The 56,027-nt window shown below is 68.0% G+C and carries 55 protein-coding genes (1 of these 55 running past the window's edge); 21 read left to right on the forward strand and 34 right to left on the reverse strand.

Features of this window, described 5'->3' with window-relative positions:
* Positions 1-64 precede the first annotated feature (64 nt).
* The 5 genes from A9G05_RS27645 to dcd form a co-directional block, all read right to left on the reverse strand.
* Positions 65-238: a hypothetical protein gene (locus A9G05_RS27645; protein ID WP_165670323.1), complete on the reverse strand. Its 174-nt coding sequence runs from the start codon at positions 236-238 to the stop codon at positions 65-67.
* Positions 239-285: 47 nt separating this feature from the next.
* Positions 286-837 carry a hypothetical protein gene (locus A9G05_RS12470; protein ID WP_256548382.1) on the reverse strand — a complete coding sequence of 184 codons (552 nt, stop codon included), beginning with the start codon at positions 835-837 and terminating at the stop codon, positions 286-288.
* A 25-nt stretch (positions 838-862) separates the two neighbouring features.
* Positions 863-1,627, reverse strand: a complete 765-nt coding sequence (locus A9G05_RS12475; protein ID WP_083265697.1) for a response regulator transcription factor — start codon at positions 1,625-1,627, stop codon at positions 863-865.
* A 27-nt stretch (positions 1,628-1,654) separates the two neighbouring features.
* A complete protein-coding gene (locus A9G05_RS12480; RefSeq protein ID WP_139131143.1) occupies positions 1,655-4,366 on the reverse strand; it encodes an ATP-binding protein in 2,712 nt (903 codons plus the stop codon).
* A gap of 100 nt (positions 4,367-4,466) precedes the next feature.
* A complete protein-coding gene (gene dcd, locus A9G05_RS12485) occupies positions 4,467-5,033 on the reverse strand; it encodes a dCTP deaminase (protein WP_044413278.1) in 567 nt (188 codons plus the stop codon).
* Between the two features lie 173 nt (positions 5,034-5,206).
* On the opposite strand from dcd, the gene A9G05_RS12490 reads away from it, so the two are divergent.
* A complete protein-coding gene (locus A9G05_RS12490; protein ID WP_069561292.1) occupies positions 5,207-5,956 on the forward strand; it encodes a hypothetical protein in 750 nt (249 codons plus the stop codon).
* 5 nt (positions 5,957-5,961) lie between these two features.
* Complete coding sequence (locus A9G05_RS12495) at positions 5,962-6,465, forward strand: rod shape-determining protein (RefSeq protein ID WP_083265698.1); 504 nt, start codon at positions 5,962-5,964, stop codon at positions 6,463-6,465.
* A gap of 38 nt (positions 6,466-6,503) precedes the next feature.
* Here A9G05_RS12495 and apbC read toward each other — a convergent pair whose 3' ends face one another.
* The gene (gene apbC, locus A9G05_RS12500) at positions 6,504-7,598 is read right to left on the reverse strand and encodes an iron-sulfur cluster carrier protein ApbC (RefSeq protein WP_069561293.1); all 1,095 of its coding nucleotides are present in this window, start codon (positions 7,596-7,598) and stop codon (positions 6,504-6,506) included.
* 146 nt (positions 7,599-7,744) lie between these two features.
* On the opposite strand from apbC, the gene metG reads away from it, so the two are divergent.
* From metG to A9G05_RS12545, 9 genes are all read left to right on the forward strand, one after another.
* A complete protein-coding gene (gene metG / locus A9G05_RS12505) occupies positions 7,745-9,787 on the forward strand; it encodes a methionine--tRNA ligase (protein ID WP_069561294.1) in 2,043 nt (680 codons plus the stop codon).
* Positions 9,788-9,878: 91 nt separating this feature from the next.
* The gene (locus A9G05_RS12510) at positions 9,879-10,679 is read left to right on the forward strand and encodes a DUF4349 domain-containing protein (RefSeq protein ID WP_371850560.1); all 801 of its coding nucleotides are present in this window, start codon (positions 9,879-9,881) and stop codon (positions 10,677-10,679) included.
* Positions 10,680-10,780: 101 nt separating this feature from the next.
* Positions 10,781-11,332, forward strand: coding sequence for an Rnf-Nqr domain containing protein (locus tag A9G05_RS12515; RefSeq protein ID WP_069561296.1), 552 nt, complete (start codon positions 10,781-10,783; stop codon positions 11,330-11,332).
* Entirely contained in the window at positions 11,329-12,711 is a 1,383-nt protein-coding gene (rsxB, locus tag A9G05_RS12520; RefSeq protein ID WP_069561297.1) for an electron transport complex subunit RsxB, read from the forward strand. Before A9G05_RS12515 ends, rsxB begins: the two co-directional genes overlap by 4 nt.
* 7 nt (positions 12,712-12,718) lie before the next feature.
* Complete coding sequence (locus A9G05_RS12525) at positions 12,719-13,723, forward strand: RnfABCDGE type electron transport complex subunit D (protein WP_069561298.1); 1,005 nt, start codon at positions 12,719-12,721, stop codon at positions 13,721-13,723.
* Positions 13,720-14,322, forward strand: coding sequence for an RnfABCDGE type electron transport complex subunit G (locus tag A9G05_RS12530; protein WP_069561299.1), 603 nt, complete (start codon positions 13,720-13,722; stop codon positions 14,320-14,322). Before A9G05_RS12525 ends, A9G05_RS12530 begins: the two co-directional genes overlap by 4 nt.
* A complete protein-coding gene (locus tag A9G05_RS12535; RefSeq protein WP_069561300.1) occupies positions 14,319-14,870 on the forward strand; it encodes an Rnf-Nqr domain containing protein in 552 nt (183 codons plus the stop codon). The genes A9G05_RS12530 and A9G05_RS12535 overlap by 4 nt, the downstream gene beginning before the upstream one ends.
* 47 nt (positions 14,871-14,917) lie before the next feature.
* Positions 14,918-15,556: an endonuclease III gene (gene nth, locus A9G05_RS12540; RefSeq protein WP_069561301.1), complete on the forward strand. Its 639-nt coding sequence runs from the start codon at positions 14,918-14,920 to the stop codon at positions 15,554-15,556.
* Between the two features lie 108 nt (positions 15,557-15,664).
* Positions 15,665-15,844: a PA3496 family putative envelope integrity protein gene (locus tag A9G05_RS12545; RefSeq protein WP_044413248.1), complete on the forward strand. Its 180-nt coding sequence runs from the start codon at positions 15,665-15,667 to the stop codon at positions 15,842-15,844.
* 286 nt (positions 15,845-16,130) lie between these two features.
* Here the strand turns inward: A9G05_RS12545 and A9G05_RS12550 are convergent, their stop codons facing one another.
* The 5 genes from A9G05_RS12550 to A9G05_RS12570 all read right to left on the reverse strand — a co-directional run bounded on the left by A9G05_RS12550 (position 16,131) and on the right by A9G05_RS12570 (position 21,139).
* Complete coding sequence (locus tag A9G05_RS12550; RefSeq protein ID WP_044413245.1) at positions 16,131-16,340, reverse strand: cold-shock protein; 210 nt, start codon at positions 16,338-16,340, stop codon at positions 16,131-16,133.
* 317 nt (positions 16,341-16,657) lie between these two features.
* The gene (locus A9G05_RS12555; RefSeq protein ID WP_069561302.1) at positions 16,658-17,641 is read right to left on the reverse strand and encodes a DUF4340 domain-containing protein; all 984 of its coding nucleotides are present in this window, start codon (positions 17,639-17,641) and stop codon (positions 16,658-16,660) included.
* Positions 17,642-17,650: 9 nt separating this feature from the next.
* Positions 17,651-19,483 (reverse strand): Gldg family protein, encoded by a 1,833-nt coding sequence (locus tag A9G05_RS12560; RefSeq protein WP_069561303.1) that lies wholly within the window; start codon positions 19,481-19,483, stop codon positions 17,651-17,653.
* A 1-nt stretch (position 19,484) separates the two neighbouring features.
* Entirely contained in the window at positions 19,485-20,219 is a 735-nt protein-coding gene (locus A9G05_RS12565; RefSeq protein WP_069561304.1) for an ABC transporter permease subunit, read from the reverse strand.
* Entirely contained in the window at positions 20,216-21,139 is a 924-nt protein-coding gene (locus A9G05_RS12570; protein WP_069561305.1) for an ABC transporter ATP-binding protein, read from the reverse strand. The genes A9G05_RS12565 and A9G05_RS12570 overlap by 4 nt, the downstream gene beginning before the upstream one ends.
* A gap of 239 nt (positions 21,140-21,378) precedes the next feature.
* Here A9G05_RS12570 and plsB point away from each other — a divergent pair, with 239 nt between their 5' ends.
* The 4 genes from plsB to A9G05_RS12590 all read left to right on the forward strand — a co-directional run bounded on the left by plsB (position 21,379) and on the right by A9G05_RS12590 (position 26,187).
* Positions 21,379-23,883: a glycerol-3-phosphate 1-O-acyltransferase PlsB gene (plsB, locus tag A9G05_RS12575; RefSeq protein WP_069561306.1), complete on the forward strand. Its 2,505-nt coding sequence runs from the start codon at positions 21,379-21,381 to the stop codon at positions 23,881-23,883.
* 160 nt (positions 23,884-24,043) lie between these two features.
* The gene (locus A9G05_RS27650; RefSeq protein WP_069561307.1) at positions 24,044-24,994 is read left to right on the forward strand and encodes a hypothetical protein; all 951 of its coding nucleotides are present in this window, start codon (positions 24,044-24,046) and stop codon (positions 24,992-24,994) included.
* Positions 24,995-25,077: 83 nt separating this feature from the next.
* Entirely contained in the window at positions 25,078-25,479 is a 402-nt protein-coding gene (locus tag A9G05_RS12585; RefSeq protein WP_069561308.1) for a YbaY family lipoprotein, read from the forward strand.
* A gap of 30 nt (positions 25,480-25,509) precedes the next feature.
* Positions 25,510-26,187 (forward strand): DUF4197 domain-containing protein, encoded by a 678-nt coding sequence (locus A9G05_RS12590; RefSeq protein ID WP_044413226.1) that lies wholly within the window; start codon positions 25,510-25,512, stop codon positions 26,185-26,187.
* A 46-nt stretch (positions 26,188-26,233) separates the two neighbouring features.
* Here the strand turns inward: A9G05_RS12590 and gloA are convergent, their stop codons facing one another.
* The 3 genes from gloA to A9G05_RS12605 form a co-directional block, all read right to left on the reverse strand.
* Positions 26,234-26,626 (reverse strand): lactoylglutathione lyase, encoded by a 393-nt coding sequence (gene gloA, locus A9G05_RS12595; RefSeq protein WP_069561309.1) that lies wholly within the window; start codon positions 26,624-26,626, stop codon positions 26,234-26,236.
* 92 nt (positions 26,627-26,718) lie between these two features.
* Positions 26,719-27,936: an argininosuccinate synthase gene (locus tag A9G05_RS12600; RefSeq protein ID WP_069561310.1), complete on the reverse strand. Its 1,218-nt coding sequence runs from the start codon at positions 27,934-27,936 to the stop codon at positions 26,719-26,721.
* Between the two features lie 118 nt (positions 27,937-28,054).
* Positions 28,055-29,038, reverse strand: coding sequence for an OmpA family protein (locus A9G05_RS12605; RefSeq protein WP_069561311.1), 984 nt, complete (start codon positions 29,036-29,038; stop codon positions 28,055-28,057).
* A gap of 161 nt (positions 29,039-29,199) precedes the next feature.
* Here A9G05_RS12605 and pyrC point away from each other — a divergent pair, with 161 nt between their 5' ends.
* Both pyrC and rnt read left to right on the forward strand, forming a co-directional pair.
* Positions 29,200-30,246 carry a dihydroorotase gene (gene pyrC, locus A9G05_RS12610; protein ID WP_069561312.1) on the forward strand — a complete coding sequence of 349 codons (1,047 nt, stop codon included), beginning with the start codon at positions 29,200-29,202 and terminating at the stop codon, positions 30,244-30,246.
* Positions 30,243-30,911: a ribonuclease T gene (gene rnt, locus A9G05_RS12615; RefSeq protein ID WP_069561313.1), complete on the forward strand. Its 669-nt coding sequence runs from the start codon at positions 30,243-30,245 to the stop codon at positions 30,909-30,911. The genes pyrC and rnt overlap by 4 nt, the downstream gene beginning before the upstream one ends.
* Positions 30,912-31,016: 105 nt before the next feature.
* On the opposite strand, the gene A9G05_RS12620 is transcribed toward rnt, so the two are convergent.
* Together A9G05_RS12620 and A9G05_RS12625 are read right to left on the reverse strand one after the other, a co-directional pair.
* The gene (locus A9G05_RS12620) at positions 31,017-34,088 is read right to left on the reverse strand and encodes an efflux RND transporter permease subunit (RefSeq protein WP_069561314.1); all 3,072 of its coding nucleotides are present in this window, start codon (positions 34,086-34,088) and stop codon (positions 31,017-31,019) included.
* 6 nt (positions 34,089-34,094) lie between these two features.
* Complete coding sequence (locus A9G05_RS12625) at positions 34,095-35,198, reverse strand: efflux RND transporter periplasmic adaptor subunit (RefSeq protein WP_069561315.1); 1,104 nt, start codon at positions 35,196-35,198, stop codon at positions 34,095-34,097.
* A 95-nt stretch (positions 35,199-35,293) separates the two neighbouring features.
* On the opposite strand from A9G05_RS12625, the gene A9G05_RS12630 reads away from it, so the two are divergent.
* Positions 35,294-35,935, forward strand: coding sequence for a TetR/AcrR family transcriptional regulator (locus tag A9G05_RS12630; protein WP_069561316.1), 642 nt, complete (start codon positions 35,294-35,296; stop codon positions 35,933-35,935).
* 51 nt (positions 35,936-35,986) lie between these two features.
* Here the strand turns inward: A9G05_RS12630 and A9G05_RS12635 are convergent, their stop codons facing one another.
* From A9G05_RS12635 to ppc, 8 genes are all read right to left on the reverse strand, one after another.
* On the reverse strand, positions 35,987-36,769 hold the full coding sequence (locus A9G05_RS12635; RefSeq protein WP_069561317.1) for a class I SAM-dependent methyltransferase: 783 nt from the start codon (positions 36,767-36,769) through the stop codon (positions 35,987-35,989).
* Between the two features lie 55 nt (positions 36,770-36,824).
* Positions 36,825-37,502, reverse strand: a complete 678-nt coding sequence (locus A9G05_RS12640) for an extensin family protein (RefSeq protein ID WP_083265725.1) — start codon at positions 37,500-37,502, stop codon at positions 36,825-36,827.
* Between the two features lie 14 nt (positions 37,503-37,516).
* The gene (locus A9G05_RS12645; protein WP_069561319.1) at positions 37,517-38,347 is read right to left on the reverse strand and encodes an isocitrate lyase/phosphoenolpyruvate mutase family protein; all 831 of its coding nucleotides are present in this window, start codon (positions 38,345-38,347) and stop codon (positions 37,517-37,519) included.
* Positions 38,348-38,430: 83 nt separating this feature from the next.
* Positions 38,431-39,291: a DUF72 domain-containing protein gene (locus A9G05_RS12650; protein WP_069561320.1), complete on the reverse strand. Its 861-nt coding sequence runs from the start codon at positions 39,289-39,291 to the stop codon at positions 38,431-38,433.
* The gene (locus A9G05_RS12655; protein ID WP_069561321.1) at positions 39,291-39,638 is read right to left on the reverse strand and encodes a hypothetical protein; all 348 of its coding nucleotides are present in this window, start codon (positions 39,636-39,638) and stop codon (positions 39,291-39,293) included. The genes A9G05_RS12650 and A9G05_RS12655 overlap by 1 nt, the downstream gene beginning before the upstream one ends.
* A 129-nt stretch (positions 39,639-39,767) precedes the next feature.
* On the reverse strand, positions 39,768-40,448 hold the full coding sequence (gene tsaB / locus A9G05_RS12660) for a tRNA (adenosine(37)-N6)-threonylcarbamoyltransferase complex dimerization subunit type 1 TsaB (RefSeq protein WP_069561322.1): 681 nt from the start codon (positions 40,446-40,448) through the stop codon (positions 39,768-39,770).
* An 87-nt stretch (positions 40,449-40,535) separates the two neighbouring features.
* The gene (gene adk / locus A9G05_RS12665; RefSeq protein ID WP_069561323.1) at positions 40,536-41,183 is read right to left on the reverse strand and encodes an adenylate kinase; all 648 of its coding nucleotides are present in this window, start codon (positions 41,181-41,183) and stop codon (positions 40,536-40,538) included.
* 157 nt (positions 41,184-41,340) lie between these two features.
* Entirely contained in the window at positions 41,341-43,980 is a 2,640-nt protein-coding gene (gene ppc, locus A9G05_RS12670; protein WP_069561324.1) for a phosphoenolpyruvate carboxylase, read from the reverse strand.
* 292 nt (positions 43,981-44,272) lie between these two features.
* Here ppc and A9G05_RS12675 point away from each other — a divergent pair, with 292 nt between their 5' ends.
* Together A9G05_RS12675 and A9G05_RS12680 are read left to right on the forward strand one after the other, a co-directional pair.
* A complete protein-coding gene (locus tag A9G05_RS12675) occupies positions 44,273-44,683 on the forward strand; it encodes a DUF4398 domain-containing protein (protein WP_069561325.1) in 411 nt (136 codons plus the stop codon).
* Between the two features lie 35 nt (positions 44,684-44,718).
* Entirely contained in the window at positions 44,719-45,495 is a 777-nt protein-coding gene (locus tag A9G05_RS12680) for an OmpA family protein (protein WP_069561326.1), read from the forward strand.
* A 61-nt stretch (positions 45,496-45,556) separates the two neighbouring features.
* Here A9G05_RS12680 and cadR read toward each other — a convergent pair whose 3' ends face one another.
* Complete coding sequence (cadR, locus tag A9G05_RS12685; RefSeq protein ID WP_069561327.1) at positions 45,557-46,024, reverse strand: Cd(II)/Pb(II)-responsive transcriptional regulator; 468 nt, start codon at positions 46,022-46,024, stop codon at positions 45,557-45,559.
* 71 nt (positions 46,025-46,095) lie between these two features.
* Between cadR and A9G05_RS12690 the strand changes: the two genes are divergently transcribed.
* A complete protein-coding gene (locus A9G05_RS12690) occupies positions 46,096-48,351 on the forward strand; it encodes a heavy metal translocating P-type ATPase (RefSeq protein ID WP_139131144.1) in 2,256 nt (751 codons plus the stop codon).
* A gap of 179 nt (positions 48,352-48,530) precedes the next feature.
* Here the strand turns inward: A9G05_RS12690 and A9G05_RS12695 are convergent, their stop codons facing one another.
* The 9 genes from A9G05_RS12695 to prfB all read right to left on the reverse strand — a co-directional run.
* Complete coding sequence (locus A9G05_RS12695) at positions 48,531-49,031, reverse strand: O-acetyl-ADP-ribose deacetylase (protein ID WP_069561328.1); 501 nt, start codon at positions 49,029-49,031, stop codon at positions 48,531-48,533.
* An 8-nt stretch (positions 49,032-49,039) separates the two neighbouring features.
* Positions 49,040-49,363 (reverse strand): hypothetical protein, encoded by a 324-nt coding sequence (locus A9G05_RS12700; RefSeq protein WP_069561329.1) that lies wholly within the window; start codon positions 49,361-49,363, stop codon positions 49,040-49,042.
* The gene (locus A9G05_RS12705; RefSeq protein WP_069561330.1) at positions 49,360-50,238 is read right to left on the reverse strand and encodes an alpha/beta hydrolase; all 879 of its coding nucleotides are present in this window, start codon (positions 50,236-50,238) and stop codon (positions 49,360-49,362) included. Before A9G05_RS12705 ends, A9G05_RS12700 begins: the two co-directional genes overlap by 4 nt.
* Positions 50,235-50,981: a TIGR00266 family protein gene (locus A9G05_RS12710; protein ID WP_069561331.1), complete on the reverse strand. Its 747-nt coding sequence runs from the start codon at positions 50,979-50,981 to the stop codon at positions 50,235-50,237. The genes A9G05_RS12705 and A9G05_RS12710 overlap by 4 nt, the downstream gene beginning before the upstream one ends.
* A gap of 86 nt (positions 50,982-51,067) precedes the next feature.
* The gene (locus A9G05_RS12715; RefSeq protein ID WP_069561332.1) at positions 51,068-52,357 is read right to left on the reverse strand and encodes a flavohemoglobin expression-modulating QEGLA motif protein; all 1,290 of its coding nucleotides are present in this window, start codon (positions 52,355-52,357) and stop codon (positions 51,068-51,070) included.
* A gap of 2 nt (positions 52,358-52,359) precedes the next feature.
* On the reverse strand, positions 52,360-52,914 hold the full coding sequence (locus tag A9G05_RS12720; RefSeq protein ID WP_069561333.1) for a hypothetical protein: 555 nt from the start codon (positions 52,912-52,914) through the stop codon (positions 52,360-52,362).
* Between the two features lie 67 nt (positions 52,915-52,981).
* Entirely contained in the window at positions 52,982-53,731 is a 750-nt protein-coding gene (locus A9G05_RS12725; protein ID WP_371850561.1) for a TetR/AcrR family transcriptional regulator, read from the reverse strand.
* 412 nt (positions 53,732-54,143) lie between these two features.
* Complete coding sequence (gene lysS, locus A9G05_RS12730) at positions 54,144-55,649, reverse strand: lysine--tRNA ligase (protein ID WP_069561335.1); 1,506 nt, start codon at positions 55,647-55,649, stop codon at positions 54,144-54,146.
* Between the two features lie 123 nt (positions 55,650-55,772).
* Positions 55,773-56,027 (reverse strand): peptide chain release factor 2 gene (gene prfB, locus A9G05_RS27240; protein WP_139131145.1); it runs 841 nt beyond the window's last position. Within the gene, positions 55,773-56,027 belong to an annotated coding region that runs on past the window's edge; the region does not span the whole gene.

Genomic DNA, 56,027 nt, shown 5'->3' on the forward strand with positions numbered 1-56,027 from the left:
GAGGTGCCCGAAAAAACGCCCGGCAATGCCGGGCGTTCTGCTGTCTGGGTTCAGCCGACTGAGTTCAGGCGACCGGGTCGGGCGGCGGTTCGTCCGGCAGGGTCGGCTCGCCCGGCTCGCGGGACGGGGTGGGTTCACCCGGCTCGCCGGGGTCGCCAGGCACGTGCTGGGCGAAGAAGGGCCAGGGCCGGGTGGCCGGGGATTCGTGTACGGCGATGGGCATGGCGAGGTTCTCCACGGGAGGGCTGTCCTTGTGGGACGTCACGCCGCCCGTGGGATTCCCGGTCATTCGTCGCCGGGGGCGTCGAAGGTCACGGTTAGGGAGGTGACCACCTGACGATCCGGCCCTTCCAGGCCGAAGTCCCCGGACTGCCCGTAGCCCAGCCAGAGGGTGCTGCCGCCACGCTGGCGCACGTCGGAGAACTCGTCACCATCGCCGTGCAACCCCTGTAGCAGGGTGACAGCGCGCTCCCGGTCCATGCCGAGGGCCAGTTGCTCGTCCACCACGAAGTCCCAGGTCGCCGCGCCGGCTGCCACCCGCTGCAGCCAGCCCAGGCCGAGTTCGTCGGTGAAGCGGTCGAGGCGCCAGCAGCGCACCTCGGCCAGGCGCCCGTCCTGGAACACCAGCAGCAGGCTGTTGCCGTAGAGCAGGCCCTGGCTGTTGCCGCTCATGGGCAGCCGGACAGTGGGCTCGCCCAGGGCCTGGACGAAGCGCTCCGGCGCGGCATCCGTGGGCAGGCCGAACACCTCGCGGCCACTGAGCACCGAGAGGGTCTGGGCTTGCGCCAGAGGCAGGAACAGCCACAGGGCAAGGCCAAGGGCGAACAGGCGTTTCATCGGCGGAACTCCCGGGGTGGTGGGTTCAAGGGGTGGCCAGGCTGGCCTCGTCCTCGGCGGCCAGGCGGTAGCCCTTGCCGTAGACGGTCTGGATCAGTTGCGGGCGGTTGGCGTTGACCTCTAGCTTGCGGCGCAGGCGCACGATCAGGGCGTCCACGGTACGGGCATCGACCTCTTCGTCGTCGTCCTGGCCCCGGCGCAGGCACTGCATGAGGTCCTGGCGGTTGACCGCGCTGCCACGGCGCTCGATGAGGCCGATCAGCAGGGCGAACTCGCCGGGGGTGAGTACCACGTCCTGGCCGGCGGCATCGCTGATGCGGCGGCGCAGCAGGTCGACGCGGAAGCGCCCGAGGCGCACGGAGAAGTCGGCCTCGCGCTCGCCCTGGCCACAGCGGCGCAGCAGGCTGCGCACCTGGGCGAGAAGAATGCGCAGGTTCAGCGGCTTGGTCAGGTAGCCGTCGGCGCCCGCCTCCAGGCCCACCACGCGGTCGTAGTCGCCGTCACGCACGGTGACCAGGATGATGCCGAGCTGCGGCTGGCTGCGGCGCAACTGGGCGGTGATGGTCAGACCGTCCAGGTCGGGCAGGCCGATGTCCAGCAGCACCAGGGACGGGCGCAGTTGCTGGACCCGCTCCAGGCAGGCCCGCCCGGAGTCGGTGGCATGCACCTCGAACCCGGCTTCGCGCAGGTACAGCACCAGCATCTCGCGGATTTCCGGCGCGTCTTCGACCACCAGCAGCTTGTCGACCATCCACAGCCCCTCTTCGTCAGGCGGCGGATTCTGGCGCATACCGAAGGCGCGTTGCCACCACCTGGGTCAAGGTATTGCGCGACCTGCTTCATGCTGCAGGCGTTCCTTGAGCAGCAGCAGGTGCCGCTCCAGGAGCGCCAGCAGCTCGGGCACCTGGTCCGGCCGCTCGGTGTGCTCGGCGGCCTGGGCCAGGCTGTCGAGCCCGAAGTTCAGGGTGCTGCCGCGCAGGCGATGGCACAGGGCGCTCAGCTCCAGGTGGGCCGCCTCGGAGCCCTCGGGCAGATGCACCAGGGCATCGCGCACGTCCTCCAGGGAAGCCACCAGGGTGGGCAGCAGGCGGTCGAACAAGGCAGGGCCGAGCCAGCCACGCAGTGCCTCCAGGCGTGCCTCGGAGAACGCCTCGGCCTGGACGGGCGCTGCCTCCACGGGCATGTCCCAGTCTTCCAGCACGGCCAGCAGGGCCTCGCGACGCAGGGGCTTGCCGAGCACGGCGTGCAAGCCGGCCTCGCGCCACTGGCGCGGGTCCAGGTCCCGCGCATTGGCGGTCAGGGCCACCAGCCTGGGCGGTGTCGCGCGGGCCTGCTGGAGGATCAGCCGGCTGGCGGTGAGGCCGTCGATGTCCGGCAGGCGCAGGTCCATCAGCACCAGGTCGAAGGTGCCCGTGGCGCAAGCCTCGACGCCTTCGCGGCCATCCCGGGCGGTGCTCACCTGGCAGCCCCAGCGCTCCAGCAGTTCGGCAGTCACCAGGCGGTTGACCTCCACGTCTTCCACCAGCAGCACCCGCAGCCCCTGCAACTGGGCGGCGGCCTCGCCTTCCTCCTTCGCTGCGGGGGCGTCGGCCGGCTGCCAGGGCAGCCAGAGGTCGATGCGCGTGCCCTGGCCGGGGGCGCTGTCCACGGCCAGCCGGGCCCCCATCAGCGCGGCGAGGCGGGCGCTGATGTAGAGCCCCAGGCCGATGCCGGGCTGGCCCGCCTCGGGGTCGCGGACGAAGGCGTCGAACAGGGTCGGCTGCAGTTCGTGGCGGATGCCGGGGCCGGTGTCGGCCACACGCAGGGCCAGGCCCTGGCTGCTGCGTTCGAGGATCACCAGCACCTGGCCCTGGTCGGTGAACTTGAGGGCGTTGCCCAGCAGGTTGTAGAGCACCTGGCGCAACGGCTGGGGGTGCCCCAGCACGTAGGCAGGCAGGTCGTCGGCGCAGCGGGTGAGCAGGCGCAGGCCGCGAGCCTCGGCCTGGGGCCGGAAGATGGCGGCGCACTCCGCCACCAGGCGCTCCGGGGAGAACACCTGGGCCGGGGGCAGTTCGAGCTTCTCGGCGCGGGACAGCAGCATCAGCCCGTCGAGCACGTCGGTGAGGCTCTGGGCGGCGACGCGCACCGTGTCCAGGCGGTGGCGCTGCTGCTCATCCAGCCCGTCGCCCTGCAGCAGGTGCAGGTGCCCCTGGATGGCCACCAGCGGGGTGCGCAGCTCGTGGCTGAGCATGGCCTGGCGCTCCAGGGACTGCTGGGCCTCGTGCAGGGCCTGGTCGCGGGCCACCGCGAGGGCCTGGGTGCGTTCCGCCACGCGGGCCTCCAGGGAGGCGTTGAGGCGCTGCAGGTCCCGGCTCAACTGCTTGCTGCGCTGGAGGGCGTCGATCACCCGGCTGCCCACCACCACGCCGTGGGAGAGCATGAAGAAGAGGATGCCCAGCGGGATCAGGTTCAGGGTCGGCACGCTGAGGGAGTAGAGCAGCAGGTCGTTGACGATGGTGACGTCCATCACCAGCATCCCGCCCAGTGCCACCAGGGCTCCGGGCCGCTGCCGCCGCACGGCCAGTACCAGGGCGCCGAGGAAGTACAGCTCGCAGAGCAGCAGCCAGATGGCGCAAGGGTCCCGCGTCAGGGTGAAGAAGGCGGGCGGCGAACCCAGTGTGACCAGGGCACCGAGCACGCCCACCGCGACCAGCACGCGCTGCACCGGCCGCGACAGCTCGTCGGGGAACAGGCGCAGCAGCAGCACGCCGTAGACCGGGGAGAACAGGTGCCCGGTGAGGTATTCGATGCGGTAGATCCACGCCGACGGCCATTGCAGGTAGTGGTCCAGCAGCTCGCCGCTGGACGCGGCGCGCAGCCCGGCCAGTACCAGCAGCACGGCGAACGGCAGGCCACCGAGCGCCCGCGCCGCGCTACGGTCCATCAGGGCCATGAACAGCGCCATCATCAGCGCGCCGCCCAGGGTCAGGAGGTACAGGGCACGCTGGCGGCTGGCATCCAGCAGGAGGCCGTCGAGGGTGCCGACGCGCACGGCCATGTCGATGCCGCCTTCGTGGTGGAAGTGGTTGGAGAGCTCGATCCGCACTGTCATCCGCCTGGCACCGACGGGCAGCGGCACGATGGCCGACTGCAGGCGCTGGACCTCGTGCTCGGCGTCCCCCGGTTGCCCGCGTTCGAAGGCCAGCTCGCCGTCGATCCAGACCCGCGCCGCGGACTTGAAGTCGTCGAAGTACAGCGCCAGGGGCTGGGGATAGTCCGGCAGCAGCAGGTCGCTGGTCAGTTCGATGCGCCCGAAGCCCACCTCGCCCCAGGGCTTCCGGGTGCCGTCCTTCCAGGTGAAGGGCAGCGGCACCTCCTGCTCCGCCCGTGACGGCTCCAGCCAGGTCAGCCGCCAGGTGCCGTCGAGCACATGCAGGGCGCCCGGTGCCGGGTCCCAGGCACGCAGGTCGTTCAGCGGCTCGGCCTGGACGGCCCAGGCCGGCAACCACAACGACAGGCAGAGGAACAGGTACGGGCGCAATCTGGACACGGTCACCTCAAGGGCAGGCTTGGCTCTGGGAAAGGCGCTGGCGGGGCGCCACTCACGAAAAAGCCGGGCAATGCCCGGCTTTTCCGACAGAAGGTGTGGGTCAGGCCTTCGGCAATGTCACGCCGACCTGGCCCTGGTACTTGCCGCCCCGGTCCTTGTAGGACACCTCGCAGGCCTCGTCCGATTGCAGGAAGAGCATCTGCGCCACGCCTTCGTTGGCATAGATCTTCGCCGGCAGGTTGGTGGTGTTGGAGAATTCCAGGGTCACGTGGCCTTCCCACTCCGGCTCCAGCGGGGTGACGTTGACGATGATGCCGCAGCGGGCATAGGTGCTCTTGCCCAGGCAGATGGTCAGCACGTCACGGGGGATGCGGAAGTACTCGACGGTACGGGCCAGGGCGAAGGAGTTCGGCGGGATGATGCAGACGTCGCTGTTGATGTCGACGAAGCTCTTCTCGTCGAAGTTCTTCGGGTCCACCACGGCCGAGTGGATGTTGGTGAAGACCTTGAACTCGGCGGCGCAACGCACGTCGTAGCCGTAGCTGGACACCCCGTAGGAGATCACCCGGCTGTCGTCTGCGCCGCGCACCTGGCGCTCGACGAAGGGCTCGATCATGCCGTGTTCCAGTGCCATGCGGCGAATCCACTTGTCCGATTTGATGCTCATGGCGGGCGTTCCTGTGAGGCGAAAATTGACCGCGAATCTTACCGGTCGCGCACGTTCCGGGCAAAGGGCAGCGCCGGGTTCCGTGGCCTGCCGCCCAACGGTCGCGCGAGGGGCTTGAAGCGCCCGGGCCGCCTGGGACACTGTGGCTCGCCCCTGTGGAGAAAGGACCCACCATGACCCTCTGGATCGTCATCCCCGGCCTGTGCGCGGCCGCCTTCGGCTTCACCCTGTGGAAACGCAGCCGCCGGGGTGCCCGGGAACGGGTGATCCGCGAGTTCCGGCCTTCGCCACGGCTGTTGAGCGAACTGCGCAAGCGCCACCCGCAACTGAGCCTGGAGGACTGCATGCTGGTCTGCTCCGGGCTGCGGCAGTTCTTCCTCTGCTACCTGAAGAGCGGCTTCGGCTATGTGTCCATGCCCTCCCAGGTGGTGGACGACCTGTGGCATGCGCTGATCCTCGATACCCGCGAATACCGGCGCTTCTGCCAGCGCGCCTTCGGCCGCTTCCTCCACCACCGCCCGGCCTGGGCGCTGTCCGGCCAGGCCCGCCAGGCCGACGCCGGGCTGCGGCGCTGCTGGTGGTACGCCTGCGAGCAGGAGCGCATCGACCCGCACACGCCAGGCCGCGTGCCGCTGCTGTTCGACCTGGACCGGCGCCTGGGCATTGCCGGCGGCTTCCTCTATGTGGCTGATTGCCGGGGCGTGCGCCGCGACGACCGGGGCGACTCGGGCAGCGGCGTCATCTACTGCGGTGGCGACTTCGTCGGCAGCGACAGCAGCTACGACTCCAGCGACTTCGGCGATGGCCGTGGCGTAAGCGACAGTTCATCGGACAGCGGCGACCGCTGGGGCGGGGACTCCGGCGGTGGCGGTGGCGACAGTGGCGGCGACAGTGGGGGTGGCTGTGGGGGCGGCGGGGATTGAGTGCCATGGCCATGCTCGACGCGCTCTTCCCCCTGCTCTACATCAGGCTCACCTCCCGCAGCCTCACCGGGCTGAACGTGAAATCCGGGAAGGCGCTGGAGGAACCGCCCCTGCTGGCTATCCGCCGGAGCTCCGACGGCAAGGTCGAAATCGTCGCCATGGGCCACGCCACCAGGCAACTGGAGGGTCAGCCCCAGGTATGCCTGGTCAACGGCTTCGAACACCCACGGTCACTGCTCAGCGACTTTCCCGTCGCCGAGCAGACCCTGCGCATGTTCGTTCGCCAGTTAGCCCCGAAAACCGTCTACAGCGCGGCACCGGTGCTGGTCCTGCACCCGCAGGAGCACCTGGAGGGTGGCCTGACCATGATCGAGACGCGCGGACTCCACGAGCTTTGCCGCAGCGCCGGTGCGCGCAAGGTGCACCTGTGGGTCGGCCGGGAGCTAACCCGCGAGGAACTGCTGGCTCGGCAGTTCCCCACGGAGGGCGGCACGCTGCTGGCGATCTAGCGGGCCCGGAGGCCCCAGGCGCGCAGCGGCGTCCTGGATCAGTCGTCGCTGATGGTGATGCTCGGCATCGCCGTGGCACCCAGGCCGGCCTGGGCGATACGCGCGCCGACGGTGCGGGCCATCTGCTGGTAGATCATGGCGATCTGGCTTTCGGGGTCGGCCACGGTGGTGGGCTTGCCGCCGTCGGACTGCATACGGATGGCCATGGACAGCGGCAGCGAGGCCAACAGGTCGACGCCGTACTGGGCCGCCAGCTTCTCGCCACCGCCTTCGCCGAACAGGTGCTCGGCATGGCCACAGTTGGAGCAGATGTGCACGGCCATGTTCTCCACCACGCCCAGCACCGGGATGTTGACCTTGCGGAACATCTCCACGCCCTTCTTGGCGTCCAGTAGGGCCAGGTCCTGCGGGGTGGTGACGATCACGCTGCCGGCCACCGGCACCTTCTGCGCCAGGGTCAACTGGATGTCGCCGGTGCCCGGGGGCATGTCCACCACCAGGTAGTCGAGGTCGTCCCAGGCGGTCTGGGTGATCAACTGGATCAGCGCACCGGAGACCATCGGCCCGCGCCACACCACCGGGGTGTTGTCGTCGGTGAGGAAGGCCATGGACATGACCTGCACGCCGTGGGCCTCCAGCGGCACGAAGAACTTCTGGTCGCGCACCTGCGGGCGGGTGCCCTCGGGGATGCCGAACATGATGCCCTGGCTGGGGCCGTAGATGTCCGCGTCGAGGATGCCGACGCGGGCACCTTCGCGGGCCAGGGCCAGGGCCAGGTTGGCGGCGGTGGTGGACTTGCCGACGCCGCCCTTGCCGGAGGCGACGGCGATGATGTTCTTCACGTTGGCCAGGGCCGGCACCTGCTCCTGGGCCTTGTGCGGCTGGATCACGCAGTCCAAGCGGACCTCGGCGCGGTCGACGCCGTCGAGGTTCTCCAGGGCCATCTGCAGGGTCTGCGCCCAGCCACTCCTGAACAGCCCGGCCGCGTAGCCCAGCTCCAGGCGCACGCTGACCTTGCCGCCCTGGATGTCGACATCACGCAGGCAACCCGCGCTGACCGGGTCCTGGTTGAGGTGGGGATCGGTGAACTGGCGCAGGGTCGCTTCGACCTGGGCGCGGGATACGGGGCTCATGGCGGGACTCCAGATAAAGACCGAGCAAAACTGGCGGGTATCCTACCCGAGCCCTCCCGCCACCGGGCCCTCCGGGCGTGAAAAAAAGCCGGCGACTCTTTATAGTTGCCGACTTCCCTTCGTTCCGTATCCGGTAGCCCAGCACCATGACCGAGCCCCGCAAGATCCTTGTGACAAGCGCCCTCCCCTATGCCAACGGTTCCATCCACCTGGGGCATATGGTCGAGTACATCCAGACCGATATCTGGGTGCGCTTCCAGAAGATGCGCGGCAACCAGGCCATCTACGTCTGCGCCGACGACGCCCACGGCTCGGCCATCATGCTGCGCGCCGAGAAGGAGGGCATCACCTCCGAGCAACTGATCGACAACGTGCGCGCCGAGCACACCACCGACTTCGCCGACTTCCTGGTGGACTTCGACAACTACCACTCCACCCACTCGCCGGAGAACCAGGCGCTGTCGAGCCTGATCTACACCCGCCTGCGCGACGCCGGCCACATCGCCACCCGCCCGGTGACCCAGTACTTCGACCCGGACAAGCAGATGTTCCTGGCCGACCGCTTCATCAAGGGCACCTGCCCGAAATGCGCGGCCGAGGACCAATACGGCGACAACTGCGAAGTGTGCGGCGCCACCTACGCCCCCACCGAGCTGAAGAACCCCAAGTCGGCCATCTCCGGCGCCACCCCAGTGCTCAAGGAGTCGCTGCACTACTTCTTCAAGCTGCCGGACTTCGACGCCATGCTGAAGCAGTGGACCCGCAGCGGCGCCCTGCAGGAGTCGGTGGCCAACAAGATCGCCGAATGGCTGGATGCCGGCCTGCAGGAGTGGGACATCAGCCGTGATGCGCCCTACTTCGGTTTCGAGATCCCCGACGCGCCGGGCAAGTACTTCTACGTCTGGCTGGATGCCCCCATCGGCTACATGGCCAGCTTCCAGAACCTCTGCGCGCGCCGCCCGGAGCTGGACTTCGACGCCTACTGGGCCAAGGACTCCAGCGCCGAGCTGTACCACTTCATCGGCAAGGACATCGTCAACTTCCACGCCCTGTTCTGGCCCGCCATGCTCGAAGGCGCCGGCTTCCGCAAGCCCACCGCGCTGAATGTGCACGGCTACCTGACCGTCAACGGCCAGAAGATGTCCAAGTCCCGCGGCACCTTCATCAAGGCCCGCACCTACCTGGACCACCTGGACCCGGAATACCTGCGCTACTACTACGCCTCCAAGCTCAGCCGCAGCGTCGACGACCTCGACCTGAACCTGGAGGACTTCGTGCAGAAGGTGAACTCCGATCTGGTGGGCAAGGTGGTCAACATCGCCAGCCGCTGCGCCGGTTTCATCCACAAGGGCAACGGCGGCCGCCTGGTGGCCGAGAATGCCGCGCCGGAGCTGTTCGCCGAATTCGCCAGCGCCGCGCCGAGCATCGCCGAGGCCTATGAGAACCGCGACTTCGCCCGGGCCATGCGCGAGATCATGGCGCTGGCCGACCGCGCCAACGCCTGGATCGCCGACAAGGCGCCCTGGGCCCTGAACAAGCAGGACGGCAAGCAGGCCGAGGTGCAGGCCATCTGCGCCGCCGGCGTGAACCTGTTCCGCCAGCTGGTGATCTTCCTCAAGCCGGTGCTGCCGAACCTGGCCGCCGCCGCCGAGCAGTTCCTCAACGTCGCCCCGCTGAGCTGGAACGACCATCAGGTGCTGCTGGCCGACCACGACCTGAACCCCTTCAACCCGCTGATGACCCGGATCGACCCCGTGAAGATCGACGCCATGATCGCTGCCTCCAAGGAAGACCTCGCCGCCCAGAACGCCACCCCGGCCCCCGCCGGCAACGGCGAACTGACCAAGGAGCCGCTGGCCCCGGAAATCGCCTTCGACGCCTTCGCCGCCGTGGACCTGCGCATCGCCCTGATCGAGAAGGCCGAGTTCGTCGAGGGTGCCGACAAGCTGCTGCGCCTGACCCTGGACATCGGCGATGCCAAGCGCAACGTGTTCTCCGGCATCAAGAGCGCCTACCCGGACCCGAGCAAGCTGGAAGGCCGCCTGACCCTGTACGTGGCCAACCTGGCCGCGCGCAAGATGAAGTTCGGCGTCTCCGAAGGCATGGTCCTGGCCGCCGGCCCCGGCGGCGAGGAAATCTACCTGCTCAGCCCCGACAGCGGCGCCAAGCCGGGCCAGCGCGTCAAGTAAGCCGCGCCGCCCTCGCGAAGCGCCTGCCCGGTCACCGGCCAGGCGCTTCGTCGTTTCAGCCCCCACGAACACCCTGCAAGGAACGCCCATGATCAAGCACTGGAGCCTCCCCTTCCTGCTGGCCCTCATCGCCCTGGCCGGCTGCTCCCCGTCGGACCGCGAGGCGAGCGGCGGTGCCGCCCTCCAGGGCGAAGCCTCCAAGCCCGGCGCCTTCCTCGCCTACGAGCACCAGGTGTCGATCCACCTCGCCGCCGAGGCCGTTGCCCCGCGCCTGGCCGCCACCCGCGAAGCCTGCAACGACGGCCGCTTCGGCAACTGCGAGCTGCTGGCCATCGAGCAGAACCAGGGCGGCTACCGCGCCGGCCAACTGGTGCTGCGCATCGTGCCCGAAGGCGTGGAGAAGATCGTGGCCCTGGCCGCCGAGGGTGGCGAGCTGCAAAGCCGCACCACCCGCGCCGAAGACCTGGCCCAGGCGGTGGGCGACAACGCCCGCACCCGCGAGCGCCTGGAGCGCCAGTACAAGACCCTGCAAGCCTTCCAGGCGCGCAAGGACCTGGCCGTCGCCGACCTGCTGGCCCTGGCCCGCGAGATGGCCGAGCTGGAAGTGCAACTGGCCGCCAATGCCCAGGAGTCCGCCCAGCAGCAGCGGCGCATCGCCACCAACCTGCTGACCCTGGACTTCACCACCGACCAGCAGCGCCCGAGCCGCCTGTCGCGCATCGGCGAGGCTGCCGCCGGCCTGCTGGACAACGCCACCGAAGGCACCGCCCAGGCCCTGGAGATGCTCGGCTACGGCATTCCCTTCGTGGTCATCCTCTTCCCCCTGGCGCTGCTGGTGCGCGGGCTGTGGCGCCGCGCCACGGGCCGCAACAAGGCCGCTGCCCGGGGTTGAACGCGCCTACGGCCAGGGTCGCCCCGGCAGCCCTGTACCCGCCCGGCGCCATCCCGGATAATACGCGGCCCTTTGTGAACGATCCGGCCCGTCCCGAATCCATGACCGATCTCCTCATCGCGCTGCTGGGCGCCGCCCTGGTCAACAACCTGCTGCTGGCACAGGCAGCGGATGGCGACGCCCAGCCCCGTCTGCAGGCCCTGGCCCGTGCCGGCGGCCTGATGCTGGCCCTGGGGCTCCCCCTGGCCTGGCTGCTTGACCGCCTTCTGCTGGCGCCCCTGCCCCTCGACCACTTGCGCCCGCTGGTGCTGCTGCCCCTGCTGGCGCCCCTGGCCTGGGCCGCGCTGGCGCTGCTCAAGCACCTGCCCGGCACCGCCGACGTACCGGCCGGCCTGTTCCCGCTGCTGCTGGGCAATGGCGCGGTACTCGGTGGCCTGTACCTGGCCGCCAGCAGCGGTTTCGTCCACGCGCTGGGCCTCGGCCTGGCAGGCGGCTTCGGCTTCTGGCTGGCACTGGGGCTGTTCGCCGACCTGATGCAACGGGTCGAGGCCGCCGATGTACCCGCGCCCCTGCGCGGCACGCCGATCACCCTGCTCTGCGCCGGCCTCATGGGCGTCGCGCTGATGGGCTTCAACGGCCTGGTGGCACCGTGAGCCAGGCCCTCGTCCAGCGCATCGACGCCCTGCTGCCGCAGACCCAGTGCGGCAAGTGCGGCCACCCCGGCTGCCGCCCCTACGCCGAAGGCATCGCCCAGGGCGAAGCCATCAACAAATGCCCGCCCGGCGGCCAGGTGACCATCATCGCCCTGGCCGACCTGCTGCAGGTGCCGGTCCTGCCGCTGGAAGCGCCCACTGGCCCGGTCCCGCCGCAGATCGCCTTCATCCGCGAGGCCGAGTGCATCGGCTGCACCAAGTGCATCCAGGCCTGCCCGACCGACGCCATCGTCGGCGCCGCGCGGCAGATGCACACGGTGATCCGCGACGAGTGCACCGGCTGCGAGCTGTGCGTCGCCCCTTGCCCGGTGGACTGCATCGACATCCTGCCCCTGTCCGAGCCGGATGCCAGCGCCCAGCGCGAGCGGGCCGACCAGTTCCGCCAGCGCTTCGAGCAGCGCAACGCCCGCCTGGCCCGTGACGAAGCCCGTCGCCAGGCCGAGCGCGAGGCCCGTGCACAGCGCCAGGCCCACGCCCAGGAAAAGGCCCGCAGCGAAGCCGCTGCCAGCATCGACCCGGTGCAGGCCGCCATCGAACGGGTCAAGGCCCAGAAGGCCGCCGCCGGCACCCTCAGCGACGAACAGAAACGCCTCAAGGTGGAAGCGGCCATGGCCCGTGTGGCGCTGTCCCGGGCGGAAAAGCAGTACGACCTTTATGGCACCTCCGACCTCGCCGCTCAGGTGACCGAACTGCGGGCCGCCAGCGAGCGCGCCGAGGCCGCCCTGGCCCGGGCCAACGCCATGCCGCCCCCGGTCACGGACGAGGCCACGCTGAAGAAGGCCAAGATCGAAGCCGCCATGAGCCGCGCCCAATTGGCCAAGGCGCGCAAGGCCTATGGCGCCGAACCGGATGCCGCGCAGCAGGCCCAATTGGACGCCCTGCAACAGGCGGTGGACGCTGCCGAAGCCAACCTGGCGCGCCTGCAGAGCGCCCAGCCAGACACCCCACCGGCTCCAGGCGAGGCTGCACTCAAACAGGCCAAGGTCGCCCTGGTGACCCGTCGAGGTGCCTTGCGCAGCGCCGAGGCCCGTGGCGCGGACGAGGCCGAGCTGGCGCCGCTGCGCCAGGCCCTGGCCGACGCCGAGGCCGCCCTGCACGCTGCCGAGGATGCCTGCGGCAAGGCGCCACCCGAGCTGCAGCGCATCGACAAGCGCCCGGTGGACCCGGCCCTGCGCGCGCTGAAGACCGAGCAAGCCATGGCGCGTGCCGAGGTCAGCCGCCTGGAGCGCCGCCAACCCCGCGACGAGGCTGCCATCGGCCGCGCCCAGGCCCGACTGGCCGAAGCCGAGCGCCGCCTCGGCGAACACCCCGAGGCCTGACCCCGCCATGGCTAGCGCCCCCGGTTTCGACCCGCGCCCGGCCATGAGCCTGGTGCTGCTGGCGTGCCTGCCGGGCCTGCTGGTCCAGCTCTGGCACTACGGGTTCGGCACGTTGCTGCAACTGGCCCTGGCGATCCCCTGCGCCCTGGCCTGCGAGGCGCTGGTGCGGCGCCTGCGCGGGCAGCATGTCGCCCCGGACGAGGCCCTGTTCGGCCGCCCCTGGCTGGCCGAGGGCAGCGCCCTGGTGACGGCCACCCTGCTGGCACTGGCCCTGCCGCCCTATTGCCCTGCCTGGCTGACCCTGCTGGCCTGCGCGGCGGCCATTCTGCTGGGCAAGTCGGTCTTCGGTGGCTTCGGCCGCAACCCCTTCAACCCCGCCATGCTCGGCTTCGCCCTGGCGCTGCTGGCCTTCCCGGTGCAGATGGCCCAATGGCCCGTCGCTGGCCAGCCCCACGGCCTGCTGGCCGCACTGCAGCAGGTGCTGGGCCTGGGCAGCGGCCTGGTGGACGGCTGGAGCCAGGCCACGGTGCTGGACAGCCTGCGCCACAACGACCGCCTGACCATCGACGAACTGTTCGCCCGCAACGCCGCCTTCGGCCATGTCGGCGGGCGCGGTGCGGAATGGGTCAACCTGGCTTTCCTCGTTGGCGGCCTGTGGTTGCTGCAACGCCGGGTGATCCGCTGGCACGCCCCGGTGGGGCTGATCGCCGGGCTGTTCGTCGCCAGCCTGCTGGGCTGGAACGGCAGCGGCTCGGACTCCAACGGCTCGCCGCTGCTGCACCTGTTCTCCGGCGCCACCATGCTCGGCGCCTTCTTCATCGTCACCGAGCCGGTCTCCTGCCCCAGTGCCGACCGGGCACGGCTGGCATTCGGCCTGGGCGTTGGCGTGCTGGTCTACGTGATCCGCACCTGGGGCGGCTATGCCGACGGCATGGCATTCGCCGTGCTGCTGATGAACCTGGCGGTGCCGGCGCTGGAGCGCTGGGCCCAGCGCGCGAGGCCCGCCCCGTGAACGGGCGCAGCCTGGCGTACCTGCTGGCTGCCGCCGCCCTGGCGGCAGGCCTGCTCACGGCGCTGCACGGCGCGCTCGCCCCTCGCCAACAGGCGGCCGCCGAGGCCTCCGCCGAGCGTGCCCTGCTCGACCTGCTGCCCGCCGGCAGCTATGACAACCACCCTCTGCAGGACGCCGTACCCCTGACCGGGGCTGACGACCTGGGCAGCCCCTCACCGGCCACCGCCTGGCGCGCGCGCCAGGGCGAGCGCCTGGTGGCCGTGCTGCTGCCGGTGCGGGCGCGGGGCTATGAAGGGCCCATCGACCTATTGCTGGCCATCGCGCCGGATGGCCGGCTGCTGCACAGCAAGGTTCTGGCGCACCGGGAAACACCGGGCATCGGTGATCGTATCGAAGCGTCCCGAAGCCCCTGGCTGGGTCACCTCGCCGGCCGGCGCCTGGCGGAGCAGCCAGGGGAATGGCGGGTCCGCGCGGATGGTGGCGATGTCGACCAGATCGCCGGCGCCACCATCACCTCCCGCGCCGTGGTGGCGGGCATCCAGGCCGGCCTGCGCTACTTCGACGCCCACCGCGACGCCTTGCTGGGGGCCACACCATGAGCACGCCTGCACGCTCCGCGGCCCTGCTCGGCCTGGCACCGCTGCTGGGGGCCAGCGACCTGCTGGTGAAAGCCCTGGGCCTGGCCCTGGTTGCCCTTCCGCTGCTGGCGGGGATCGGAGCCCTGTTGCCGTGGCTGCATCGCCACCTGGCAGGCCGGGCCTTCTGGCTCGGGACGCTGATGCTGGCGGGATGCGGCGTGGCGCTGGCCGACCAGCTCCTGCGGGCCTTCGCCTACGACCTGCACCAGGCTCTGGGCCCCTGGCTGTGGCTACTGGCGCTGCCGTGCCTGCACCTGGCGCTGGAGGCCCCGGGCCGGGCCAGCGATGGCCTCATGGCAGGCCTGGCGTTCGGCCTGCTGGCCCTGCTGCTCGGCGTGCTGCGCGAAGGCATCGGCCATGCCAGCCTGCTGGCCCATGGCGACTGGTTGGGACTGGGGGCGCTGAGCCTCACGTTCGCCAGCCATGGCGTCCCGCTCTTCGCCTCGGCGCCGGGAGGGCTTATCCTGCTCGCCCTGCTGTGGGTGCCGCTGCGTCGCGCCTTGCCCTGAGCGCGGTTCGTGCCCCACCCCGAATCCACCGTGAAAAGCCGATTGCCATGAATGCCGCCAAACGCCTGGAAATCTTCCGTCGCCTGCACGAAGACAACCCCGATCCCAAGACCGAGCTGGCCTACACCACGCCCTTCGAACTGCTGATCGCGGTGATCCTCTCCGCCCAGGCCACCGACGTCAGCGTCAACAAGGCCACCGCCAAGCTTTACCCGGTGGCCAATACCCCGGAAGCCATCCACGCGCTGGGGGTGGAGGGCCTGTCGGAGTACATCAAGACCATCGGCCTGTACAACAGCAAGGCGAAGAACGTCATCGAGACCTGCCGCATCCTCATGGAGAAGCACGGCAGCCAGGTGCCGGACAACCGCGAGGACCTGGAGGCCCTGCCCGGCGTGGGCCGCAAGACGGCGAACGTGGTGCTCAACACCGCCTTCCGCCAGCCGGTGATGGCGGTGGACACCCACATCTTCCGCGTCAGCAACCGCACCGGCATCGCCCCGGGCAAGACCGTGCTGGAGGTGGAGAAGAAGCTGGTGAAGTTCGTGCCGAAGGACTACCTGCTCGACGCCCACCACTGGCTGATCCTCCACGGGCGCTATGTGTGCGTCGCCCGGAAGCCGCGTTGCGGAGCCTGCCGGATCGAGGATCTGTGCGAGTACAAGGCGAAGACTTCGGACGATTGAGCGGACCCTGCACAGTCCTGGTTTTCAATTGAAAAAATCTTTTTTACCGGCCGATTCTTTGTCGCTATAAGGTGCGCCATCACCGCCCCGCATCGTGGAGTGACCTGAATGAGCACTGTCAAAGAAGAGATCGAGATCGAGGAAGACTTCATCGCCGAGGAAGCGGAAGAAGCCGAGGCGCCTGCCGAAGTGGCCAAGACCAACCTGACCAAGCGGCGCATCATCGACAACTACCTCGAAGAGCGTCGCCTGCAGAAGCAGTTGAACGACTACGACTTCGATCTGTGATCGACAGCGCCTGAAAGAGCCCCGCACATGCGGGGCTTTTTGTTGGCCGTGCACCGCCAGCCGCGCGTTGCAGAGCAGGACGGTTGCACGGCGCTGAAGAGCAGCAGAAAGGTGCGGACAGCATTCATGCCGTGCAGTCGGGCGCTGCAGCGGCAGCCCGCAAACGCATCCGCCGGTGCTCAGTGAGCAGGCGAGAACGGCAGGTCACAGAGGGGTGCCGCAGGACAGCAGCAAGAAGGGGACAAACAAAAGGCCCGTCGCTTGGACGGGCCTTTCGCTTGGAGACTCAGACGCGGGCGACGTCTTCCGCCTGCAGGCCTTTCTGGCCCTGGATCACCGAGAACTCGACCTTCTGGCCTTCGACCAGGGAACGGTGACCTTCGCCGCGGATAGCGCGGTAGTGAACGAATACATCCGGACCGCTTTCACGCTGGATGAATCCATAGCCTTTAGCGTCATTGAACCACTTGACGGTTCCGACCTCACGATCAGCCATTACTACTCTCTCCAAACTCGCAATTTTGTTGTTGGCCCCAATCCTGGGACTTAGACGGGTTGGTAAAGACGTATTTTTCTCGATATCCGACCGCGGTCTGACGAGGCGTGGGCGGGTACTCCGAAAGGCGTTCTTTTAACCACCGCGCCCGGAGTATACGACAGGAAATGCTACAGAAAAGCACTTTTTTCCGGCATGCGGAAAACGCCGTGAGACTAGGTGTTCACGCCCTTTTCCGGGGCTTTCGCGTCACAAAATGGGGCATTTCGGCGAAGGCGCTCCGGGCCCCTGGGCAGGGCCCGGAAACGCCCTGAGGTTCACTTCGCCGAGAGCAGTTCCTCGAGCTTTCGGGCCAGTGCCTGGTACTGGAACGGCTCGATCAGGTAGGCCCAATCGGTACGCCCCGGCACCTGGTCGTCGAGCTTTTCCTGGCCGGTCAGGCGCAGCCAGTACTGCTCACCCTGCCCCAGCAGTTCGCCGGTGAGGCGGCCGCCGGCGAAGGTCTGCAGCTCGAAGCTGAGCAGTGGCTTGTCCTTGAACTGGACCTGGTCCAGCGGCGCGGCGTCGGCGAACTGCAGGCCGGCGAACACCGCCGCCATGCCGTTGGCGGCCGCCTCGTAGGCCAGCTTGCGACCGGCCGGCAACTGGCGGACCTTCATGTTCGGCTCGTTCTCGGCATCGCGGTACACCGTCAGTGCCTTGCCCTGGAGGTAGCGGACTTCGACCTGGCGCACGTTGGAGAAGGGGATGGCGGCGATGCGCCGGTCGAGCCAGGCCAGCTCGGTCTCGGGCAGCTCGATGCGCCGGTCGATCAGCCAGCTCTGGTTGTCGCCGGGCAGGCGCACCAGTTGCCCTTTGCCCTGCTGGCCGGGCTTGCCGATCAGCAGGTCCTGCTGCGGCAGGCCGTTCTGCCCACGCACCACCAGGCGCAGGGCCTGGCCTTCGCCAGGCTTGTCGGCCAGGCCCAACTGGGCATGCAGCTCCGGCTTGGCGGTACGCGCCTCGACACGGCGCGCCTCGCCCAGGGCCCGCAGCAGCTCGGCCACGGCGCGGGCGTCGGCGGGGTAGCCGGCCTTGTCCGCCACCACCCAGGTGGACTCGCGACGCGCCAGATGCACCGGCGGTTGACCGGGCCGCTGCACCTCGATGGCGTCGATGTCGGCCAGCCGGCCTTGCAGGGCCAGTAGCCAGGCCTGGGCCTGCGCCCCCGGCGTCGGCCCCGCCTGGCGCTGCAGCGCCAGGTAGGTGCCGCCCAGTGCGGCGGCCAGGATGAACAGGAAAATGAAAGCCTTGCGTCCCATGTTCTCTCCTCAGGCCCGGCGGCGGCGCCAGGCCCACAGCAGCAGCACGCCCAGGGTCAGCACCAGCGGCACCAGGGCGATGTTGATGAACTTGAGCGTGCGGCCGAGCTTCTCGATGTCGGCGTTGAGCTGGTAGTTGACCTCGCGCAGTTCCTTGCGGATGCGCAGCTTCTCCTGCATGAACTGCTGCAGGGTGGCCTGCTGCTCGGGGGTCAGCTCCAGGGCCTTGGCCGGGTCCTGGTTCTGCAGGCTGGCCAGTTTTTCCTCGGTCTCGGACAGGCGCTGCTTGAGGGCCTGCTCCTGCTCGCGGAAACGCACCTCGGCCTGACGTTGGAGGTCTTCCACCACGGTGAAGGGCCGGGTGAAACGACCGCGGGAGCGCACGCTGATCAACGCTTCAGAGCCGGAGAGGTTGTCCAGGGCGTTGATGGCAAAGGCGGAGTTGTCTGCCCAGGGCTGCGGCACGCGCTGGCCGAAGAAGTCCTGCACCTGCACCCACATGCGGTCGCTGAGCATGTCGGTGTCGGCGACCACGATGACGTTGATGTTGTCCGCGGACTTCAGCCCGTCCTTGCGCCCTTCGATGCCCTCGGGGAACGCGCTCTGTGCCGGCCCGCTGACACGGGCCGCGACGGTGTAGCGGTCACCGCTGGGGTTCAGTTCGCCCATCAGCTCCTGCGGGTTGCGCAGCATGGCGAAGCGCTGGGCCTCGAAGGGCATGGCGTACTCGGAGCTGTGGATCAGCGGCACGAAGTGGGTCTTGGCGCCGTCCAGCGGACGCAGGATGCCGGCGGTGGCGACCGTCAGGGTCTCCAGGTTGGCGGTGGCCACGTCGCTCGGGTCCAGCGCCTGGCGCGGCAGGGTCAGCCAGGCCGGATGACGGGCCGGGCGCTCGCCCTGGCCCATGCTCACCGACATGGCGTAGGCACCGTCGCCCAGTACCTTGCCGGGCAGCATCTCGAAGCCCCAGGCCTTGAACAGCGCCGGCAGGTCGGAGCTCTTGCCCTCGCCGCCCATCTCACCAGGCATCGGCATGGCGTGGTCGGCCTCGCTCCAGGGGTCGACGAAGGCCAGCAGCTTGCCGCCGCGCAGGACGAACTGGTCGATGGCGTACTGGGTCTGCTCGGACAGGTTCTTCGGGTGCACCAGCAGCAGCACCGAGACCTTGTCGGGGATCTGGTCGACGTCGGGCTTGAGGCTCTCGATCTGGAACAGCTGGCGGATTTCCTCCATCACCATCCACGGCGAGCTGGGCTGTTGGGTCTGCATGTCGAAGCCGCCGTTGAGCGGCAGCCCGGAGAGCACGCCGACCACCGGACGCTGGGGATGCGCCAGGCTCTGCACCAGGCGGCTGACCTCGTATTCGAGGAACTCTTCCTGGTCCAGCGGGAAGAACGGGATCACCTGGTGGTCGTCGACGCTGTTGGTGCCGGCCAGGCCGAAGTAGATGGCGTCGCCGCCCTGTTGGGCCGGTACCGCCTGGAGGCCGAACTCGGCGGCCTTGTCCTCGTCCTCGGAGAAGGGCTCGGGGTCGACGATGTGCAGCTTGATCTTGCCGTCCGCCGCCTGGGCGTAGGCCTTGAGCATCTCCTCCACGCGGCGGGCGTAGTTGCGCAGCACCACCAGGTCCTTGGCGGACTTGTCGGAGTAGAAGAAGTACAGGTTGATGGGCTCGTCCAGCTCCCCGAGGATCTGCCGGGTGCCGTCGGAAATGGTGTAGAGCTTCTGCTCGGTGAGGTCGAGACGGGCGTTGGTCAGCGCCAGGCCCGAGACCATGTTGAACGCCAGGAAGGCCAGGGCGATGAGCAGCAGGCCGGCGCTGGAATACATCAGTTTCTTCATGTCAGTCGGCCTTCTTCAGATCGACCACCACGGCGGTGGCGGCCAGCCACGCGGTGATCAGGGAGAGGAAGTAGAGCAGGTCGCGGAGGTCGATCACGCCCTTGCTGATGGCGTCGAAGCGGGTCAGGAAGCTCAGCGAGGCGACCGCGTCCAGCAGCCATTGCGGAGCCCAGGCACTGAAAGCGTCGAGCACCAGCGGGAAGCCGCTGACGATGAACAGGAAGCACACCACCACGGCTAGGATGAAGGCGATCACCTGGTTCTTGGCCAGCGCCGACATGCACGAGCCCACCGCCAGGTAGGAGCCGGCCAGCAGCCAACTGCCGATGTAGCCGGTGACGATGGCGCCGTTGTCCGGCTCGCCCAGGTAGTTGACGGTGATGACCATGGGGAAGGTCAGCAGCAGTGCCAGGCCGGCGAAGGCCCAGGCAGCGAGGAACTTGCCGGTGACCGCCTCGAAGCGGGTGACCGGCAGGGTCATCAGCAGTTCGATGGAGCCGGATTTGCGCTCCTCCGCCCACAGGCGCATGGCGATGGCCGGCACCAGGAACAGGTAGAGCCAGGGGTGGAAGTTGAAGAAGGGCGCCAGGCTGGCCTGACCGCTTTCGAAGAAACCGCCCAGGTAGAAGGTGAAGACCCCGGACAGCACCAGGAAGATCACGATGAACACATAGGCCAGCGGGGTGGCGAAATAGCTCGCCAGCTCGCGCTTGAAGATGACCGGCAACTGCTTCATGCCGCTTCCCCCCGGGTCAGGCTGCGGAAGACTTCATCGAGGCGGCCGCGCTCCACGTCCAGCTCCTTGACCCGCCAGCCGCGCTGGTGGATGAGCTGGTTGACCTGCGGGAAGATCACCTCGCCCGGCTTGGCCAGCACCGTCAGGCCACCGCCGGCGGTGTTTTCCTCGACACCGGCGACGCCCGGCAGCACGGCCAGCGCCAGCGGATCGAGGGGCTCGTCGGCCACCAGGGTCACCGCCTGGTGGTAGCGGGAGCGACGCTCCAGCTCGTAGGGGGTGTCGTCGGCCACCAGCTTGCCGGCGGCGATCACCACCGCGCGGGTGCATACCGCCGTCACCTCTTCGAGGATATGGGTGGAAATGATCACGATCTTGTCCCGAGCCAGGCTCTGGATGAGCTGGCGCACCTGGTGCTTCTGGTTCGGGTCGAGGCCGTCGGTGGGCTCGTCGAGGATCAGCACGCGGGGATCATGAAGGATGGCCTGGGCCAGCCCGACGCGGCGCTTGAAGCCCTTGGACAGGGTCTCGATGCTCTGCCCGAGTACCTTGTCCAGCTCCACCTGGCCGGCGGCCTGGGCGACGCGGGCCTTCTTCTCGGCGCCACGGAAGCCGCGGATCTCGGCGATGAATTCGAGAAAGCCGCGCACCGTCATGTCGCCGTAGCAGGGCGCGCCCTCGGGCAGGTAGCCGAGGCTGCGCTGGGCCTGCAGGGTCTGGGTCTGGATGTCGTGGCCGAAGATGCTGGCGGTGCCGGAGGTCGGCGCCAGAAAGCCGGTGAGCATCTTCATGGTGGTGGACTTGCCGGCACCATTCGGCCCGAGGAAGCCGAGCACTTCCCCCGGCTCGACCGCGAAGGACAGGTCGTCCACGGCGGTGTGCTGCGCGAATCGTCTGGTCAGTTTTCTTATGTCGATCATGGCCTCTACCCCAACGGGAAAAGCCCCCGGCCATGCTGGCCTCAGGGGCCCTGCAAAACGCCGGCGGACTATAAGGAGTCTCCCGGCGGCATAGCAAGACAGCGAAGCGTGCCGAAAGTTTCCTGCTGTAACGTGGGATTTCGCCCAGCAAAAGCCGGCTCCGGCTTTTTGCGGCGGGTCAGCGAATACGGCACACTAGCCGCCCCGAGCACACGCTCGTTCCACACCACGACGCCCGTATGACCCGTTCCCCGTTCCGCCGCCTGGCCTTCGGCACCCTGCGCCGCCTCCTCTACCTGTGGGTGCGCTCGGAAACCATCAACCAGTCCGCCTTCACCCTCAAGCTCGACCGCAGCAAGCCCGTGCTCTACGTGCTGCAGCAACCCTCGGCCAGCGACCTGGCCGTGGTGGACCGGGAATGCACCAAGGCCGGGCTGCCGCGCCCGGTGCTGCCGGTGGCGGTGGGCGACAGCCTGGAGCCGGCCGCCTTCTTCTACCTGACCCCGGAGCCGGGCTGGTTCGGCGGGCAGGACAAGCGCGGCACCTCGCCGACCCTGGTGCGGGTGCTGGACGCCATCCAGCAGCACGCGGTGGACGACGCGCAGATCATTCCGGTGACGGTGTTCTGGGGCCAGTCCCCGGACCGCGAAACCAGCCCCTGGAAGCTGCTGTTCGCCGATAGCTGGGCCGTGACCGGGCGCCTGCGCAAGCTGGTCAGCATCCTCATCCTCGGACGCAAGACCCGGGTGCAGTTCTCCGCCCCCATCCACCTGCGCGAGCTGATCGCCCAGGGCAAGGGCCCGGAGCGCACCCAGCGCATGGTGCAACGCATCCTGCGGGTGCACTTCCGCAACCAGAAGACCGCCGTGATCGGCCCCGACCTCTCCCACCGCCGCAACCTGGTGAAGGGGCTGGTGCATGCGCCGCTGGTGCGCCAGGCCATCGCCGAGGAGGCCGAGCGCGAGAAGATCAGCCCGGCCAAGGCCGAGGCCCAGGCGCTGAAGTACGGCAACGAGATCGCCTCCGACTTCGCCTACACGGCGATCCGCTTCCTCGAAGTGGTGCTGAGCTGGTTCTGGAACAAGCTCTACGAGGGCATCAAGGTCAACCACATCGAGGGCGTGCAGGACATCGCCCAGGGTCACGAAGTGATCTACGTGCCCTGCCACCGCAGCCACATCGACTACCTGCTGCTGTCCTACCTGCTGTTCCGCAACGGCCTGACGCCGCCGCACATCGCCGCCGGTATCAACCTCAACATGCCGGTGATCGGCGGTCTGCTGCGCCGTGGCGGCGCCTTCTTCATGCGCCGTACTTTCAAGGGCAACCCGCTGTACACCTCGGTGTTCAACGAGTATTTGCACACCCTGTTCAGTCGCGGTTTCCCGGTGGAGTACTTCGTCGAGGGCGGACGCTCGCGCACCGGCCGCATGCTGCACCCGAAGACCGGCATGCTCGCCATCACCCTGCGCAGCTTCCTGCGCTCCTCGCGCCTGCCCATCGTCTTCGTCCCGGTGTACATCGGCTACGAGCGCGTGCTGGAAGGCCGCACCTACCTGGGCGAACTGCGCGGTGCAAGCAAGAAGAAGGAATCGATCTTCGACATCTTCAAGGTCATCAGCGCCCTGAAGCTGCGCTTCGGCAGCGTCGCGGTGAACTTCGGCGAGCCGATCAAGCTGGCGGAGTTCCTCGACCAGCAGCAGCCGGACTGGCGCGCCCAGGAGCTGGGGCCGCAGTTCCGCCCGGCCTGGCTCAACGACACCACCAACCGCCTGGCCGTGCGCATCGCCCGCCACCTCAACGACGCGGCGGCGATCAACCCGGTCAACCTGGTGGCCCTGGCGCTGCTCTCCACCAGCCGCCTGGCGCTGGACGAACGCGCGCTGACCCGCGTGCTCGATCTCTACCTGACCCTGCTGCGCGCGGTGCCCTACTCGCCCCACGCCACCCTGCCGGAAGGCAACGGCCAGGCGCTGATCCAGTACGTGCAGAGCATGGACCTGTTGGCCGAGCAGAAGGACGCCCTGGGCAAGATCCTCTACCTGGACGAGCAGAACGCCGTCCTGATGACCTACTACCGCAACAACGTGCTGCACATCTTCGCCCTGCCGGGACTGCTGGCCAGCTTCTTCCAGAGCAGCGGACGCAGCAGCCGCGAGCAGATCCTGCGCTACACCCGCGCCCTGTACCCCTACCTGCAGGCCGAGCTGTTCATCCGCTGGAGTCTGGACGAGCTGGACGCGGTGGTGGACCAGTGGCTGGCCGCCTTCGTCGAGCAGGGGCTGCTGAAGGTGGAGAACGACGTGTACGTGCGCCCGGCGCCCAGTTCACGGCAGTTCGTGCTGCTGACGCTGATGTCCCGCGCCATCGCTCAGACGCTGCAGCGCTTCTACATGGCCATCGCCCTGCTGCTCAACGCCGGGCAGAACCAGCTCACCGCCGAGGAACTGGAGAACCTGTGCACCGTCATGGCCCAGCGCCTGTCGATCCTCCATGGCCTCAACGCCCCGGAATTCTTCGACAAGACGCTGTTCCGCCACTTCATCCAGACCCTTCTGGACCAGCGCGTGCTGCGCCAGGACGAAGCCGGCAAGCTCAGCTACCACCCCGAGCTGGGTGACCTGGCGGAGGGCGCGGCCAAGCGCGTGCTCACCGCCGAGATCCGTCTCTCCATCCGCCAGGTGGCGCTGGAGCGCCAGACGGACGAAGCCCCCCGGGACGAGCCGCAAGCCGACGTGTCCTGATGCAAGCGGGCGGCTTCGGCCGCCCGCTTTCTGCTTCGCCCACTAGAAGAAATACCCTACAAGCTGGACAGAATTGCCCGAGGGGCTGCCTGTCCCGCCCTCAGTACCATGGCGGCTGCGCATTGCGCGTCCTTCTGCCCTCTTCACCCAGGGAACCCCCATGCTGCTGAGAACCATCACCGTCGAGAACGGCCAGCGGGAAGCGTTCAACGCCGCCGTGCTGTGCAGCCTCACCATCCCCGAGATAGAGGGCAACGTCCTCGTCTACACCCTCAATGAAGCCGCGCCCCAGGGCACGTCGTGGGTTTACCTCGCCGCCCTGGTGCCTCTGGTCGAGGGAGGATACCAGCTCAGCAGCCTGGACGACCGCGCCTGCCAGGTCGCCCGCCAGGTGCTGCGTCAGATCGTCGGCGGCGCACGTTCCGCGAACCGCGATGCGGCCGCTGCCTACCATTTCATCCGCATCGAACGCCTGGGCCCGCCCCTCACCCCGCACCCCACCTGCCTGGAACAACATCATCCGCTGTCCCTCGGCCCCGGCGCCATCCAGACGCTGCTGGCCTGCCGCAGCAGCGACAAGGTCGGCGAGCCGTTCTATTCGCGGCACTTGCTGCCCTACCAGCCCTACGAGTCCCCCCTGGAAGACGCACCGGTGGCGGCAGTTGAACCCCAGCAGGCGGCGGTCGCCCCCGCCTCAGCACCCCACAGCGTCAGCCGCAGCGAACAGATGCTCAGGGAGGTGCAGGCTACCCTCAACACCCTGGTGGACATGGCCGGCATCTTCACTGGCAACCAACAAGACGGCGGTCATCCTCACCCGAACCACAAGCTGGCCGAGCGCGAGCACCAGTTGCAGGCCCGAGAAGCCCGGCTGCAGGCGCTGGAAGCCCAACTCCACGCACGCCAGAACGAACAGGAGCAACGCTGCAAACGGCTGACCGAACACGAAGCCGCCCTCGATCGTCGCGCTGCGGAGCTGGACGTGCAGGTCGAGAAGCTGTTGGCCGCCAAGGAACGCCTCCGCCGGCTGATGCGCACCGTCAATGAGAACGTGCACGTCGGTAATACCCTGGGCACCATCGGCAACGCCCTGCCCGTCGTCGATGACTGATCCGACAGTGCCCGCCATCTCGGTGGGCGCCTCCACTGTGCTGACGCTCTATAGTGTGTGGGGTCAAAACACGGAACGCCCCCATGAAAAGAACCCTGCCCCTGCTCTTCACCAGCCTGCTGCTCGGTGCCTGCACCACCCAGCCTTCGTCCTCGATGGCGCACCTAGAAGGCGAGGTGTACTACCTGCAGCGCATGGCCCTGCCGCCGGACGCGACGCTGCGGGTCACCCTGGAGGACGTTTCGCTCGCCGACGCCCCAGCCCGCGAACTGGCCCACCAGCAGGGCCGCATCGAGGGCCAGGTGCCCCTGGCCTTCCAGCTCAGCTACGACCCGGCCAACCTGCAGAGTGGCCATGAGTACGCCGTGGCGGCACGCATCGAGCTCGACGGCAAGCTGATGTTCATCAGCAGCGAACGTCACTCGGTTAAACTCGACGGCACCGACCCGCAGCCCCTGCGCATCCGGGTCGACCCGGTTCGCTGATCCGAACCCCACCAGCCCAAGGAAGCCCTCATGTTCCGACTCACTGCCCTGGTCGCCGGCCTGGCCCTCTCCGTCAACGCCTTCGCCCTCTCCCTCAGCGACCTCAGCCAGCAGGACGCCGCCGGCGGCCTGAAGGATGCCCTCACCCAAGGCGCCAAGGTGGCCGTGCAGCAGCTCGGCAAGCCGGGCGGCTTCAGCAACAACCCCGAGGTGCGCATCGAACTGCCCGGCAAGCTGGGCAAGGCCGCCAAGACCATGAAGATGATGGGCATGGGCGACCAGGTGGAACAACTGGAAACCAGCATGAACAAGGCCGCCGAGGCCGCCGTGCCGCAAGCCCAGGCCCTGCTGGTGGACGCGGTGAAGAAGATGACCGTACAGGACGCCAAGGGCATCCTCACCGGCCCGCAGGACTCCGCCACCCAATACCTGAACAAGACCAGCCGCGAGCAACTGCGCGCCAAGTTCCTGCCCATCGTGAAGAAGGCCACCGACCAGGTCGGCCTGGCGCAGCAGTACAACAGCTTCGCCGGCCAGGCCGCGAGCTTCGGCGTGGTGGACGCCAAGAGCGCCAACATCGAGAGCTACGTGACCGAAGAGGCGCTGGATGGCCTGTTCAAGATGATCGCCGAGCAGGAAGCGAGCATCCGCCAGAACCCGGCCGGTGCCGCCACCAGCCTGGCGAAGAAGGTGTTCGGCGTGCTCTGAGCCTGCCCGCTACAAGAGAAAGCCCGGCATCTGCCGGGCTTTTTTGTCAGTCGTTGCGCGAAGGCGACAGCAACTCGATCTTGTAGCCGTCCGGGTCCTCGACGAAGGCCAGGATGCTGGTGCCGTGCTTCATCGGCCCCGGCTCGCGGGTGATCTTGCCGCCACGGGCGCGGATGTCCTCGCAGGCCTTGTAGACGTCGGCCACTTCCAGGGCGATGTGGCCGTAGCCGGTGCCCAGCTCGTACTTCTCCACGCCCCAGTTGTGGGTCAGCTCGATCACGCTGTTGTGGGCTTCGTCGCCGTAGCCGACGAACGCCAGGGTGAACTGGCCGTCCGGGTAGTCCTTGCGGCGCAGCAGGGTCATGCCCAGGACTTCGGTGTAGAAGGCGATGGATCTGTCCAGATCGCCGACGCGCAGCATGGTATGCAGCAGTCTCATCAGGGATTCCTCTTGGTTGCCCGATCAGGGCTTATAAAAGCAGAACCCCGGCTCGTGGCCGGGGTTCCTTTTGGCACGGGGCGCTCAGCTTATCAGAACAGCTTGCGGCCCTTGCCGGCGGCGATGCGCATGCGCAGGGCGTTGAGCTTGATGAAGCCCGCCGCGTCCGCCTGGTTGTACGCGCCGCCGTCTTCTTCGAAGGTGGCGATGTTGGCGTCGAACAGCGAGTCGTCGGACTTGCGACCCACGACGATGACGTTGCCCTTGTACAGCTTCAGGCGCACCACGCCGTTCACGTTGGCCTGGGAGGCGTCGATCATCTGCTGCAGCATGAGGCGCTCGGGGCTCCACCAGTAGCCGGTGTAGATGAGGCTGGCGTACTTGGGCATCAGCTCGTCTTTCAGGTGGGCCACTTCGCGGTCCAGGGTGATGGACTCGATGGCGCGGTGGGCCTTGAGCATGATGGTGCCGCCGGGGGTCTCGTAGCAGCCGCGGGACTTCATGCCGACGTAGCGGTTCTCGACGATGTCGAGGCGGCCGATGCCGTTCTCGCCACCGATGCGGTTCAGCTCGGTCAGCACCTGGGCCGGGGTCATGTCCTTGCCGTCGATGGCGACGATGTCGCCGGCGCGGTAGGTCAGCTCAATGTAGGTCGGGGTGTTCGGTGCGGCTTCCGGGGACTTGGTCCAGCGCCACATGTCTTCTTCGTGCTCGGTCCAGGTGTCTTCCAGCACGCCGCCCTCATAGGAGATGTGCAGCAGGTTGGCGTCCATGGAGTACGGGGACTTCTTCTTGCCGTGACGCTCGATCGGGATGCCGTGTTTCTCGGCGTAGTCCATCAGCTTCTCGCGGGACAGCAGGTCCCACTCGCGCCAGGGGGCGATGACCTTGACGCCCGGTTTCAGCGCATAGGCGCCCAGCTCGAAGCGAACCTGGTCGTTGCCCTTGCCGGTTGCGCCATGGGAGATGGCGTCGGCGCCGGTCTCGTTGGCGATTTCGATCAAGCGCTTGGCGATCAGCGGGCGTGCAATGGACGTGCCCAGCAGGTATTCGCCTTCGTAGATGGTGTTGGCGCGGAACATCGGATACACGAAGTCGCGGACGAACTCTTCGCGCAGGTCATCGATGTAGATTTCCTTGACGCCCATGGCCTGGGCCTTGGCACGGGCCGGCTCGACCTCCTCGCCCTGGCCGAGGTCGGCGGTGAAGGTCACCACTTCGCAGTTATAGGTATCTTGCAGCCACTTCAGGATCACCGAGGTGTCCAGGCCACCGGAATAAGCCAGGACAACCTTCTTCACGTCCGCCATGCCATCAACTCCACGGGGTTGTACGAAAACCGGTGATTCTACTGACCCTGGCGGCCAAATTACAGTGGCGCGACAGACAATGACGACCAGGCGACAGATTCTTTCGATCCGGCGCCGCTCAAGAAGCGGACGCCGGCTTGGCAGGAGCGGGACTGGCGGTCGGGGGCACGGCAGGGGCCGTGGCGGGTGCGGCAGGGGCCGTTGCCGGCTCGGTAGCCGGCGCGGCGGCTGGGGTCTCCGCCGGGGGGGCCTCGGGCTCCTTGGACAGGACCACCGCCACCCGGCGGTTCTTGGCGCGGTTGGCCTCGTTGGTGTTGGGCACCAGCGGATAGCGCTCGCCATGGAAACGCATCACCATCTGCGATTCCGGCACACCATTGGCCTTGAAGTAATCGAACACCGCCAGCGCCCGACGCCGCGACAGGTCGCGGTTGGTCAGGCGGTTGCCGGAATTGTCGGAGTGGCCGTCGATTTCGATGTGATTCACTGCCGGGTCGGCTTTCATGTAGTCGAGGACGATCTCCAGCTTGGCGCGAGCCCTCGGATCGAGCGTCACGCCACCACCGGGAAAGCCCAGTTCCAGCTTCTTCACCTGGTCGAAGTTCACCGGCAGCAGCTTGGCGGTGCAGGCCAGGTAGTCGTTGTAGGCCTTGTTGAAATGCACCGGCAGCAGGCGCACCTCCAGAGCGTCCCCGCCCTGTTGGGTGCGGTGGCGCACCAGTGGGCTGCGCCCTTCCAGCAGGCCGGTGAGCAGGCGCCCACCCTGCAACTGGTTGCTGTTGAACGGCACCTCGCCGTTGCCCACCGCCACGGCACCGAGGTTGATGTCGCCGCGCCCGGGCTGCCAGGGCGCCGCCGCCGCCAGCAAAGTCGCCTGGCCGCCGCCCATCCAGCGCTCGTTGGGCTTGAGGCGGAAGGTGACCTGCTCGCCGGCACGGCGGACGAACTCACCGCTGCCGAAGTCGGTGATCAGCTGTGACAGGCGGCACTCGAACTTGTCTCCTTCCACCTTCCACTCCACCTTCTCCAGGCGGGTCTGGAAGGTGATGGCCATGGCCGGCAGGGCAATGAGGCTGAGCAGGGCGATGGGAAAAGCGCGCACGGCTGGCTCCGGGGAAAGACGTCAGGTTCACAAGGGCTATCGGTGCGAAGGCGGAAAACTTAAGCGCCGTTCAGCGCCATCGCCGCTGACGCGCCGCCCGTGCCCCGGCCGGGCTTTTCCGGTAGCATGCACGCCGAGTTTCACCCGCCTGGAATCCCCCCATGTCCGACCGCCTGACCCTGCTGCGTCCCGACGACTGGCACATCCACCTGCGTGATGGCGCCGTACTGGCCCACACCGTGGCCGATGCCGCGCGCACCTTCGGCCGCGCCATCATCATGCCCAACCTGGTGCCCCCGGTGCGCAACGCCGAGGAAGCCGACGCCTACCGCCAGCGCATCCTCGCCGCCCGTCCGGCCGGCAGCGGGTTCGAACCGCTGATGGTGCTGTACCTCACCGACCGCACCCGCCCCGAAGACATCCGCGCCGCCAAGGCCAGCGGCTTCGTCCACGCCGCCAAGCTCTATCCGGCAGGCGCCACCACCAACTCCGACTCCGGGGTGACGCGCATCGACGCCATCTTCCCGGTACTGGAGGCCATGGCAGAAGTCGGCATGCTGCTGCTGGTGCATGGCGAAGTGACCCGCAGCGAGATCGACGTGTTCGACCGCGAGAAGGCTTTCATCGACGAGCACCTGGTGCGCGTCGTCGAGCGCTTCCCCACCCTGAAGGTGGTGTTCGAACACATCACCACCGGTGACGCCGTGCAGTTCGTGCGCTCGGCCTCCAGCAACGTGGGCGCCACCATCACCGCCCACCACCTGCTGTACAACCGCAACCACATGCTGGTGGGCGGCATCCGTCCGCATTTCTATTGCCTGCCGATCCTCAAGCGCAACGTGCACCAGGAAGCCCTGCTGGACGCCGCCACCAGCGGCAGCCCGCAGTTCTTCCTCGGCACCGACTCCGCGCCCCACGCCCAGCACGCCAAGGAAGCCGCCTGCGGCTGCGCCGGCTGCTACACCGCGTACGCGGCCATCGAGCTGTACGCCGAGGCCTTCGAGCAGCGCAACGCCCTGGACAAGCTGGAAGCCTTCGCCAGCCAACACGGCCCTGATTTCTACGGCCTGCCGCGCAACACCGACACCATCACCCTGGTACGCGAGGACTGGACCGCTCCGGCCACCCTGCCCCTGGGCGCGAGCAGCGTGGTGCCCCTGCGCGCGGGCGAAACCCTGCGTTGGCGACTGCTGGAGGGCCAGGCGTGAGCGAGGAATTCTTCGACGACGAACTCGACGGCAGCCTGCCGTCCGGCCCGCGCCACCCGATGGCGGCACGCTTCCGTGGCTACCTGCCGGTGGTGGTGGACGTGGAGACCGGTGGTTTCAACTGCGCCACCGACGCCCTGCTGGAGATCGCTGCCACCACTATCTCGATGGATGAAGGCGGCTTCCTCTACCCGGACCACACGCACTTCTTCCGGGTCGAGCCCTTCGAGGGCGCCAACATCGAACAGGCCGCCCTGGAGTTCACCGGAATCAAGCTGGACCACCCGCTGCGCATGGCCGTGACCGAGGAACATGCCCTGGGCGAGATCTTCCGGGGCCTGCGCAAGTCCATCAAGGCACACGGCTGCAAGCGCGCCATCCTCGTGGGGCACAACAGCAGCTTCGACCTGGGCTTCCTGAATGCCGCGGTGAACCGTACCGGCATCAAGCGCAACCCCTTCCACCCCTTCTCCAGCTTCGACACCGCCACCCTGGCGGGCCTGGCCTACGGCCAGACGGTGCTGGCCAAGGCCTGCCAGGCCGCCGGCATCGAGTTCGATGGCCGCGAGGCACACTCGGCACGCTACGACACCGAGAAGACGGCCGAGCTGTTCTGCGGCATCGTCAACCGCTGGAAGGAAATGGGCGGCTGGATCGACGACTGATCCCACCACCACGAAAAAGGCCGCCCGTACCTGGTACGCGCGGCCTTTTTTGTCTTCCAGCACTGCAACAAAACGGGGGCCGAAGCCCCCGTTCTCGTTCCCCAATCAGGCCCGCTCGGCCGGCTTGACCCTGAACCAGGCCGCGTAGAGGGCCGGCAGGAACAACAGCGTCAGGGCGGTGGCGACGATCAGCCCGCCCATGATGGCCACCGCCATGGGGCCGAAGAACACGCTGCGCGACAGCGGGATCATCGCCAGCACCGCCGCCAGGGCGGTGAGCACGATGGGCCGGAAGCGCCGCACCGTGGCTTCGATGATGGCGTGCCAGCGATCCAGGCCGGCGGCGATGTCCTGCTCGATCTGGTCCACGAGGATCACCGAGTTGCGCATGATCATCCCCGACAGGGCGATAGTGCCGAGCATCGCCACGAAGCCGAATGGCTGGCGGAACACCAGCAGGAACAGGGTCACGCCGATCAGCCCCAGGGGCGCGGTGAGGAACACCATGGCCGAGCGCGAGAAGCTCTTGAGCTGCAGCATCAGCAGCGTCAGCACCACCACGATGAACAGCGGTACACCGGCGTTGACCGACTTCTGCCCGCGCGCGGAATCCTCCACCGTGCCCCCCACCTCCAGCAGGTAGCCGCTGGGCAGCTCGGCGCGGATCGGTTCCAGGGTCGGCTGGATCTGCGTCACCAGGCTGGCCGGCAGCGACTTGTCGTAGATGTCGGCGCGCACGGTGACCGTCGGCAGGCGGTTGCGGTGCCAGATGATGCCTTCCTCGAAACCGTATTCCAGGGTCGCCACCTGGGACAGCGGCACGCTGCGGCCACTGTCGGTGGGCACTGCCAGGCTCGGCAGCAGGGCCAGTTCCTCGCGCTCGCGCGGGGTGCCGCGCAGAAGGATGTCGATCAGCTCGTTGTCTTCGCGGTACTGGCTGACGGTGCTGCCGCTGAGGGAACTCTGCAGGAAGCGCGACAGGTCGGCGGTGCTCACGCCCAGGGCGCGGGCGCGGTCTTGGTCGATGTTCAGCCGCACCACCTTGCTCGGCTCCTCCCAGTCCAGGTGCACGTTCACCACGTGGGGGTTCTCGCGCACCTTGTCGGCCACCTTGCGAGCCAGGGCGCGGACTTCGTCGATGTGCTCGCCGGACACGCGGAACTGCACCGGGTAACCCACCGGCGGGCCGTTCTCCAGGCGGGACACGCGGGTGCGCACTGCCGGGAATTCGTCGTTGAGCACCTGGATCAGCCAGCTGCGCACCGCCTCGCGGTCCTCGATGGTCTTGGCCAGCACCACGAACTGGGCAAAGCTCGCCGCCGGCAACTGCTGGTCGAGGGGCAGGTAGAAGCGCGGCGACCCGGTGCCGACGTAGGCCACGTAGTTGTCGATGCCGGGGTGATCCTTGAGCAGGGCCTCCAGGCGCGCGGCTTCAGCCTCGGTGTTGAGCAGGGACGCGCCCTCCCCCAGCTTGAGGTCCACCATCAGCTCCAGGCGCCCGGAGGCGGGGAAGAACTGCTGGGGCACGAAACGGAACAGCGCGATGGAGGCGACGAACGCCACCAGGGTCAGCACGATGACTGTCTTGCGCCGGCGCACGCACCACTCCACCACACGCCGCACGCGCTGGTAGAAGGGCGTGGCGTAGGGGTCGTGGGCGCCGCTGCCGCCATGTTTCTCGGCGTGGCGCTTGGCCAGGTCGGGCAGCAGCCGGTCCCCCAGGTAGGGCACGAAGACCACGGCAGCGATCCAGGACACCAGCAGGGCGATGGTCACCACCTGGAAGATCGAACGGGTGTACTCGCCGGTGCCCGATTGCGCGGTGGCGATGGGCAGGAAGCCGGCGGCGGTGATCAGCGTGCCGGTGAGCATGGGGAAGGCCGTGCTGGTCCAGGCGTAGCTGGCTGCCTTGAGCCGGTCGTAGCCCTGCTCCATCTTGATGGCCATCATCTCCACCGCGATGATCGCGTCGTCCACCAGCAGCCCCAGCGCCAGCACCAGCGCGCCGAGGGAAATCTTGTGCAGGCCGATGCCCAGGTAGTACATGGCAGCGAAGGTCATCGCCAGCACCAGCGGGATGGACAGCGCCACCACCAGGCCGGTGCGCAGGCCGAGGGAGAAGAAACTCACCAGCAGCACGATGATCAGCGCTTCGGTAAGCACCCGGACGAACTCGCCCACGCCGGTCTTCACCGCCGCCGGCTGGTCGGAGACCTTGCGCAACTGCATGCCGACCGGGAGGGTTTCCTGCAGGCGGGCGAACTCGCCCTCCAGCGCCTGGCCGAGGACCAGGATGTCGCCCCCCGACTTCATCGATACCGCGAGGCCGATGGCGTTTTCGCCCATGAAGCGCATGCGCGGCGCCGGCGGGTCGTTGAAGCCCCGGCGCACCTCGGCCACGTCACCGATGCGGAAGGTGCGATCCCCCACGCGGATCGGGAAGTCGCGAATCTCCTTCACCGAATCAAAGCGCCCGCTCACCCGCAGTTGCACGCGGTCGGTGGGCGTCTCGAAGAAACCGGCGGCGGCCACGGCGTTCTGTTCTTCCAGCGCCTGCTGCACGGCTGCCAGCGGCAGGCCGAGGGTCGCGGCCTTGGTGTTGGAGAGTTCGATCCAGATCTTCTCGTCCTGCAGGCCGATCAGCTCGACCTTGCCCACGTCCTTCACCCGCTGCAGTTGCAACTGGATGCGGTCGGCGTAGTCCTTGAGCACGGCGTAATCGAAGCCCTCACCGGTGAGGGCATAGATGTTGCCGAAGGTGGTACCGAACTCGTCGTTGAAGAACGGCCCCTGGATGCCCTGGGGCAAGGTGTAGCGGATGTCGCTGATCTTCTTGCGCACCTGGTACCAGAGCTCGGGAATCTCGTTGGAGTGCATCGAGTCCCGCGCCAGGAAGGTGACCTGGGATTCACCCGGCCGGGAGAACGACACGATGCGGTCGTACTCGCCGGTCTCCATCAGCTTCTTCTCGATGCGCTCGGTAACCTGGCGGGACACCTCTTCGGCACTGGCGCCGGGCCAGTTGGTGCGGATCACCATGGCCTTGAAGGTGAAGGGCGGGTCTTCGCTCTGCCCCAGCTTGGAGTACGACAGGGCACCGACGATACCCAGGAGCAGCATGACGTAGAGGACGATCTGACGGTTTTTCAGCGCCCAGGCGGAGAGGTTGAAGTTCACCGTGCCTTACTCCTTGGCCACCAGCTTGACCGCGCGATTGGCGCGGTCCACGGGGCGGACTTGCTGCCCCTCGCGCAGCACCTGGACGCCGGCTGCGACGACCCAGTCCTGGGCCTTCAGCCCGTCCAGCACCGGCACCCTGTCCTCGCCATAAGGGCCGACATGCACGGTACGCCGCACCAGGGTGGAGGTGGCAGGGTCGACTACCCAGACGAACGGGGTCCCGGCCTCGGCGGTAAGCGCCGACAGCGGCACCGAGAGACTCTCGCCCCCCACGCCCTTCACGTAGACGCGGGCGCTCTGGCCCAGCTCCGCCGGCACCTGACCGGCGGTGAAAGCGACCCGCGCGGCGAAGGTGCGCGACTGCTGGTCCGCCGCCGGCGCCAGTTCACGGATGCGCGCAGGGAACTGGCTGCCCGGCTGGGACCACAGCTCTACCGCCACCGGCTGGTCCACCTTGAAGCGGTCGATGGCGTGCTCGGGCAGGCTGATCAGCACCTCGCGCTCACCATCGACGGCCAGGCTGAAGACCGTCTGCCCGGCTGCCACTACCTGGCCCACCTCGGCACGGCGGGACGCGATCACACCGTCCTGGGAGGCGCGCAGCACAGCGTAATCCGCCTGGTTGCTGGCGACGTTGTACTCGGCCTTGATCTGTTTGAGCCGCGCCTCGCCGGCGCGGTACTGGTTCTCGACGTTGTCGAACTGCGACTGGCTGATGAGCCTGCGCTCCAGCAACGTGCGGTAGCGATCACGCTCGGCGCGCACCAGTTGCAGGTTGGCTTCGGCGGCGGCCACCTGGGCGCGGGTCGCTTCCAGTTGCAGGCGCACGTCCTGCGGGTCCAGCTCGGCGAGGGGCTGGTCCTTCTTCACCCGGTCCCCCACCTCCACCAACCGGCGGGTGATCTTGCCACCAATGCGGAAGGCCAGGTCCGGTTCATAGCGGGCGCGAACCTCGCCGGCGTAGGTGTCCACGGCGTCCGCCGCGGGTTGAGGTTGCACCACCATGGCCGGGCGGATGATAGGCTGCGCGCTTTCACCATTGCCACAGGCACCAAGGAGAAGGGACAGGGACACGGGCAGAGCGAGGGACAGGGCATGGCGGTGCATGGTGAATGACCTTTCGCGACGTAAGGTTTTTTGAATATTTATACTGCCCGGTATAGTAAAAATAGCGAACTCACCAGTCCAGTATTAACGAGAAAATGTCAGACAATTCTTTGCAGAGCATCGGCCCGGGGCGCCCGAAGGACCCGGCGAAACGCGCAGCGATCCTCGAGGCGGCGAAATCGCTGTTCCTCAGCAAGGGCTACGACGGCAGCAGTATGGACGCTATCGCCGCGGAAGCCGGGGTCTCGAAGCTCACGGTTTACAGCCACTTCACCGACAAGGAGACACTGTTCTCCGCTGCGGTGAAGGCCAAGTGCGAGGAGCAATTGCCGGAGCTGCTGTTCCAGTTGCCCCATGAAGGCACCATCGAAAGCGTGCTACTGAACATCGGCCGGGGCTTCCACGCGCTGATCAACAGCCGCGAGTCCATCGAACTGCACCGCCTGATGGTGGCGCTGGGCACACAGGACCCGAAGCTCTCGCGGCTGTTCTTCGACGCCGGCCCACAGCGCATCCTCAACGAGATGGAGCGCCTGCTGGCCCGCGCCAACGACGCCGGCAAGCTGAACATCGACAAGCCGTTGAACGCCGCCGAGCACTTCTTCTGCCTGATCAAGGGCGGGCACAACTTCCGCCTGCTGATCGGCTGTTGCGCCGCACTGGAAGGACCAGGTGCCGAGCAGCACGTGCAGGAAGTGGTAGGCCTGTTCCTCAAGGCCTACCGGGTCGAGGCCTGAGACCCAGGCGAGCAGAAAAAGGCCGGCGGCCCCCCCCAAAGGCATTCGCACTCAGCCCTTGGCGAGGGCTTTCTTCGGGTAGATGTCGTAGCGGCTGGACTTGCCTTCCAGGGCGTAGCTCGGCTTCGGCCCCTCGATGATCGGCGCCTTGCGGGGGCGCTTCACCACCACCCGATGGGTGGCCAGGTCCAGAGCGGTAGCCAGCAGCGCCGGGGCGTCCAGGTCATCCCCCACCAGGGGGCGGAACAGGCGCATTTCCTTCTTCACCAGGGCGCTCTTGTCCCGGTGCGGGAACATCGGATCGAGGTAGATCACCTGGGGCGGCTCGTCCGTCCACTCGGCCATGCGGGTGATCGCATTGCCGGTCAGCAGGTGCAGGCGGGCGGCGATGGGGGCCACGTCGAGATCACGCGCAGCGCGGGCCAGGCCATCTTCCAGCAGGGCCGCCACCAGCGGCTGGCGCTCGATAAGGTGCACTTCGCAGCCCAGGCTGGCGAGCACGAAGCCATCGCGCCCGAGCCCCGCCGTGGCGTCCAGCATCCGAGGCCGAATACCCGGCTGGATGCCCACCGCCTTGGCGATCATCTGCCCTGCCCCGCCACCGAACTGACGCCGGTGCGCCGCAGCCCCTTCAACGAAATCCACCCGTACCGGGCCGGGCGCACCCGGCACCAGTTCCACCAGTTGCAGGCCGTCGTCGCCCAGTTGCAGGGCGAAGTCCGCTTCGCCGTTCAGGGGCAGGCTCAGGCGCTCGGCCCAGGCCCGAGCCTCGGCCTCCAGGTGAGGCGCCAGGGCCTCGACCCTCACCCGGGCCGTTTGTTGCTCGTCGTTCATCAGGGGGTCCATCGAATCGAATGGGCGGCATTTTGCCAGAGCCACCCACCCCGGGTCAGCGGCACCGGCGGAACAGCCCCATGTCGAGGTGGAAATGGTCACGGTGGGCGGCGTTGTAGTCCGGCCCCAGGGTGACGTGAAAGGTGTCGCAGGCAGCCTGGTGCGCCTGGCGCAGGAAGCGTGCGGCATCGCCCTGACCGCTCCAGTCTCGGGCCACACTGATGCGCCGACCATCGGCCAACTGGAAGCCGGCGATGTCCAGGGCATTGGCATAGGCGTGCTGGCTGCGGCGCTGACTGGTGCCGATATTGCGGCAGGCGAAGCTGCCCAGGTGGTCCACCCGCGCCACCGGCTGGCCGAACACTTCGCGGGCGGCCGGTTGAAGGCCGTGTCGCTCGAACAGCGCCCAACCCACCGCCACTTCGCAGGTGGCCAGGAAGCTGCTGCTGAAGCGCACGCCGGACGCACTCACACGCACCGCGTTCTCCACCGGGCAGCCCGGGGCCGGCACGCTGTCGGGCACCGTCTGGTAGCGCATCCCCGCGCTGTCCAGGGCCTGCTTGCAGAGCCGGGGGTCGGCCTGCAGGCGCATCAGCTTGAAGGACGTCAGCAGGTTCGGTGGCTCACGCACGTCCAGCGGGGCCCAGGGGTTCCAGCGCGGGGGCACCTCGATCCAGCCCTGCCTCACCGCCAGCGGCAGCAGCACCAGCGCGAGGACGAGGCCCCCCAGCATTCGCCCACGTCGGCTCATTGCGGGGGAAACAGTGCGTTGATCCGGTCGAACGGCATCGCCTGCTGGGCAGCGGACAGGTCATGCCCGTGGAGCTGGCGCGCCGCTTCGAAGAACGCCCCGTAGGCCACCCGCGCCAGGTTGGAGCCCAGACTGACCCGACGCACGCCCAGCGCGGCCAGTTCGTCGAGGGTCAACGCCAGCGCTGGCGAGCCCACCAGGATGTTGACCGGCTTGGGAGCAACGGCGGCCACCACCTCGGCGATCTGTTCGCGGGTGGTCAGGCCAGGGGCATAGAGCACATCGGCGCCGGCCTCGGCATAGGCCACCAGGCGGCGCAGGGTATCGTCCAGGTCCGACCGGCCATGCAGGAAATTCTCTGCCCGCGCCGCGAGAGTGAAGGGGAAAGGCAGTGCCCGCGCGGCCTCAGCCGCTGCCTGGATACGCTCCAGGGCCAGCCCGGCATCGTAGATGGGCGCCTCTGGCCGGCCGCTGGCGTCTTCGATGGAGCCACCGACCAGACCGGCTTCCGCCGCCAGCCTCAGGGTCTCGGCGCAAGCTTCGGGGCTGTCGCCGTAGCCGTTCTCCAGGTCGGCCGCCACCGGCAGCGGTGTGGCCTCGACGATGGCGCGGGCGTTGCCCAGGGCCTCTTCCCGGCTCACCGCCCCTTCCGCATCCCGCCGCCCGAGGGAGAAGGCCAGACCGGCGCTGGTGGTGGCCAGGGCCTTGAAGCCCAGATGCGCGAGCATGCGGGCGGAGCCGGCATCCCAGGGGTTGGGCAGGACCACCAGGTCCGGCCCCTGGTGCAGGGCGGCGAAGTCTCGGGCGCGTTGGCTCTGGTCAGTCATGGGGGGTCGCTCCATCGAAGGCGGGGAGGCCCGACCTTACCCCAGGGGAACGGGAGCGGACAGATACACACAGTGCCCGGCGATCAGAGCAGGGCGAACTGCTCAACCGCCGGCGCCACCTCGGGTTCAGCCAGGGCGGGCAGGCCCGGCAGACGCCCCATCAGGCCGTCATGGAAGCGCCTGGCCTGGGCGGCAGCCAGGTGGTTGTCGGGGGTATGCAGGAACACATAGGGCGTGAGGCCCTCCTCGATCCAGCCAGCCACCTTGTCCAGCCACGGCTCCAGCCACACCTGGTTGGCGTCCAGATCGGGACCACCGATGAAGCGCACCTGCGGGGCGCGGCTGAAGGCTGCCGGGCGCACCGGTACGCGCGGCTTCTTCGATTGCGCGTGGCGCACGGCGGGGTCGTCGGATTCACAGGCGAACAGCGCCCGGGAATCCAGGCAGATGCGCTCCACACCACGCTCATGGAGCAGGCGGTTCAGGGCCTTCTCCTCCTCGCCCCGGGCGAAGAAGGCGTTGTTGCGCACCTCCACAGCGATGGCGCGGTGGGAGAAGCTGTCGAGCCACTCTGCCAGCTCGCCGAGCCGCAGCGGCCCGAAGCTTGCCGACAATTGCAGCCAGAGCGGCGCGACCCGCCCGCCGAGCGGTTCGAGCAGGTGCAGGAAAGCCTGGGTGGCCTCGACCTTGTCACGCAGGTCGCCTTCGTGACTGATGTCCCGGGGCAGCTTGGCGCAGAAGCGGAAGCCCTCCGGCATCCGCTCGGCCCACTGCTGCAGCGTGGCAGGCGCGGGACGGGCGTAGAAGGTGGTGTTGCCCTCGACGGCGTTGAACACCCGGGCGTAGTGCTCCAGGGTTTCCGCCGGGCGGACATCGTCAGGGTAGAGGGAACCGCGCCAGGCTGGCTCGTTCCAGGACGGGCAGCCGAGGAAGTACGGCAGCATCAGGCGTAGAGGTCGAGCCCGAGGACTTCCGGCGCACCGCCTTCGGAGGCGAAGCTGGCCGTGGTGCTGTAGCTGGCAATGGCCAGGTAGGCCCGGTTGCTGAGGTTGCGAGCGACGGGCTGCTGCAGGTCCTGGAGGCGCGCCGGCAGGGCATCGCTGCTGGCGTTGCTCGCCTCCACCTTGCGCGGCTGAGCGACCTGCTCGAAGCCCTGGGTATTGGCGGGAGTGGACGGGACGTCACGACGCGACTCGACCTCGCGCTGCACCTCGCGGAAAGCAGTGGTCGCGCTGCCCTGGCGAGGGCTGCGGTCCAGCGAGATGGAAGAGGTGAAACCGTCGATGCGCATTGCGAGCGTCTGCTGTCCCGAGGGTGGGCGTGAATGGTGTGGAATCTAGCCGGGCGCCGGGTGTTTTTCAATCGGCGCGGACGTCCGGCCATACCGGCCGTCGCCCATGGCGACCGCCGACGTTTCCCCTCAGAGCGGCGCCTTGGGGGTGGCCACGTTGTCACGCAGGTACACCGGTTGCGCCGCGTCGGCGGCAACGGCCTCGCCACGGCCCCAGGCAAAACCGGCCAGGGCGAGCAGGTCCTGGGCATGGGGCAGCAGGGCCGCGTCGCGCCCCTGGATCGGCACCGCCAGGCGCTCGCCGTAGGTGCCCCAGCCGGTGCCGGCGCCGAACCAGTCGCCCGCTGCATCGCGCGGCAGCGCCACCTGTTCAGGCGGCAGGACCGCCTCGACACCGGCCAGGCGCATCTCGCCGGCTTCCAGGCGGTAGCAGCCCCAGTAGACCTCGTCCATGCGCGCGTCGATGGCGGCGGCCACCTGGGTCACGCCCTGCTCCCGGTGGGCGCGCTGGGCCAGCACCGCGAGGTTGGAAACCGGTAGTACCGGGCGCTCCAGGGCGAACGCCAGCCCCTGGACCACGCCGATGGCGATGCGCACCCCGGTGAAGGCACCCGGGCCACGGCCGAAGGCGATGGCATCCACGGCGGACAGTGCGACCCCCGCCTCGCCCAGCAGGTCCTGGATCATGGGCAGCAGGCGCTGGGCGTGCTGCCGGGGGATCACCTCGTAATGGCTGAGCACGCGCCCTTCATGCAGGAGGGCGACGGAACAGGCTTCGGTGGCGGTATCCAGGGCCAGCAGGGTGGTCATCGGGGCATCCAGGTGAGCGAAAAAAGGCGCGCATTATAAACGCCAACGGCCCGCAAGCGGGCCGTTGGTCGGGCTGATCGCGAAGGATCAGGACAGGGCGGCGAACACCTTGGCGGTGATCTCGTCGACGCTGCCCACGCCGGCGACGGCGCTGTACTTCGGCGTGCCTTCGGCGGCCGACAGCTTCTGGTAGAAGTCCACCAGCGGCTTGGTCTGGGAGTGGTACACGGAGAGGCGATGACGCACGGTCTCCTCGGTGTCGTCCTTGCGCTGCACCAGATCTTCGCCGGTGACATCGTCCTTGCCCTCGACCTTCGGCGGGTTGTAGACGACGTGGTAGACGCGGCCGCTGCCCTCGTGAACGCGGCGACCGGCGATGCGCTGAACGATCTCCTCGTCATCGACGGCAATCTCGACCACGTGGTCGATGCTCACGCCTGCTTCCTTCATGGCCTCGGCCTGGGGAATGGTGCGCGGGAAGCCATCGAACAGGAAGCCGTTGGCGCAATCGGGCTGGGCAATGCGTTCCTTGACCAGGTTGATGATCAGGTCGTCGGACACCAGGCCACCTGCATCCATCACGCTCTTGGCCTTCAGGCCCAGCTCGGTACCGGCCTTCACGGCGGCACGCAGCATGTCGCCGGTGGAGATTTGCGGGATGGAGAATTTCTTGGTGATGAAACCAGCCTGGGTACCTTTGCCGGCACCGGGCGCCCCCAGCAGAATCACGCGCATCGATGTGCTCCTCAAGAATTGTTTTGAAGTCTTCGGATTCGCCTCGTGGGGCCAATCTCAGTATCGGTTTCGGCGTCTTCGAGCGGCCAAAAGGTTGCTCAAGATACACAGCACCCCTATAGCGCACAAGCCGTCGAAAGTCGGAGCCAAAGGCCCTCTAGCCGGTGTTTCGCAGGCCCGCGGCGATGCCTGCCACGCTCACCAGCAGGGCCAGTTGCAGGGGGTCCTCCACCCGGCTTCCAGCCGCTCTGGAACGGGCCAGCAGCTCGGTCTGCAGCAGATGAAGCGGGTCCAGGTAGATGTTCCGCACGCCGATCGCCTCGCGGGTCTCCGGACTGAGGGCGAGCAGCTCGGAATGACCGGTCACGCGCAGTACCGACGCACAGGCCTGCGACAATAGGTCGCGTAAATGCGCACCCAGCGGACGCAGGCCGTTTTCCACCAGACGCTCGTCGTAGAGCGCCGCGATCGGCGCGTCGGCCTTGGCCAGGACCATCTCCAGCATGTCGATGCGGGTGGCGAAGAACGGCCAGCCCTCGCGCATGCGCTGCAGCAATGGCCCTTCGCCGCGCGCTTGCGCCCCCTGCAATGCACGCTCCCAGCCCAGCCAGGCCGGCAGCATCAAGCGCGTCTGGGTCCAGGCGAAGATCCACGGAATCGCCCGCAGGCTCTCGATGCCGCCGGCCCTGCGCTTGGCCGGCCGACTGCCCAGGGGCAGCCGACCCAGCTCCTGTTCGGGCGTGGCCTGGCGGAAGTACTCGACGAACAGCGGGTGCCCGCGCACCACGTCGCGGTAGCCGGCCAGGCCGTCGGCGGCCAGCCGGTCCATGGCCTCGCGCCAGGCCGGTTCGGGCTCCGGCGGCGGCAGCAGGGTCGCCTCCAGCACGGCGGCCAGGTAGAGGTTGAGGTTCTGCTCGGCCACATCCGGCAGGCCGAATTTGAAGCGGATCATCTCGCCCTGCTCGGTGGTGCGGAAACGCCCCGCCACCGAACCCGGCGGCTGCGACAGGATGGCCGCATGGGCCGGACCGCCGCCGCGCCCCACCGTGCCGCCCCGGCCATGGAACAGCAGCAGTTCGACGCCATGCCGGGCGCACACCTGTACCAGCGCTTCCTGGGCACGGTACTGGGCCCAGGCGGCGGCGGTGGTGCCAGCGTCCTTGGCCGAATCGGAGTAGCCGATCATCACTTCCTGCGGGCCGCAGAGACGCGCGCGGTAGTCCGCCAGGCCCAGCAGCCGGTCGATGGTCGGTGCGGCGTTGTCCAGGTCCGCCAGGGTCTCGAACAGCGGGACCACGCGGATCGGCCGTTGCAGCCCGGCCTCCTTCAGCAGCAGTTGCACGGCGAGCACGTCCGAAGGTGCCCCCGCCATGGAGATCACGTAGGAGCCGAGGGACGCCGCCGGCGCCTGGGCCACCACACGGCAGGTGGCGAGCACCTCGGCAGTGTCCTCGCCGGGCTGGTGATGGGGCGGCAGCAGCGGGCGCGGATTGGCCAGCTCGCGCTGGAGGAAGGCCAGGCGCGTGTCCTCGTCCCACTGGCTGTAGTCGCCCAGCCCCAGGTAGTCGGTGATCTCCGCCAGGGCGGCGCGGTGGCGGGCCGAGTCCTGGCGCACGTCCAGGCGCACCAGGAACAGGCCGAAGGTGGCCGCACGGCGCAGGCAATCCAGCAGCGCGCCGTCGGCGATCACCCCCATGCCGCAGGCATGCAGCGAGCGGTGGCAGAGTTCCAGCGGTTGCAGCAGGTCCTCGTTGTCCTGCAGCACGTCGGTGCCGGGCAACCGCTCGCCGTCCAGCGCGGCCTGGGCCCAGGCACGGGTGGCGCGCAGGCGCTCGCGCAGTTGCTTGAGCAAGGCGCGATAGGGCTCGGCCTGTTCGCCGCCGACGCGCGCCAGCAATTCATCGCTGGCGCGCTGCATGGACAGCTCGGCTGCCAGGTGATCGACGTCCCGCAGGTACAGGTCGGCCGCCATCCAGCGGGCCAGCAGGAGCACCTGGCGGGTGACTGCTGCGGTGACGTTGGGGTTGCCGTCGCGGTCGCCGCCCATCCACGAGGCGAAGCGCACGGGCGCGGCGCGCAGGGGCAGGTGCTCGCCGGTGGCGGAGAACAGCGCCTGGTCGGCCTTGCGCAGCACGTTGGGCAGCGCCTGCCAGAGGGAGTGCTCGATCACCGCGAAGCCCCATTTGGCCTCGTCCACGGGGGTCGGCCGCTGGCGGCGGATCTCGTCGGTGTGCCAGGCCTCGGCGATCAGCCGGCGCAACGCCAGGTGCACGGACTCGCGCTCCGCATCGGTGAGGTCGTCATGGTCCAGACGGGCCAGTTGCGCTGCCATGGCGTCGTACTTCTGGATCAGCGTCCGCCGCGCCACCTCGGTGGGGTGGGCAGTGAGCACCAGCTCGATGTCCAGCGTCGCCACCTGGCGGGCCAGCGCATCGGGGGCGTGGCCGGCCTGACGCAGGCGCTGCAGCAGTTCCGGCAACACGCGCTGCTCGAACGCCAGCGGCTCACCCGGTGCCTGGCGGCGTACCCGGTGGTACTGCTCGGCGATGTTGGCCAGGTTGAGGAACTGGTTGAAGGCACGGGCCACCGGCAGCAGTTCATCGGTGGTGAGGTCGGCGAAGGACGCCTCCAGCCGCTGGCGCCCTTCTGCCACGCCCTGGCGCGCGGCCTTGGCGCCCTTGCGGATGCGCTCGATCTTCTCCAGGAAGGCATCGCCCCACTGGTCACGGATGGTGTCACCCAGCAGTTCGCCGAGCAGGTGGACGTCTTCACGCAGGCGCGGGTCGATCTCCGCCATGGCAGGCCTCTCCGGTAAAGGGCAAGGAGGCTCCAGAGTGCCCACGCCAGGCAGCACTGGCAAGACCGCCGCCCTACCACGCGGCACCTGCGCTCCGGCTCGCTGCGGTCAAGGGCTGTGACCCTGCCTCGTAAATTTTCTTGAACATTTTCGACAGGCAGCCAGTCACACCCCATAAGCCAGGTCATTCGGAAAACGCCGCCTAAAAGCGGCTATCCGGCGCCAATAGGTATTCATTGGCGCGCATCTGGCAGGAAAGTAGCCATGAGGCCCCACCGGGCCGAGGTCACCAATGGAGCTGAACATGATGAAAAAGCGTGCTGCTGTAGCGAATCCGAGAACAGTGATGGCCGTGCTGGCCCTGGGCGCTACCGCCCTGCTCGCCGGCTGCACCGGCAACCCGCCGACCGAACAGTTCGCCGTCACCAACACCGTGGTCAAGAGCGCGGTCGATGCCGGCGCTCCGCAGTACGCCCCGGTTGAAATGAAGACCGCCCAGGACAAGCTCGACCAGGCCGAGCGCCTGATGCGCGACGAGCGTTACGACGAGGCCCGCCGCATTGCCGAGCAGGCCGAGTGGGATGCCCGCGTGGCCGAGCGCAAGGCGCTGGCAGTGAAGGCCGAGAAGGTGCTGGACGACGCCCACCAGGGTGTCCAGCAGATCCGTGAAGAGGGCTCGCGCACCCCGATCCTGGTGCACTGAACCCCGGCCTCCGAACCCAGATAAGGATGATCCCCATGAACAAGCTGATCAGCGTTTCCGCCCTTTCCGTGCTGAGCCTGGCCCTGGTGGCCTGCGCCTCCAAGCCGAACCCGAACCTGGACCAGGCCCGCAGCAACTATTCCCAACTGCAGGCCGAGCCCCAGGCCAACAGCCTGGCCGCCCTCGAAACCAAGGAAGCCGGCGACATGCTCAGCCGTGCCGAGCAGGCCTACGCCGACAAGCAGGAGCCAGTGCAGGTCGATCACCTGGCCTACCTGACCAACCAGCGCATCGAACTGGCCCGCCAGACCATCAAGCAGAAGGCCGCCGAAGAGGCCCTGGCCAAGGCGCCGGCACAACGCACCCAGGCCCAACTGGACGCCCGCAACCAGCAGGTGGACGTGCTGCTCAACCAGCTCAAGGCCAAGCAGACCGACCGTGGCCAGGTGGTGACCCTGGGCGACGTGCTGTTCGAAGTGGACCGCGCCGAACTGACCCCCAACGGCATGCAGAGCGTGCGCCAGTTGGGCACCTACCTGACCCAGAACCCGGACCGCCAGGTGGTGATCGAAGGCTTCACCGACAACACCGGCACCGTCGACCACAACCTGCGACTGTCCCAGGCCCGCGCCGACTCCGTGCGCCGCGCGCTGGTGGCCATGGGCGTGAACCCGAGCCGCGTCACCACCCACGGCTTCGGCAAGGACTACCCGGTGGCCAGCAATGACTCGCCCTCCTCCCGCGCGCTGAACCGCCGGGTCGAGGTGACCATCGCCAACGGCCCCGGCCCGGTCACGCCCCGCGCCCTCTGAAGACACCGCGCCCATGAAGAAGCCCGCCTGATGGCGGGCTTCTTCATGCAACGGCCTTCACTCAATGCCGCCCATGCACCCCCGGCACATGCAGGTGCCCCGCCTCGGCGCAGGCTTCGGACACCACGCTGGGCGGTGCCGGCTGCTCCAGCTCCCGCAGGATGCCGCACGACTCGCTGCTGCCGGCGCCCTGGCACTGGGCGCGCAAATCCCGCAATTGGTCCTGCAGGGCGCGCAGCTCGGCGATGCGTACCTCGACGTGGTGGATGTGCTCGTCGATCAGCCGGTTCGCCACCGCGCAATCGGCCTCGGGGTTGTCCCGCAGGCGCAGCAGCTCGCGGATCTCCTGCTGGGTCATGTCCAGCGAGCGGCAATGGCGGATGAACGCCAGGCGCTCCACATGGGCCTGGGTATAGAGGCGGTAGTTGCCCTCGCTGCGCGCGGGCTCGGGCAGCAGGCCCTCACGCTCGTAGTAGCGGATGGTTTCCACCGGGCATTCGGTCAGCCGGGCCAGTTCACCGATCTTCATGAACAGCACTCCTTGACTCTGTAGTTGCTACAGGGTGTGCAATGACGCCCGTACCGTCAATGGAGTCCGCCATGAGCCAGGACAATTGCTGCAACCACAACCACGGACGTGCGGCCACAGCCAGGCCGAAGACAGCCTACGACCATCACGACCACGACCACGACCACGACCACGACCATCAGCCTGCGGGCCCCGCGCCGGCGCTGCACGCCCCGGACGCCACCCTCGGCGAAGCACGCTGGAGCAGCCTGCGCATCGAGGCGATGGACTGCCCCACCGAGGAGCGCCTGCTGCGCGATGCCCTGGGCAAGGTCCCGGCCATCGAGGCCCTGGAATTCAACCTGATGCAGCGAGTGCTCAAGGTCCGCCACCGCTTCGTCGACCTGGCGCCGCTGCAGCGACTGGTGGCTCAGCTCGGCATGCAGGCCGAACCCCTGGAGGCTGGCGAGCCGGCACCGGCCGAGCGCCGCAAGCCCTGGTGGCCGCTGGCCCTGGCCGGCGTCGCCGCCCTGGCGGCCGAAGCCTGCGAGTGGTTCTCCATCGGCCCGGGCTGGCTGGAAGCCGGGCTGGCAGTGCTGGCCATTCTCACCGCCGGCCTGCCCACCTACCGCAAGGGCTGGATCGCGCTGAAGAACCTCAACCTCAACATCAACGCGCTGATGAGCATCGCCGTCACCGGCGCCATGCTGATCGGCCAGTGGCCGGAAGCGGCCATGGTCAGCGTGCTGTTCGCCATCGCCGAGCAGATCGAGGCGCGCTCCCTGGAACGGGCGCGCAACGCCATCCGCGGCCTGCTGGACCTGGCGCCGGAACAGGCCACCGTGTGGCGGGACGGCACCTGGCAGGCGCTCTCTTCGCGCGAGGTGGAAGTCGGTGCGCGAGTGCGGGTACGCCCCGGTGAACGCATCGCCCTGGACGGCGAAGTGCTGCGCGGCCGCTCCAGCGTCAACCAGGCGCCCATCACCGGCGAGAGCCTGCCGGTGGAGAAGGAGCCGGGCGATAGCCTGTTCGCCGGCAGCATCAACGGCGAGGGCGAGCTGGAATACAGCGTCACCCACGCGGCGGGCGACAGCACCCTGGCGCGCATCATCCACGCCGTGGAGGAAGCCCAGGGCGCGCGGGCGCCGACCCAGCGCTTCGTCGACGCCTTCTCCCGCGTCTACACCCCGGTGGTGTTCCTCATCGCCGTCGCCACTGCTGTGGTGCCGCCGCTGCTGCTGGGCGGGCTGTGGCTGGACTGGATCTACCGCGCCCTGGTGCTGCTGGTGATCGCCTGCCCCTGCGCCCTGGTGATCTCCACGCCGGTCACCCTGGTCAGCGGGCTCGCCGCCGCAGCGCGCAGCGGGGTGCTGGTCAAGGGTGGGGTGTTCCTGGAAATGGGCCGCCAGCTCGCCTGGGTCGCCCTCGACAAGACCGGCACCCTGACCCACGGCCAGCCGACCCAGACCGACCACGAACGCCTGCGCGACCTGCCGGGCCACGACCCGCGCCAATTGGCGGCCAGCCTGGCCGCCCGCTCGGACCACCCGGTGTCCCAGGCCATCGCCCGCGCTGCCGAGGCCGACGGCGTCGCCCTGCTGGAGGTGGACGAGCAAGCCGCCCTGCCCGGCCGCGGCGTGCGCGGCCAGGTCGCCGGTCACACCTGCCACCTGGGCAACCACCGCCTGGTGGAGGAGCTGGGCCTGTGCTCACCCGAACTGGAGGCGCGCCTGGATGTGCTGGAACGCCAGGGCAAGACGGTGATCGTGCTGCTCGACGAACAGGGCCCGCTGGCGCTCTTCGCCGTGGCCGACAGCGTGCGCGAGACCAGCCGTGAAGCGGTGGCCGAACTGCACCAACTGGGGGTGCGCACCCTGATGCTGACCGGCGACAACCCCCACACCGCTGCGGCCATCGCTGCCCAGGTGGGCATCGACGAGGCGCGCGGCAACCTGCTGCCGGAAGACAAGCTGGCGGCGATTCGCGAGTGCCAGGCCGGCGGCAAGCGGGTCGGCATGGTCGGCGACGGCATCAACGACGCACCGGCCCTGGCCCGTGCCGACATCGGTTTCGCCATGGGCGCGGCGGGCACCGACACCGCCATCGAGACTGCCGGCGTGGCGCTGATGGACGACGACCTGCGCAAGCTGCCGCAGTTCATCCGCCTGTCGCGCCGGACCTGGTCGGTGCTGGTGCAGAACATCGCCCTCGCCCTGGGCATCAAGGCGGTGTTCCTGGTACTCACGCTGATGGGCGAAGGCACCCTGTGGATGGCGGTGTTCGCCGACATGGGCGCGAGCCTGCTGGTGGTGTTCAACGGCCTGCGGCTGTTGCGCGGCGTGAAGTAGAGGAGCGGCATCGCCCGGCTGCGGCGCAGCTCACGTAGCCCGGGCTTCACCCGGGGAGCAGTGGCTCCATAGAAACAGCGGGCCCGGAATGGCGCCGGGTCATTCTGGTGCTTCAAGCCACTGAAAAGCGGTGGGCTGAAGCGGAACGCCGCCCGACCCACCCTACAAAAGCCGCCAGATCAGGCGAGGGCGTTGCGGTAGACGCGGGCCATGTCGTCGGCGAAAGCCACCAGCAGCACCTCGTCCAGGCTGCTGCCGGCGGGGCGCGCTTGGCGCAGTTCGTGGACGGCCACGGCGGCGGCGGCCTCCAACGGGTAGCCGTAGATGCCGCAACTGATGGCCGGGAAGGCGATGCGCGCCAGCCCTTGCGCCTCGGCCAGCGCCAGGCTGTTGCGGTAACAGCGGACGAGCAGTTCGGGCTCGCCCTGATCACCGCCGCGCCAGACCGGCCCGACGGTGTGGATCACGAAGCGCGCCGGCAGGCGGTAGCCCGGTGTGATGCGCGCCTCGCCCGTGGGGCAACCACCGATGATCCGGCAGCGGGCCACCAGCTCCGGCCCCGCCGCACGGTGGATCGCACCATCGACGCCACCCCCGCCCAGCAGGGAGGAGTTGGCGGCGTTGACGATGGCGTCCACATCGAGGGTGGTGATGTCACCCTGCCAGACGGTGATTTTCATCAGCGGTCTCAGCGGATTTCCTGCGGGGTTTCCTGGCCCATGCAGCGCACGGCCTGCTTCTTGTTGTTCACCAGCACGCCGGTCAGGCCCTTCTGCTGGGTGTCGAACAGCACCAGCACGCCATCGATGCACTGCGCGACCTGGTTGGCCGGCTGCAGCGAGACCTTGTAGTCCTCGCCGGGGATGGTCTTGAGCATGGTGAAGTCGGACAGCAGCAATGCATCCTCGGGTTTGGCGAAGTGCAGGTAGCCGTAGTACCAGAGGACCATCACGGTGCCGATGATGGTGCCGACGCCGGTGAGGATCAGCGGAATGGGGTTGCGTTCGCTCATTGGGGACTCTCTGTATTCGGGACTTCAGCCAGCCGTCGCAACCCGACGAACCCCTTGGGGTCGTCGAGGTAACGCAGCATCACTTCGCGCCAGGTGGGGTCGGCAAAGGTCTGCACATGGCCGCCCCGGGTCGGCTGGAACACCCGTGGCGGGGGCGCAGCTTGATACAAGCGCACGCCATTGGAAAGGGGCACCACCGGATCGTCGATGCTCTGGTAGATCAGCATCGGCAGCCCCTGCAGGCGGCCGATGGCGCCGATTGCGCTGTCGCCATCCGGCACCAGCCAGGACAGCGGCACCTGCAGCGGCCAGGTTAACCAGGCGTTGCCGAGGGTGAATTGAGCCACGTCACGGTAGCTGGCCGGCACGCCGTCCAATACCAGCGCCCGGACGCCGGCCCGGCGCTCGGGGTGCTCGGCCAGGTAGCGCAGCGCCAGGGCGCCGCCCAGGCTCTGCCCGAGGACGATGCGCGGCTGGCCCTGGGCTTCGGGCGCACGGTCGAGCCAGTCGAAGGCGGCGTCCAGGTCGAGGAACACATCCGGCAGGGCCGGCTTGCCTTCGGAGTGGCCGTAGCCGCGATAGTCCAGCATCAGCACCTGGTAGCCCTGCTCGGGCAGCCACCAACTGCCGCCAAGATGGCTGGCGAGGTTGCCGCCGTTGCCGTGCAGGTGCAGTACGGTGCCCTTGACCGCTTTGCCCGGCGCCACCGGCAGCCACCAGCCGTGCAGGCGCAGGCCATCGTCGGTCACCAGTTGCACGTCGCGGTAGGCCAAGCCAACCCGCTCGGGGGTGAACGGCAGCTCGCGCTCGGGGTAGAACAGCAGCCCGCTGCAGCCCTGCAGCAGCAGGAGCAGCAGCGGGACGAGGCGCCTCACTTGCCGCCGGCGCGGGTTTCCTCGCGCGCCTTGTAGGTGGCTTCATAGATGCGCTCGGCCAGCCGCGAGAAGGGCAGGCTCTGAATCCACACCGTACCGGTGCCGCGCAGGGTGGCCAGGAGGATGCCCTCGCCACCGAAGAGCATGCTCTTCAGTCCGCCGGCCAGCCCGATGTCGTAATCGATGCCCTGGGTGAAGGCCACCAGGCAGCCGGTGTCCAGGCGCAGGGTCTCGTTGTTCAACTCCTTGCGGATCACCGTGCCGCCGGCATGCACGAAGGCCAGTCCATCGCCCTCCAGCTTCTGCAGGATGAAGCCTTCACCGCCGAAGAATCCCGCCCCCAGGCGCTTGTTGAAGGCGATGCCGATGCGCGTGCCGTGGGCGGCGCAGAGGAAGGCGTCCTTCTGGCAGATCAGTTGGCCGCCGACCTGAGCCAGGTCCACCGGCACCACGGTGCCCGGGTAGGGCGCGGCGAAACCGACGCGCTGCTTGCCCTGACCTTCGTTGGTGAAGTGGGTCATGAACAGCGACTCGCCAGTGAGCATGCGCTTGCCGGCGCCCCACAGCTTGCCGAGCAGGCCGTTGGCACTGCCGTCGCCCATGCGGGCTTCGAAGCGGATGCCTTCGGTCATGTAGTTCATGGCGCCGGCCTCGGCGATCACCGTTTCACCGGGGTCGAGGATGATCTCCACGGTCTGCGCCGAGGCGCCGAGGATGTCGTATTCGAGCTGGTGGCTGGCCATGCAGGGCTCCCTTGGAGGTGACTGGGGATCAATCGCGAGCGCCGGTCAGGCCGTGGTTCGACACCTCGGGACCGAGCGCCGCAGCATCAGAGGATATTGGCGTAGTCCGCCTCGATGCGGTCCAGGCTCAGGTGGTTGAGGAAGTTGGAGAAGCACATCCACGCGGACAGCGCGTTGAGGTCGCGGAACTGCGGCGGCAGGTACTTCGGCGGTACCACCAGGCCCTCGTCCACCAACTGGCGCAGGGTGCGCATGTCTTCCAGGGTGGTCTTGCCGCAGAACAGCAGCGGGATCTGCTCCAGCTTGCCCTTGCGCACGGCGAGCTGGATGTAGTTGTAGATCATGATGAAGCCCTTCAGGTAGGACAGGTCCTTGGTGAAGGGCAGCCCGTCCGGCGACGAGCCCCGGAACACGCGGCTGGCGCTGCCGTAGCTCTCGCCCATGCCATAACCCTGCTCGCGGTAGAACTGGTAGACCTCGAGGAAGTCCGCGCCCTCCTCCGCCATGTGGATGGCGCGGGTACGGTTGGTGAGCTTGCGCAGGCGCGTGGGATAAGAGGCGAAGGCGATCACCTCCATGAGGATCGCCAGGCCTTCCTGGGTCACGGTGGAGGACGGCGGCCCCTTGGCGAGGAAGGTGCATACCGGCTGGTTCTGGCCATTGAGGGTGGTGCCGACGTGCACCAACCCTTCGTGGACTTCCAGCGCGCGCACATCCCGCTCATTGAACAGCGCGTCGCTGCGGATCTTGATGTAGTCGGCGCCGGCCGCTGCGTCGGCGACGATGCCGTCGGACTCCAGCACGCGAATGGTCTCGTCGCCGAACACTGCCGAGAGGCGGCTCTGCAGCAGGCCGACGGCGTCCTTGGCGGTGAGGGTCTTGGGCTCGTCCTTCAGGTCGCCACGGTCGTCGATCTTGTTCAGGTAGTCCGAAAGCATCAGCCCCAGGTCGGACAGGGTCGGGTCACCGGCGTGGAAGGCGTCGGAAGCGGCACCGTAAAGCTCCTGGGAGATCAGGCCGAAGTCCGGCGTGCCGCGTGCTTCGAGCATGCGGATGACCATCCGGTACTCCTTGCACATGCGCCGCATGATCTGCCCCACCGGGTTGAACTGGCCGAGCTGGCGGGTGATGTCGCGCTCGATGTTCTGGAATTCGAGCTTCTTGGCCACCGGCTCGAAGGCCAGCGGCCGGCTCTCGTAGTAGGCACGGTCCACCTCGGGCATGGCCTTGCCCTTGTGCTTGAGGAAGCCCTGGCGAACGCTGTCGTCCCACTTGATGGCATCCAGCACACGGATCGGCGTCTGCGCCAGGACGATACGGTCGGACAGGCTGCGGACGGTGTTCTGGTAGTCGTCGGGGACCTTGCGCCGGCTCATGGTCATTCCGCCCCGGCCCGCTGGTAGCGCGCCGCCTCGATGAACACGTCGGAGTTGGCCGGGTCGTCCAGCCAGGCCTGCAGGGTGGCCCAAGGCACGTCCAGCAGTACGCCGTCTCCCTCGGGCATCTCCACCGCCGCCCCCTTGAAGGTGCCGCGCTCCACTTCCTGGCGCAGGCGCTCCACGTCGAGGTTGTAGACCACCAGCTCGTTGTCGGCGGTCAGCTCGAAGCCGGCCACGGCGAAGTTGGCACCCCACTGCTTCGGCAACCCGGCGGAGAGGTACCAGCGGCGGCCGTGGTGGGCGACGGTGAAGCCGTACTCATGCAGGCTGTCGAGGTTGTCCTTGCCGCCCTCGTAGGTGCGGGCACGGTAGAGGTTGGAGCCGGAGCGACTGATCTCCAGGTAGGCGCGCTCGCCCCATTCGTCCTTGCGCGTCCAGTCCCCCAGCAGCGGCATGGGGGCCGGCTCGTGGGCGGGGATCGGCTCCCGGAGGGTGACCAGGCAGCCTCCCAGCAGCAGGAAGGACAGTGCGACCAGCACGCGCCAGGGGTTCATCGTCTTCTCCTTGTTCATTAAAAACCCCGCGAGGCGGATGCCTGGAGCGGGGTTCGGCGCCATCGCGCTAGAGGTCCATCACCAGATGGAGGTAGCGCCTCAGCACGGCTCGCATTTCATTGATGTCGAGCTTATCCACACCGCCGACAAGGCCCTGATATTCCATCTGCAGAATGATGGCCGTCAACACCTTGGCGTCTTCGACGGGTTCCTCGGTGCCCAGGGCCTGGAAGAAATGCTCAGCCCCCTGGGAAAGGATGCCGCGATGGGCCTCGGCGAGCACACGCAACCCTTCATTGATCAGCGCCTCCTGGCGAAACGCCTGCTCGGCGAGCAGTTGGGTGCGGTTCTCCAGCAACTGGCGGCGCACGTAGTCGATGGCCAGCTCGACAATGCGCTCGGTCACCTCCCGGCGAGGCTCACCGCCCTGCTCCACGGCGGCGGCCATGTCCTGCAGGTCCCCTTCGACGCTGCTCCAGAACGCAGCCATGGCCTCGGCACTGCGCTCGACGAACTGGGCGAAGGTGTCGGTGATGAGGTCGTTGATGTCCTTGAAGTAATAGGTGGTGGCCGACAGCGGCACATCCGCCTCGGCGGCCACGGCCCGGTGGCGCACGGCCCGCACGCCGTCACGAACGATGATGCGCATGGCGGCATCGAGAATGGCCTGGCGGCGCTGCTCGCTGCCGTGGCGACTGGCCTTGCGGCCCTGGTACTGGACACTTTCGGCGAGGGCGCTGGCCGCCTGGGCGGCACTATCACGACGGGACGGCTGGGGCAAGATGCGGGAACCTTCGGCTGCGTACGTGGATGTCAGACAGTTTCGACCAATCAGCGGTCGATTCAACTGCCACAAGGTAAGAACTTGCGTACTCGACGTGATGAGACCCGGCCGGGGCACACCGCCCGTCGTGCCGTGTGGAGCAGCGCGCAATCCAGAGCCATACACGGGAAAGTGGGCAGGCTTGGAAAAGCTCCAGAAGGCATAGCGCTTCCATCCTCTGTTATGGACGGGGCCGCGCGCGACGCTGTCGCGGCGCTTGGAAAAGCGAATCTGGTGCGCACCTTGAAGCTGTTCCTGAGACGGATGTTGGCGCGGGGACAAAGGCCCCTTCAGGAGGCCGAGCGCAGTCGTCGCCAGCAGCGCTCGTCAATCAGCTTGCCTCCCGTTGATCCCATTCAGAACGCAGCCACAAAAAAGCCGCCCGAAGGCGGCTCTCTCATCCCACTCAGGCCTGGGGCCGCATGTGGGGGAACAGGATCACGTCGCGGATCGACGGGGAGTTGGTCAGCAGCATCACCAGGCGGTCGATGCCGATGCCCTCGCCGGCGGTGGGCGGCATGCCGTATTCCAGCGCATTGACGAAGTCGGCGTCGTAGTGCATCGCCTCGTCGTCACCGGCGTCCTTCTCCTTGACCTGCAGCATGAAGCGCTCGGCCTGGTCTTCAGCGTCGTTCAGCTCGGAGTAGGCGTTGGCGATCTCGCGGCCACCGATGAACAGCTCGAAGCGGTCGGTGACGCTCGGGTCCTGGTCGTTGCGGCGGGCCAGCGGGGAGACTTCGAAGGGGTACTGGGTGATGAAGTGCGGCTGCTCCAGCTTGCTCTCCACCAGCTCCTCGAAAATCATCACCTGCAGCTTGCCCAGGCCTTCGTGGCCGAGGACCTTGGCGCCGGCCTTCTTGGCGATGGCGCGGGCCTTCTCGACGTCGTTGAGGTCGGCGGCGGTGATGTCCGGGTTGTACTTGAGGATGGCGTCGAACACCGACAGGCGGGCGAAGGGCTCGCCAAAGTGGAAGACCTTGTCGCCGTAGGGCACGTCGGTGCTGCCGAGCACGGCCTGGGCCAGCTCGCGGAACAGCTCCTCGGTCAGGTCCATGTTGTCTTCGTAGTCGGCGTAGGCCTGGTAGAACTCGAGCATGGTGAACTCGGGGTTGTGCCGGGTCGAGACGCCTTCGTTACGGAAGTTGCGGTTGATCTCGAAGACCTTCTCGAAGCCACCGACCACCAGGCGCTTGAGGTACAGCTCCGGGGCGATGCGCAGGAACATCGGCATGTCCAGGGCGTTGTGGTGCGTTTCGAAAGGCTTGGCCGCCGCGCCGCCGGGGATGGTCTGCAGCATCGGGGTTTCCACTTCGAGGAAACCGCGCTCGCTGAGGAAGCGGCGGATGTGGGCGATGACCTGGGAGCGCACGCGGAAGGTGTGGCGGGTTTCCTCGTTGACGATCAGGTCGACGTAGCGCTGGCGGTAGCGCTGCTCGGTGTCGGTCAGGCCGTGGTGCTTGTCCGGCAGCGGGCGCAGGGACTTGGTCAGCAGGCGCACGCTGGTCATGTCGACGTACAGGTCGCCCTTGCCGGAACGGGCCAGGGTGCCTTCGGCGCCGATGATGTCGCCCAGGTCCCAGGTCTTGATCTCGGCCAGGGTCTCTTCCGGCAGGGTCTTGCGGTTCACGTAGACCTGCAGGCGAGCGCTGCTGTCCTGCAGGACGATGAAGGAGCCGCGGTTGAGCATGATGCGACCGGCGACCTTGACCGGGATGGCTGCAGCTTCCAGCTCTTCCTTGGTCTTGTCCGCGTACTGTTTCTGCAGGTCCGCGAAGTAGGCGTCGCGGCGGAAGTCGTTCGGGAAGGCGATGGCCTTGGCTTCGCGCACGGCAGCAAGCTTTTCCTTGCGCTGGGCGATCAGCTTGTTCTCTTCCTGTTGCAGTTCGTGCTGGTCGGGTTGTTGGTCGCTCATGGTCTTCGGTGGTTCCTGATTAGGCGCTCTTGCCTGTGGAAACGGATTGCATAACAGCGGCAGCAAAGCCTGGCGGGCGCAGGCCAGCCGCTGCTTGAGGCGGGCTGGCCGGGCGCGGCGGCGTTACAGCCCTTGCTTGAGGCTGGCCTCGAGGTACTCGTTCAGATCCCCATCCAGCACCTTGTCGCAGTCGCTGCGCTCGACGCCGGTGCGCAGGTCCTTGATCCGCGACTGGTCGAGGACGTAGGAGCGGATCTGGTGCCCCCAGCCGATGTCGGACTTGGTGTCCTCCAGGGCCTGGGAGGCGGCGTTGCGCTTCTGCATCTCCAGCTCGTACAACTTGGCCCGCAGCATCTTCATGGCGGTGTCCTTGTTGGC

This window comes from Pseudomonas sp. ENNP23 (genome assembly GCF_001728945.1).
In the GTDB taxonomy this organism is placed as follows: domain Bacteria; phylum Pseudomonadota; class Gammaproteobacteria; order Pseudomonadales; family Pseudomonadaceae; genus Metapseudomonas; species Metapseudomonas otitidis.

Coding starts and splice junctions, on each gene's coding strand:
- A9G05_RS12715 (WP_069561332.1), bottom strand. CDS start 52,357: ATGAGCCGGCGCAAGGTCCCCGACGACTACCAGAACACCGTCCGCAGC.
- A9G05_RS12545 (WP_044413248.1), top strand. CDS start 15,665: ATGAGCACTGTCAAAGAAGAGATCGAGATCGAGGAAGACTTCATCGCC.
- A9G05_RS12675 (WP_069561325.1), top strand. CDS start 44,273: ATGGAGCTGAACATGATGAAAAAGCGTGCTGCTGTAGCGAATCCGAGA.
- A9G05_RS12560 (WP_069561303.1), bottom strand. CDS start 19,483: ATGAAGAAACTGATGTATTCCAGCGCCGGCCTGCTGCTCATCGCCCTG.
- nth (WP_069561301.1), top strand. CDS start 14,918: ATGAATGCCGCCAAACGCCTGGAAATCTTCCGTCGCCTGCACGAAGAC.
- A9G05_RS12600 (WP_069561310.1), bottom strand. CDS start 27,936: ATGGCGGACGTGAAGAAGGTTGTCCTGGCTTATTCCGGTGGCCTGGAC.
- A9G05_RS12680 (WP_069561326.1), top strand. CDS start 44,719: ATGAACAAGCTGATCAGCGTTTCCGCCCTTTCCGTGCTGAGCCTGGCC.
- lysS (WP_069561335.1), bottom strand. CDS start 55,649: ATGAGCGACCAACAACCCGACCAGCACGAACTGCAACAGGAAGAGAAC.
- A9G05_RS12565 (WP_069561304.1), bottom strand. CDS start 20,219: ATGAAGCAGTTGCCGGTCATCTTCAAGCGCGAGCTGGCGAGCTATTTC.
- A9G05_RS12550 (WP_044413245.1), bottom strand. CDS start 16,340: ATGGCTGATCGTGAGGTCGGAACCGTCAAGTGGTTCAATGACGCTAAA.
- A9G05_RS12535 (WP_069561300.1), top strand. CDS start 14,319: ATGAGCACGCCTGCACGCTCCGCGGCCCTGCTCGGCCTGGCACCGCTG.
- A9G05_RS12590 (WP_044413226.1), top strand. CDS start 25,510: ATGTTCCGACTCACTGCCCTGGTCGCCGGCCTGGCCCTCTCCGTCAAC.
- A9G05_RS12630 (WP_069561316.1), top strand. CDS start 35,294: ATGTCAGACAATTCTTTGCAGAGCATCGGCCCGGGGCGCCCGAAGGAC.
- A9G05_RS12655 (WP_069561321.1), bottom strand. CDS start 39,638: ATGCGCATCGACGGTTTCACCTCTTCCATCTCGCTGGACCGCAGCCCT.
- tsaB (WP_069561322.1), bottom strand. CDS start 40,448: ATGACCACCCTGCTGGCCCTGGATACCGCCACCGAAGCCTGTTCCGTC.
- A9G05_RS12570 (WP_069561305.1), bottom strand. CDS start 21,139: ATGATCGACATAAGAAAACTGACCAGACGATTCGCGCAGCACACCGCC.
- cadR (WP_069561327.1), bottom strand. CDS start 46,024: ATGAAGATCGGTGAACTGGCCCGGCTGACCGAATGCCCGGTGGAAACC.
- A9G05_RS12695 (WP_069561328.1), bottom strand. CDS start 49,031: ATGAAAATCACCGTCTGGCAGGGTGACATCACCACCCTCGATGTGGAC.
- A9G05_RS12640 (WP_083265725.1), bottom strand. CDS start 37,502: ATGCTGGGGGGCCTCGTCCTCGCGCTGGTGCTGCTGCCGCTGGCGGTG.
- A9G05_RS12515 (WP_069561296.1), top strand. CDS start 10,781: ATGACCGATCTCCTCATCGCGCTGCTGGGCGCCGCCCTGGTCAACAAC.
- A9G05_RS12635 (WP_069561317.1), bottom strand. CDS start 36,769: ATGAACGACGAGCAACAAACGGCCCGGGTGAGGGTCGAGGCCCTGGCG.
- A9G05_RS12720 (WP_069561333.1), bottom strand. CDS start 52,914: ATGAACCCCTGGCGCGTGCTGGTCGCACTGTCCTTCCTGCTGCTGGGA.
- A9G05_RS12650 (WP_069561320.1), bottom strand. CDS start 39,291: ATGCTGCCGTACTTCCTCGGCTGCCCGTCCTGGAACGAGCCAGCCTGG.
- plsB (WP_069561306.1), top strand. CDS start 21,379: ATGACCCGTTCCCCGTTCCGCCGCCTGGCCTTCGGCACCCTGCGCCGC.
- A9G05_RS12490 (WP_069561292.1), top strand. CDS start 5,207: ATGACCCTCTGGATCGTCATCCCCGGCCTGTGCGCGGCCGCCTTCGGC.
- metG (WP_069561294.1), top strand. CDS start 7,745: ATGACCGAGCCCCGCAAGATCCTTGTGACAAGCGCCCTCCCCTATGCC.
- apbC (WP_069561293.1), bottom strand. CDS start 7,598: ATGAGCCCCGTATCCCGCGCCCAGGTCGAAGCGACCCTGCGCCAGTTC.
- ppc (WP_069561324.1), bottom strand. CDS start 43,980: ATGGCGGAGATCGACCCGCGCCTGCGTGAAGACGTCCACCTGCTCGGC.
- dcd (WP_044413278.1), bottom strand. CDS start 5,033: ATGAGCATCAAATCGGACAAGTGGATTCGCCGCATGGCACTGGAACAC.
- adk (WP_069561323.1), bottom strand. CDS start 41,183: ATGCGCGTGATTCTGCTGGGGGCGCCCGGTGCCGGCAAAGGTACCCAG.
- A9G05_RS12525 (WP_069561298.1), top strand. CDS start 12,719: ATGGCTAGCGCCCCCGGTTTCGACCCGCGCCCGGCCATGAGCCTGGTG.
- A9G05_RS12645 (WP_069561319.1), bottom strand. CDS start 38,347: ATGACTGACCAGAGCCAACGCGCCCGAGACTTCGCCGCCCTGCACCAG.
- A9G05_RS27650 (WP_069561307.1), top strand. CDS start 24,044: ATGCTGCTGAGAACCATCACCGTCGAGAACGGCCAGCGGGAAGCGTTC.
- A9G05_RS12690 (WP_139131144.1), top strand. CDS start 46,096: ATGAGCCAGGACAATTGCTGCAACCACAACCACGGACGTGCGGCCACA.
- A9G05_RS12625 (WP_069561315.1), bottom strand. CDS start 35,198: ATGCACCGCCATGCCCTGTCCCTCGCTCTGCCCGTGTCCCTGTCCCTT.
- A9G05_RS12700 (WP_069561329.1), bottom strand. CDS start 49,363: ATGAGCGAACGCAACCCCATTCCGCTGATCCTCACCGGCGTCGGCACC.
- pyrC (WP_069561312.1), top strand. CDS start 29,200: ATGTCCGACCGCCTGACCCTGCTGCGTCCCGACGACTGGCACATCCAC.
- A9G05_RS12475 (WP_083265697.1), bottom strand. CDS start 1,627: ATGCGCCAGAATCCGCCGCCTGACGAAGAGGGGCTGTGGATGGTCGAC.
- A9G05_RS12470 (WP_256548382.1), bottom strand. CDS start 837: ATGAAACGCCTGTTCGCCCTTGGCCTTGCCCTGTGGCTGTTCCTGCCT.
- A9G05_RS12710 (WP_069561331.1), bottom strand. CDS start 50,981: ATGGCCAGCCACCAGCTCGAATACGACATCCTCGGCGCCTCGGCGCAG.
- A9G05_RS12495 (WP_083265698.1), top strand. CDS start 5,962: ATGGCCATGCTCGACGCGCTCTTCCCCCTGCTCTACATCAGGCTCACC.
- gloA (WP_069561309.1), bottom strand. CDS start 26,626: ATGAGACTGCTGCATACCATGCTGCGCGTCGGCGATCTGGACAGATCC.
- A9G05_RS12555 (WP_069561302.1), bottom strand. CDS start 17,641: ATGGGACGCAAGGCTTTCATTTTCCTGTTCATCCTGGCCGCCGCACTG.
- A9G05_RS12585 (WP_069561308.1), top strand. CDS start 25,078: ATGAAAAGAACCCTGCCCCTGCTCTTCACCAGCCTGCTGCTCGGTGCC.